The organism is Marinobacterium maritimum, assembly GCF_039523155.1.
Lineage (GTDB): Bacteria > Pseudomonadota > Gammaproteobacteria > Pseudomonadales > Balneatricaceae > Marinobacterium > Marinobacterium maritimum.
The window spans coordinates 344,541-400,283 of sequence record NZ_BAAAET010000003.1 but is presented as its reverse complement, the minus strand read 5'-3'; the positions used below and the strand labels follow the sequence as shown (position 1 = coordinate 400,283).

Here is a 55,743-nt window from a genome sequence, read left to right as displayed (position 1 = left end):
GTTGCCTCCCGTATCCTCGGTATGGGCGATGTGCTGTCGCTGATCGAGGAAGCCGAGCACAAGATCGACAAGCAGAAAGCGGAGAAATTCGCCAAGAAGATCACCAAGGGCAAGGGCTTTGACCTGGAGGACTTCCGCGAGCAGATCCAGCAGATGCAGAACATGGGCGGCATGATGTCGATGCTGGAGAAGCTGCCGGGCATGGGCCAGATGGCACAGGCCGCGCAGGCGGCTCAGGCGGAAAAGGGCATTCAGCAGATGTGCACCATCATCAACTCGATGACGCCACACGAACGTCGTCACCCGGATGTCATCAGCGGTTCGCGCAAGCGCCGTATCGCCATGGGTTCAGGTACCCAGATCCAGGACGTCAACCGTCTGCTCAAGCAGCACAAGCAGATGGCCAAGATGATGAAAAAATTCGGTTCCAAATCCGGTATGGCCAAACTGGCGCGCGGCATGAAAGGCATGATGCCGCCGGGCATGGGCGGCGGTGGCGGTTTCCCGCGCATGTAATGCGGTTTGGGCTGATTAAAAACTGATCTTTTGCTTTCAACGGGCGGCGGTTTCACGTAAAATTGCCGCCCTGTTTAATTTGGCCTTCGTTTATCTGGGCAGTTTGGCCGGGGAAGCGAAGCAACTAAACGATGGGCGATCCTAAAACCCATCCAGCGAAATAAAGGGGTCCAGCGCATGGTCACTATTCGTTTGTCTCGTGGTGGCGCTAAAAAGCGTCCGTTCTATCACATCTCCGTAGCTGATTCACGCAATGCGCGTGATGGCCGCTTTATTGAGCGTGTCGGCTTCTTCAACCCGGTAGCCCGTGGTCAGGAAGAGCGTCTGCGCGTCAACCTGGAACGTGTTGAGTACTGGGTTGGCAAGGGTGCTCAGACTTCTGAGCGTGTTGCTCAGCTGCTCAAAGAAGCACGCAAGGCAGCAGAGTAAGGTCGGATTCAGGCCGTGTCAGTAAACAGTGAAAGCAGCGAAGATCTGGTAGTACTGGGTCGTTTCACGTCTCCCTACGGCGTTAAGGGGTGGATCAAGGTCTACTCTTACACCGACCCGTTGGAGAACATACTGAACTACAACTCGTGGCAGGTGGAGTGCGACGGGCGTCTGACGCCGGTCAAGCTGGAAGCTGGCAAGCGCCACGGGAAAGGTCTGATCGCCAAATTGGCCGGTGTGAACACTCCGGAAGAGGCCAGGTTGTGGAACGGGCGTGAAATCAAGGTGCCCAAATCCGAACTGCCGCAACTGGAGACCGGTGAGTATTACTGGAGCCAGCTGGAAAACCTGTTGGTATACACCGAATCCGGCGTATTGCTGGGTCGGGTCAGCCATCTGATGGAAACCGGCGCGAACGACGTGCTGGTGGTCAAGGGCACTGCCGAGAGTATCGATCGTCAACAGCGATTGATTCCCTGGCTGCCTGATCAGGTGGTAAAAGAGATTGATCTTGATTCGGGGTTGATGCGGGTCGATTGGGACCCGGATTTCTGAATCATGTGGTTCGGGATCGTCAGCCTGTTCCCGGAGATGTTCGAAGCGGTTACCCGCTACGGCGTCACCGGACGGGCAGTGCGCAATGGCTTGATCGATGTGGAGTGCTGGAATCCCCGCGATTTCACGCATGACCGACATCGCACCGTGGATGACCGCCCCTACGGCGGTGGCCCCGGCATGTTGATGAAGGTCCAGCCGCTGCGCGATGCGATCGATGCTGCCAGAACGGCCGCAGGCGAAGGTGCCCGGGTGATTTATCTGTCACCGCAGGGGCGACGCCTGGATCAGGTCGGGGTGTGTGAGCTGGTGGCAAACGACAAGTTGATCCTGGTAGCGGGTCGCTACGAGGGCATCGACGAGCGTTTGTTGCAGAGTGAGGTCGACGAGGAGTGGTCGCTGGGTGATTTTGTCCTCAGTGGCGGCGAACTGCCGGCAATGGTGCTGATCGATGCCGTGGCGCGTATGGTGCCCGGGGTTCTTGGGCATCAGGACTCGGCAGTGGAAGACTCCTTCTTCGAAGGTTTGCTCGACTGTCCACACTATACCCGTCCCGAAGAGCTGGATGGCCAGCGGGTGCCGGCGGTATTGCTCAGTGGCAATCATGCCGAGATCCGTCGCTGGCGCCTGAAGCAGCAACTGGGGCGAACCTGGGAGCGGCGCCCGGACCTGTTGGACAAGATTGATTTGAACCCGGAACAGCAGACGTTGTTAAGCGAATATATCCGCGAGGCCCGGGCGGCCGGCGGGAGCAATATCTAGGAGCGAGCAATGAGCAACAAGAGCCTGATTATTCAGCAGATCGAAGCTGAACAGATGAGCAAAGAAGTCCCGGCTTTTGCACCGGGCGACACTGTAGTGGTACAGGTACGCGTAGTAGAAGGCAGCCGTAGCCGTCTGCAGGCGTTTGAAGGCGTAGTACTGGGCAAGCGTAACCGCGGCCTGAACTCTGCTTTCACCGTACGCAAGATCTCCCACGGTGTGGGCGTTGAGCGTACTTTCCAGACTTACAGCCCGACCGTTGAGCAGATCGAAGTGAAACGTCGCGGTGATGTTCGTCAGGCCAAACTGTACTACCTGCGTGAGCGTAGCGGTAAGTCTGCACGTATCAAAGAGAAGCTCGGCTAAGGTTAATCCTTACCAGCTTAAAAAAAGGCAGCCCTTGTGGCTGCCTCAGGGTACTGACATACCCCGGTCATTTTGATCGGGGTTTTGTTTTTCTGAACCGTCTGCTACCGCGTTTGCTCGAGGGGGGGGGCATAGAGTATGGGCGATACCCAAACCGGGAGACTCGCCACCTTGCCGGGGCAGTGCTTGAGGGGGGGAAGTGAAGGCCATGCCCCGGATTAGGCCGTGAGCAGGGCTATTTTCTTGATATTCTGGGCGGCAGCCGCCAACAGGCATTGCCCTTTCATGCGATTAAGCCCACGGAACCGGGCATAGCGGTAACCGTGAAGCTCCTTGGCATCGGCAAAGCTTCGCTCCACCGTTTCCTTGCGGCGCTGATAGATAAATTGCCCTCCCAGGCTCAAGCGGTGCTGGCCAATCCGTTCCTTGCTGTCCTCCCAGACATGGCGCGTCAGCGTCTTTTCCCCTTTCGCGTTGCCGGTACAACGCTCGCGCTGTGGACAGCTCAAACAGCGATCAGGGTCTGAACGGTAGTGCCGATAGCCGTTGCGATCGGTGGTCTTGTAGATCAGAGCGACGCCCTCGGGGCAGGTATAACGATCCTGATCGGCATCGTAGTGGTATTCCCGCTTGTAGAAGTAGCCCTTGCGGTGGGTCGGCCGCCGGTAGCCGATGACGCCGTAGATCTGGCGATCCTCCAACCCTTTGCAGATACCCGCCGTGAAGTAGCCGGCATCCAGCCCCACCGACTGAATATCAAAACCAAAGCGCTCCTTCTGTCGATCCAGACGCCCCAGGTAAGGCAAGCTGTCGTGGACATTGCCGGGCGTCAGGTGAACATCGGTGATGATGTTGCAAAGGCCGTCCACGGTGCGGTGATCCAGGTAGAAGAAGCCTTTGGGCTTGCCGTCACGCACCATGTAACCGCTGTCGGGATCGGTGGTGCTCTGCTTAATCTCCCGCGTCTCGGGCTCGCTCGAGCGCGGCGGCAAGGGCTTTTTTCCATGGGCCAGGCGATCCTCCTCGACCGCCTTATCCAATGCGTTCAGATAGTCTCGACTTGAGCTGGCCGCACGCGTCTTGACCCACTTGTTCTTGTTGGCATTGGCCTTCAAATGGGTGGAGTCGGTGTACAGAGTCTTGCCGGATACCAGCTTCTTGCGCATCGCCTGCAGCACGATCTCATCGAAGATCTGCTGGTACACCTCTGACTCGTTGAAACGGCGGCGCCGATTCTGGCTCAACGTTGAGGCATCGGGCACTTTGTCGGTAAGGTTCAGGCCCAGAAACCAGCGATAGGCGACGTTGACCTGCACTTCGCGGATCAACTGGCGCTCACTGCGCACGCCATACAGGTAACCCAGGAACAACAGCTTGAACAGCAGGGTTGGATCGAGTGCCGGTCGACCGTTGTCACTGCAGTAGAGGTCCTTGACCAGCTCATGGATGAAGCTGAAATCGATGGTCCTATCGATCTTGCGCAACAGGTGATCGGCGGGGACGAGTTCGTCGATGCAGACAAACTCCAGTTCGGACTGGGTGGGGGCTCTGTCTTTTAGCATGGCCCTATTATAAGAAGTCCCCGCCGCAGGGCGAGGACTTTGTCAGCAGTCTGAGGCAGCCCTTGTGGCTGCCTTTTTTGTTGATCTGAATGCTCGCCATTTGGCCGGCCACCTCCTAGAATTGGGCGTTCTGAATAGCAACTGAATGGATTGCGGGGTGTTGCATGCGCAAGCTGGGAACATTGCTTGGGGTTCTGGTGCTGGTAACGGCAGCGGCATACGGCGTGTATTGGTATCAGGTCAAAAGCAAGGTTGATGAGCTGGTTGTGCAGCTGGCGCCATTCGCCAGCGTGCAATATGGCGCAATCTACGCACACCCGAACGGTACCGTGGGCGTTAATGCGCTCAGCATTTCACCGCATCAGGTGCACTCCCCGATATTGGTCGAGCAGGTTCGGGTGCGTACCGGCAGCCCGCTGGATCTCGTTTTCGGCAGTGATGAGCCGCCCGAAGAATTGTTCGTCAGCCTCAAGCGTGTTGAGCAGAGCCTTGAGTCCGCACTGTTCCACGACATGCAAAAGCAGATGGATCAGGCCCGCGAAGCCAACCCGCTCTATGTCAGCCCTTCGGCGCTGGGTTGTGGCTCCATTCGCCAGTTCGATGTCAATACGACTCGGATGATGGGGTATCGTGATCTGCTGATGGATGTGGACCTGCACTACCGTGGCGACGAAAACGCGCGCAAGATCAGCTTCGAAGCTCAGGTGGATATCGACAAGTTGGCCGATACTCGCATGGAGCTTGTGTTCAGTGCCGACCCGGCGCAGCTGAAAAACCCGATGATGGCGACTGGCAGTGCGCGCCTGAACAAGCTGGTGGTCGACTACCGCGACCGTGGCTACAACCAGCGCCGGGTCAACCTCTGTGCCCGTGAAGCCGAAATGCGTCCGGCTGACTATCACGCTCACCATCTGGAGCTGTTCCAGCGTTGGCTGGAGGTCAATGCCATTGAGTTGCCGCACGGCTGGCTGCCGGCATACAAGGAGCTTCAGCAGGATGGCGCTACTTTGACGATGGCGATGAATCCCGTTGGCGGTTTCGGCTCGGCCGAACTGATGATGATGCAGGATCCGCAGTATCTGATTGAGAAGCTCAACCCGACCGTCAAGGTGAATGATGCGCCCTTGAACCTCGATGGTATTAAATGGGATGAGCTGGCGATGCAGTTTGCTCTGGCCAGCAGTGGCAGTCAGGTGGCACGGGAGCGCGAACAGATGCCGCTTGAACAGGGCTCGGAAGTTGCCGAGGCAGTGTCTGAAAGCCAGGTCGAAAACACAGCCGAAGATACGACTGAAGGCGCAGTGGCGAGTGTTACGTCGGCCCGGGTGAGCAAGCCAGCGAAGCCGGTTGCCAAGCGTTTTCGTGCGACTCCGGTTGGACAGCTGGAATCCCATATCGGTGCCAATGTGCGTATCTTCACCTACTTTGGCAATGATGTAGAGGGGCGCCTGGTGGCCGTCGATCAGCAAGGCGTGCGGGTGCTGCAGCGCCTGCGTCAGGGGATGGCCGAATATCCGCTGGAGTACAAGCGAATCCAGCAGGTTGAGGTTTATCGTTGAGCGAAGACCGGCGTCGTTCAGCTCGGCAGCCACAGGCGACGGATGTCGAGCTGATTGAAACCTGGGTCAATATGCTCTGGCTGGAAAAGGGCCTGAGTGAAAATTCGCTGGCCTCCTATCGTCGCGATCTGCGTCAGTATGCACTCTGGTTGAATCAGCAACAGCTTGGCTTGCTGCAGGCTGATCGTGCCGAACTACAGCAGTACCTGAACTGGCGTCTGGAGCAGCAGCTCAAGAGCAGTTCAACTTCCCGTCTGCTCTCCTGCCTGCGCGGCTTCTATCGCTACCTGCTGCGCGAGGGTCGGATCGATCGTGACCCTACGCTTAATCTGGATAATCCACGCAGTGGTCGGCCACTGCCGAAAACCCTGACCGAGCAGGACGTGGAAAGTCTGCTGGCAGCGCCCGATACAGCGGATCTGCTGGGGCTGCGTGATCGCTGCATGCTGGAGCTGCTGTATGCGACGGGGCTCAGGGTCAGTGAGTTGATCGCCCTTCAACTGGAACAGATCAACCAGCGCATCGGTGTCATCCGCGTCGTCGGCAAGGGCGACAAGGAGCGGCTGGTGCCGGTGGGAGACGAAGCCCTGCGCTGGGTGCAGCGCTATCTTCATGAGGCTCGACCGGCGCTGGTGCGTGATGCGCGCGAGGAAACGCTGTTTCTGAGTCAACGCGGGCAGATGATGACCCGGCAGACTTTCTGGTATCGTGTCAAACGCTACGCCATCGAAAGCGGTATCGACAAGCCGCTGTCACCTCATGTATTGCGCCATGCCTTCGCCACCCATCTGCTCAATCACGGGGCCGATCTGCGCGTGGTGCAGATGCTGTTGGGGCACAGCGACCTGTCAACGACACAGATCTACACCCACGTGGCCAGTCATCGTCTGCAGTCGCTGCATCGTGAGCACCATCCGCGTGGCTAGGAACTAAAATGGCCTGTACGGATCACAGGCGTATAACCTGATTTTTTTACCGAGGCTCTCATGCGATCTACCACCCTGACATCGGCACTGATGCTGGTCCTGACAGGTTCTGTCTGGGCAGCCGACAGTGCCGAAGAGAAAATCCGCCAGCAACTGAACCAGGTCGACAGCCGGCTGCAGGTGCAGAGCATCGAGCCGGCACCTGTGGCCGGTCTGTATGAGGTGATGCTCAGCAGTGGCGAAACCCTGTATGCCGATATGAACGGCGAGTACCTGCTGGCCGGTCAGCTGTTCAAGGTCGATCAGGAGCAGGGACTGGTCAACCTGACCGAGCAGAAACGCAATGTGGCACGCCAGGCCGCCATGCAGGCGCTGGATGAGTCCGACATGGTGGTGTACAAGCCCGAAGGTCCGGTCAAGGCCAGTCTCTATGTGTTTACCGATGTGGACTGCCCCTACTGCCGCAAGCTGCATGAAGAAGTGCCGGCACTGAACAAGATGGGTGTGCAGGTGAACTACCTGGCCTTCCCGCGTGGCGGTCCGGGCTCTCCGGCCCACAAGAAGATGCAGACGATCTGGTGCGCGACTGAGGAAGGGCGCCGCGAGCGGATGGATGAGATCAAGGGCGGTGAGCGTCTGGACGACGAGACCTGTGATAACCCGGTGCTTGACCAGTACATGCTGGGGCAGAAGCTGGGTGTGACCGGCACCCCGGCGCTGATCACGGATGATGGTACGCTGTTGCCGGGTTACATGCCGGCGGCACGACTGCAGCAGATTCTGAAACTGAACTGATCAACACGGGTTAATCCGTGACGACGAAGGCGGGCATACATAGTGTATGACCCGCCTTTTCGCTATAATGGAGCCCATTTTTTGACCGCCTGTCCGGCGGTGACTGATCTGACCGAACTATCTGCGACGAACTATCTGCGAGGTGTAGGCTTGAAACCTGTAAAAGTAGGGATCTGTGGTCTGGGAACCGTCGGTGGCGGTACCTTCAATGTCCTGACGCGAAATGCAGAGGAGATTTCCCGGCGCGCCGGGCGTCATATCGTGATTGAACAGATTGCGATGCGCCGTGAAAACCCTGCCTGTGACACCAGCGGCATGCAGACAACCACGGATATCTTCGAGGTGGCAACCAACCCCGAGATCGACATCGTCGTTGAACTGATCGGCGGTTACGACACCGCGCGTGACCTGGTGATGACGGCGATCGAGAACGGCAAGCATGTGGTCACGGCCAACAAGGCGCTGATCGCCGTGCACGGCAACGAGATCTTCGAAGCGGCGCAGGAAAAGAACGTCATGGTCGCTTTCGAAGCATCCGTGGCGGGCGGTATCCCGATCATCAAGGCGATCCGTGAAGGCCTGGCTGCCAACCAGATCAACTGGCTGGCCGGCATCATCAACGGTACCGGCAACTTCATCATGACCGAGATGCGTGAGAAGGGCCGCGAGTTCGCCGACGTGCTGCAGGAAGCCCAGGCGCTGGGCTATGCCGAAGCCGATCCGACCTTCGACGTCGAAGGCATCGATGCCGCGCACAAGCTGACCATCCTGTCCTCACTGGCGTTCGGTATCCCGCTGCAGTTCAGCAAGGGCTACACCGAAGGCATCAGCAAGATCACCCCGCAGGATATCGAGTACGCCGAAGAGCTGGGCTATCGCGTCAAGCACCTGGGCATCACCCGCCGTACCGACAAGGGTATTGAGCTGCGCGTACACCCGACGCTGATCCCGAAAGACGCGCTGTTGGCCAACGTCAACGGTGTCATGAATGCCGTACTGGTAGACGGCGATGCCGTCGGCCAGACCCTGTACTACGGTGCCGGCGCCGGTGCCGAAGCGACGGCTTCTGCCGTGGTGGCCGATATCGTCGATGTGGTGCGCACCCTGACCGCCGACCGCGACAATCGTGTACCGCATCTGGCGTTCCAGCCGTCCGCGCTGTCCGACGCGCCGGTGCTGCCGGTGGACGAGACCACCAGTGCCTACTACCTGCGCCTGCAGGCGGTTGAGCGTCCGGGCGTGCTGGCTCACGTGACCCGCATCCTGGGCGAAAAGGGTATCAATATCGAAGCGATCATCCAGAAGCAGACCACCGAAGCACAGGTACCGGTGATCATGCTGACCCAGCGTGTGGAAGAGCGGATGATGAACGAAGCGATCCGCGAGATCGAGGCGCTGCCGGATATCCTCGGCGAGATCGTCCGTATTCGTGTTGAGCAGCTGGCTGACTGAGCCCGATTTGAGGAAGGAAGTGCAATGAACTACATCTCTACTCGCGGCCAGGCGCCGAAACTGAAATTCGCTGACGTGCTGCTGGCCGGTCTGGCCAGTGACGGTGGCCTGTACGTGCCGGAAACCCTGCCCACCTTCTCCAAGGAAGAGATCGCCTCCTGGGCGGGTCTGTCCTACGCCGAGCTGGCGTTCAAGGTGATCAAGCCGTTCGTTGACGACTGCATCGGCGAAGCCGATCTCAAGCGCATGATCGACGAGACCTATGCCGGCTTCAACCACAGCGCCGTGGCACCGCTGAAGGAACTGGGCACCAACGAATGGGTGCTGGAACTGTTCCACGGCCCGACCCTGGCGTTCAAGGACTTCGCCCTGCAGCTGCTGGGCCGCCTGATGGACCATGTGCTGGCCGAGCGTGGCGAGCGCCTGGTGATCCTGGGTGCCACCTCCGGGGATACCGGCTCCGCGGCTATCGAAGGTTGCCGTCACTCCGACCACCTGGATATCTTCATCCTGCACCCGTACCAGCGTGTCTCCGACGTGCAGCGTCGTCAGATGACCAGCATCCTGGAAGACAACGTGTTCAACATCGCGCTGGAAGGCAACTTCGATGACTGCCAGCAGATGGTCAAGGACAGCTTCGCCGATCAGGGCTTCCTCAAGGGCCTCAAGCTGGGTGCGGTGAACTCGATCAACTGGGCACGCATCATGGCCCAGATCGTCTACTACTTCTCGGCTTCACTGGCCGTGGGTGGCCCGCACCGTCCGGTATCCTTTTCCGTGCCGACCGGCAACTTCGGCGACATCTTCGCCGGTTACCTGGCCAAGCAGATGGGCCTGCCGATCGAGCAGCTGGTGGTTGCCACCAACCGCAACGACATCCTGCACCGCGTGATCAGCGGCAACGACATGTCCAAGGGCGACCTGGTGCATACCCTGTCACCGTCCATGGACATCATGGTCAGCTCCAACTTCGAACGTCTGCTGTTCGACGTCTACGGCCGTGACGGTGCCGCTATCGATGACCTGATGGCACGCTTCAAGACCGAATCCGTACAGCTGGATCCGGCGCAGTGGGAGCAGGTACGTGAGCTGTTCGACAGTTACGCGGTCAACGACGACACCACCTGTGAAGTGATCAAGGACGTGCACGCCGAAACCGGCTATCTGCTTGACCCGCACACCGCGATCGGCGTCAAGGCGGCGCGTGAGTGCTGGCGCGACAAGTCGGTGCCGATGATCACCCTGGCCACCGCGCACCCGGTCAAGTTCCCGGAGCCGGTCGTCAAGGCTGGTCTGGAATCGCCGCAGCTGCCGGCACACATGGCGGACCTGTTCGAGCGTGAAGAACGATACGAAGTGCTGGCCAATGACCTGTCCCAGGTACAGGAGTTCGTCGCCAGCCACGTGCACCGCGACTGATCCCTGACGGCCTCTGGCCGTTCCGGCGGGCCTGCACTCTGCAGGCCCGCCATGCTCCCGTTACACCCTTTCCTTGCCCGTTGTCATCAGCCGGACTGTCCCGCATGAGTGTATCCGACCCCATCATTGAACAGCGGCCGCTGCTGGTCGACCCTGCCCAACCGGGACTGACCGGTCTCGACCCGGTGCTGGCCCGTGTCTATGCTGCCCGCGGCATCGATGATCCCGAACAGCTGGGACGCCGGCTGCAGGAATTGCTGCCGGACAGCCAGATGAAGGGCATCCCCGCGGCCGTGGAGCGCCTGCTGACCGCGTTCGAGCAGCGCCAGAAAATGCTCATTGTCGGTGACTTCGACTGCGACGGTGCCACCAGCACCAGCGTGGCCCTGCTGGGCTTGCGCATGCTTGGTGCTGCCGAGGTGGATTACCTGGTGCCCAATCGCTTCGAGTACGGTTACGGCCTCAGCCCGGAGATCGTCGACGTGGCGGCCCAGGCATCGCCGGATCTGCTGATCACCGTGGACAACGGTATTTCCAGTATCGAGGGTGTAGAGCGGGCCAAGGCGTTAGGCATCGATGTCATCGTCACCGATCACCATTTGGCTGGTGCCGAGTTGCCCGAGGCCTGCGCCATCGTCAACCCGAACCAGCCCGGTTGTGACTTCATTGCCAAGTCCACCTGTGGTGTCGGGGTGATCTTCTATGTGCTGATCGCCCTGCGCCGGGCGCTGAATGAGCGTGGCTGGTTCAACGGCCAGCCACCCAATCTTGCGGCCCTGCTGGACCTGGTAGCGCTGGGTACCGTGGCCGACGTGGTGCCGCTGGAACGCAATAACCGGGCGCTGGTCTGGCAGGGGTTGCAGCGCATCCGTGCCGGTCAGGCGCGTCCCGGCCTGCTGGCGCTGATCGAGGTCTCAGGTCGCCGTCGCGATCGTCTGGTGGCCAGCGACCTCGGCTTTGCCATCGCACCGCGGCTCAATGCCGCCGGTCGTCTGGAAGACATGTCGATCGGTATCGAGTGTCTGCTGGAAGAGAACTACGACCGGGCACTGACCATGGCGCGGGAACTCGATGAGCTGAACAAGGAACGACGCGGCATCGAGCAGGAGATGCAACAGCAGGCATTGGAGCTGCTTGGTCAGCTCAGCCTCAACGACCGCGAGCTGCCGTTTGGTCTTTGCCTGTATGACGAGTACTGGCACCAGGGCGTGATCGGTATTCTCGCCTCGCGCATCAAGGAGCGGGTGCATCGCCCGGTAATCGCCTTCGCCCCCGGTGACGAGGGTGAGATCAAGGGCTCGGCACGTTCCATCAACGGTTTCCATATCCGTGACGGTCTCGATGCCGTGGCGGCGAAACACCCGGGGCTGCTGAAGAAGTTCGGCGGTCACGCCATGGCGGCAGGGCTGACCATCGCTGCCGAGGACCTGGCTGCCTTCAGCGATGCCTTTGATGCCGAAGTGCGTCGTCAGCTTGAAGCGGATGATCTGACCCAGCGGATCCTCACCGACGGCGAGCTGCCGGAGGCCGCATTCAGCATGGAGCTGGCGGAAGCGTTGCGCAATGCCGGCCCCTGGGGGCATCAGTTCCCCGAGCCGCTGTTCGAAGGGCGTTTCCACCTGCTGCAGCAGCGCATCGTCGGTCAGCGTCACCTCAAGCTGGTAGTGATGCCGGAAGGCGGTACCCTGGCACTGGATGGGATTGCGTTCAACGTGGATACTCTGGTCTGGCCCGACGAATCGGTGCAGAAGGTTCGTCTGGTCTATCGGCTGGATGTGAACGAGTTTCGTGGCCAGCGCAGTCTGCAGCTGATGGTGGACTGGATCGGGGTCGACTAGGATCCAGATACGGGAATTGATGGTGTTGTTATCCGGGCTGTTAGGCTAGGATACGCGCCCTGTTTTGATCGCTAATTCAACCGGCCTGAAACTGGCCGAGGAGTACCCCATGCACGAACTGACCCTGGAAGAACTGACCGCGCTGCTGAACGTGTTTGACCGTGCCGGCGCCAGCCAGGATGCGGTGGAATCCGATCTGCTGACCCGCCTCAAGGCGCACCATGCCGAAAAGGAAGAGTTGGCGTCAATGGATTTTGATGATTGCCTGGGCGGTGCCTGCAAGCTGTAAGGGAAATCGGCTGCGCGACTCCCGTGCTGCGTTGCACAGTGCTGGTGCGCCAGCCCGGTCGGAATCCTAATGTATCCCGAATACACTTAGGTTCCTGTGTGTCGGGCGTCTTGCCAGAAAGTCGCTCGCACAATTTCCAGTCATTCATGATTGTAAGAAAGTCAGGATACAGATGTACTACATCGGAGCCCATGTCAGCGCGGCGGGCGGCGTTGAAAACGCGCCGCTGAACGCGGCCAGAATCGGGGCCAACGCCTTTGCCCTGTTCACCAAGAACCAGCGTCGCTGGGATGCCAAACCGCTGACCAGCAAGAGCATCAAGGCGTTCAAGGCCAACTGCGAGCGGCTGGGGTTCAGCGCCGACCAGATCCTGCCGCACGACAGCTATCTGATCAATCTGGGTCACCCTGAAGCTGAAGCGCTGGAAAAGTCACGCACCGCCTTTGTCGACGAGATGCAGCGCTGCGAACAGCTGGGGCTGAAATTGCTCAACTTCCATCCCGGCAGTCACCTGCGTAAGGTCGATGAAGCCACCTGCCTGAGTACCATCGCCGAGTCGATCAACCTGGCGCTGGCGCAGACCGAAAATGTCGTCGCCGTGATCGAGAACACCGCCGGTCAAGGCTCCAACCTGGGCTGTCGCTTTGAGCAGCTGGCGGCAATCATCGACCAGGTCGAAGACAAGTCCCGTGTCGGTGTGTGTCTGGATACCTGCCACACCTTCGCCGCCGGCTACGATCTGCGCACGCCGGAAGCCTGTGAGCAGACCTTCGCCGAGTTCGAGCGTATTGTCGGCTTCGAATACCTGCGTGGCATGCACCTGAACGACTCCAAGGGGGCGCTGGAAAGCCGCATCGACCGCCACCACAGTCTGGGGCAGGGCGAGATCGGCTGGGCCGTGTTCGAGTACATCATGCAGGACAGCCGATTCGAGGGGATCCCGCTGGTGCTGGAGACCATCGAGCCGGAGATCTGGCCGGAGGAGATCCAGCAGTTGCGCGAGTTTGCCGCGGCCTGATCCGGGTGTCATGCTGATGTCATTGAACTGACATAGACTCCCCCGCTGTCATGCAGTTTTTGGGGTCACGGATGCAGTTCAATCCATCAAAGATATATGACGCTCAGCAGGAAGCAGAACGGCTGGAGCTGACGCGAATACTGGAACAACAGCTGCTCCAGCCGCATTTCCAGCCGATCATCAATCTGGAAACGGGCGCTCTGCTGGGCTATGAGGCCCTGATTCGTGGTCCCGAAGGCAGCTTGCTGCAGCGCCCCGTGGCGCTGTTCGGGGCGGCTTTGCGTCAGGGGCTTCAGCTGGAGCTGGAGCGGCTATGCCGTCAGCGCTCACTGGAAGTCTTTGCCGAAATGGACTCAGACGCCACCCTGTTCCTCAACGTCTCGGCTGCCTGGCTGGCATCGCCTGAGCACCAACCCGGTTTTACCGTTGATCTGTTGCGCCGGCTCGGCATCCCCGTGGCGCAGATCGTCATTGAACTGTCCGAGCAGCACCCCTTTGATGCCAATGGACTGACCCGTCGTGCAGTGGAGCACTACCGCAGCATGGGGTTCCGCATTGCCATCGATGATCTGGGTACCGGCTACTCCGATCTCAAGCTCTGGTCCGAGTTGCAGCCGGAGTACGTCAAGATCGATCAACACTTCATCCGTGATCTGGACCGGGATCCGGTCAAGCGTGAGTTCGTCCGCTCCATCGGTCAGATCGGCCGTGCCCTGGGGTGTCAGGTGTTGGCCGAGGGGATTGAACAGATGAGCGAGCTGCGCACGCTGCAGGCGCTGGATATCCCCTGTGGCCAGGGCTACCTGCTGGGCTATCCGGAAGCCACACCCGCGCCGGCACTGACCCCGTACCAGGTGCGCCCCGCACTCTACCAGCGCTCCGGACAGGCATTCCGCCGCGCCCTGACGGCGATGCTGCCCAGACGGGGCTGGCCGGTACTCTGATTACCCGCCTTGCGTTGGGGTCTCTTGGCTGGCAGTGGTATAGTCGCTGTTTGATTCAAGCGTACCAAGGTGAGCCTCATGTCCACTGTCTGGAGTCCCGTATTCGATCAGCGCGATGTGCGCCTGGAGCAGGATGAGCCCTTGTATAAGGGTTTTTTCCGCCTGCACCGGCTGACGCTGAGCCATCCCCGCTTCGAGGGTGGGCGCGTACGTATCCAGCGTGAGATTCTTGATCGCGGCGATGCCGTTTGCGTACTACTCTATGATCCTGTAGCCGATGCAGTGGTGCTGGTCGAGCAGTTCCGCGCCGGCGCTCTGGGCAAGGTCGCCAGCCCCTGGCTGCTGGAACTGGTGGCGGGTATCGTCGAAGAGGGCGAGTCGTCCGAGGATGTGGCGCGCCGCGAAAGCGTCGAGGAGGCCGGGATCGAGCTGGGGCCGGTATTTCCGATCACCGGCTATCTGCCCAGCCCCGGCGGCTGTGACGAGTGGATCGAACTGGTCTGTGCACTGGTCGATTCCCGCGGTGCCGGTGGCGTGCACGGCCTCGACAGCGAAGGTGAGGATATCAAGGTACACGTGGTGGCGGCGGATGATGCCTTCGCCTTGGTACGTGACAACAGATTGAACAATGCCGCGGCGATCATCGCATTGCAGTGGCTGGAACTGAACCATGGACGGCTGCAACAGATGCGGGTGTCCGATGAAGCGTAAATATGTTCCCGACCTGAAACGGCAGATGGCGCAGGGTGAAGCCAACTACCTGCGCTTGCTCAAGCTGCTGCCGGATCTGGACAACTGTGATCAGCGTGAATTCCAGGTGGTGGTCGATAACCAGCGGGCGCGGGTGCGACTGGCTGTGGATGAGCGTTTTGCCTATACCACCAGTGTGGTGGTCTCTCAGCAGCACGAGAATGCTTCTGTCTGGCTGGAAGCGCCGAAGCTGGTGGTCCGGCTTTACCATGATGCGCGGGTGGCCGAGGTGATCTGTACCCGCCAGCGCCGCCAGTTGTCCGGCGTTTACCCCTATCCGAACCGGCAGATGCACCAGCCGGACGAAAAGGCCCAGCTCAACGCTTTCCTCGGTGAATGGCTCAGCCACTGCCTGGCCCATGGTCAGCTGATGGAGGAGGTGTTCGCCGAGTGAGCCTGCGTGTTTTGCAGCTGAGTGACTGTCATCTGCCGGCCGTGCCGGAAACGCCGTTTTACGATCGTGATGCGGATCGGTCACTGGCGCAACTGGTTGCCCAGCTGGTCTTGCTGCCGCCGTTTGATCATCTGCTGCTGACTGGGGATCTGACCCACCATGCTGGTGGCGAAGCCTACCGGCGGTTGTTGTCGATTATCGAGCCGCTGAGCGGCGAGCGTCACTGGCTGCCCGGCAACCATGACGATCTTGCCATCATGCAGGCGGCGGATCCCGGTGGGCGCCTGGAGTGCAAACAGGTCGATCTGGATCATGACTGGACCCTGCTGCAGCTGGATACCACTGCCTGTCCGGATGGGCGTGGCAGCGGCTCGCTGGCGGACGAGGAGCTGGCCTGGCTGGAGCAGCGGTTGACGGCCTTGCAGGAACGCCATCTGTTGCTGGCGCTGCATCATAATCCGGTCGCCACCGGGAGCCGCTGGCAGGACGAGATCCGTCTGGCTAACCCAGAGGCGCTGGAAGCCATAGTCGCTGACTCACCCCAGGTGCGTGGGCTGATCTGTGGCCATCTGCATCAGGCCTTGAACCTGAGTTTTGCCGGTCGGCCGCTCTGGTCGGCGCCGTCGACGGTGGTGCAGTTTGCTCAGGGCTGTGACGATTTTACGCTGGAGGCGGATCCCCGGTTATCCACACCCGGTTGTCGCTGGTACGAATTACATGCGGATGGCCGTATCGATGCCCATCTGCTGCGCTTATCCACAACCCTCGAGGAGGCTGTCCCGGATGTCTGAAACGACCATCATCTATGCCCACGGCTTTAACAGCTCGCCGCAGTCGGCCAAGGCGCGTCTGATGCAGGCGGTGATGCAGGAGCAGGGGCGTGAAGCTCAACTGCGGGTACCGGCACTGTCGCACTGGCCAAAGCTTGCGATCGAGCAGCTGCAGGCCGAGATCGACGCGGCTGAAGGCCCGGTGACACTGGTTGGCAGCTCCCTCGGAGGCTATTACAGTACCTGGCTGGTGGAGCATAACCCTGGTGTGCGTGCGGTGCTGATCAACCCGGCGGTACGCCCCTTCGAGCTGCTGGAAGAGTGGCTGGGGCAGAACACCAATCTCTATACCGATGACAACTATGAGCTGACCGAGGAGCACTTGGCTCAGCTGAAGGCGCTGTACTGTTCACAGTTGCGGGATCCGTCCCGCTACCTGCTGTTGGTGCAGACAGCGGATGAAACCATCGACTACCGTGATGCGGTAGAAAAATTTGCGGCCAGTGCACAGTTTGTGCAGCCCGGCGGCAGCCATGGATTTGAACAGTTCGAGGCGCTGATACCGGCAGTGCAGGCGTTCGCCGACGGCAGGATCGATCTGCCTGAGCCTACGCCGCTGCCCGCCGTCTCTCTCTGAACAGGAAGACTCGATGTCGAAGCAATACAACGCCGAAGCGATAGAAGTTCTCAGTGGCCTGGATCCGGTGCGCCGCCGCCCTGGCATGTACACCGAGACCGACCGCCCCAACCATCTGGCGCAGGAAGTGATCGATAACTCGGTCGACGAGGCACTTGCCGGCCACGCCCGCCAGATTGAGGTCACCCTGCATGACGATGGCTCCCTGAGCGTAGCCGATGACGGCCGTGGCATGCCGGTGGATATTCATCCGGAAGAGGGTGTCAGCGGTGTCGAGCTGATCCTGACCAAGCTGCATGCCGGCGGCAAGTTCAGCAACGACAACTACAACTACTCCGGTGGTCTGCATGGGGTCGGGGTGTCGGTGGTCAATGCCCTGTCCAAGCTGCTCAACGTTGAGATCAAGCGCGACGGCCAGGTCTACCGCATTGGCTTCGCCGACGGAGACAAGGTGTCTGAACTGGAGGTGATCGGCACCTGTGGCAAGCGCAATACCGGTACTCTGGTGCGCTTCCTGCCCGACCCCAAGTATTTCGACAGTCCCAAGTTCAGTGTCTCCAAACTCAAGCACAACCTGCGCGCCAAGGCGGTCCTGTGTCCGGGGCTCAAGGTGATCTTTACCGACCTGAGCAGCGGCAAGAAGGAGCAGGAAGAGTGGTACTACGAGGATGGCCTGGTGGCCTATCTGCGGGGTACCACCCAGGTATACGAGACCCTGCCGGCGGAGCCGTTCAGCGGCAGTCTTCAGGGCGAGGAAGATGCCGTCGAGTGGGCGGTGCAGTGGTTGGTCGAAGGTGGTGAAGTCACCACCGAGAGCTACGTCAACCTGATCCCCACGGCTCAGGGCGGTACCCACGTCAACGGCATGCGCACCGGCCTGCTGGACGCCATGCGTGAGTTCTGTGAGTTCCGTAACCTGCTGCCGCGCGGCGTCAAGCTGAGCCCGGACGATATCTGGGATCGCTGCTGCTACATCCTGTCGGCGAAAATGCGCGACCCCCAGTTTGCCGGTCAGACCAAGGAGCGCCTGTCGTCACGCCAGATTGCCGCGTTCATCTCCGGTGCCATCAAGGATGCCTTCTCGCTCTGGCTCAACCGCCATGTGGAGGAGGGCGAGAAGCTGGCCGAGCTGGTGATCGCCAGCGCTCAGCGCCGCATGCGCGCCGGTCGCAAGGTGGTGCGCAAGAAGGTGACCCAGGGGCCGGCGCTGCCGGGCAAGCTGGCGGACTGCTCCGGCGCCGATGCCAGCCAGTCCGAGCTGTTCCTGGTGGAAGGTGATTCCGCCGGCGGTTCCGCCAAGCAGGCGCGCAACCGCGAATTCCAGGCGATCATGCCGCTGCGCGGCAAGATTCTTAATTCCTGGGAGGTAGACCCCGGTGAGGTGCTGGCGTCTCAGGAGATCCACGACATCTCGGTGGCGATTGGTGTCGACCCGGGCTCCGACAAGCTTGATGGCCTGCGTTACAACAAGGTCTGCATTCTGGCGGACGCTGACTCCGATGGCCTGCACATCGCCACGTTGTTGTGTGCCCTGTTCGTACGACACTTCAAGCCGCTGGTGGCCGCCGGCCATGTCTACGTGGCGATGCCGCCGCTGTACCGCATCGACTTCGGCAAGGAGGTGTCCTATGCCCTGGATGATGCCGAGAAGGACGGAATCATCGAGCGCATCCGGGCCGAGCGCAAAAATGCCAAGATCGGGGTGCAGCGCTTCAAGGGTCTGGGCGAGATGAACCCGCTGCAGCTGCGCGAAACCACCATGTCGCCGGATACCCGTCGTCTGGTGCAGCTGACGTTGTCCGCTGGGGACGACACCCTGGAGATCATGGATATGCTGCTGGCGAAAAAGCGCTCCGGCGATCGCAAGAAGTGGCTGGAACAGAAGGGTAACCTGGCCGAAGTGGTTTGAAGCCTGAAATTCAACAACGAAAACAGAAACGCCGGGCATTGCCCGGCGTTTGCGTTAAAGCGATCTGTCCAGCGACCCGTTACGAGCGGGGCACATAATGGAACAGATTTTCGCGCTCCTCGTCGCTGTAGATGCAGCGGAAGCCTTCCTCGGCCGGCAGCAGTATGCACTGGCTGCTGATCAGCTCTTCCTGTTTCCATTCCGCATCACAGATGTCACGGCTTTCTATCTTGCTCGGTGTGATGCTGAACAGGTTGCCTTCCTGGCTCCAGGTGTACTCGGTGCGATAAAGGTCGCAGCCCTCGTGAGTGAAGGTGTACGTACCGGTCTTGTCGGCACGGATCTCTTCGGTGCCCTGGGCTTCACCGACGGCACAGTCGTAGGTCTGATCCATCAGTGTATAGCGGCCGACCGGATTCACCGCCTTCACGGCTGTGGTATCCATCTGCAGGGAAATATCGGTGCTGACACCCTGATCGATGATGTCCAGGGTGTAGTCGACGCTGGCGCCCTGAGTACGCAGCATGTGTGACAGCTGGGCCTGGGCGACACAGCCGCTTTCGGACATGCCGGTGTTCATCTCACTGGCGAACATCGGCGGGATGGCGTCGATCAGATCGGCGAAGCGGCCATAATCCGCGGACACGCGCATCAGTCCGTTCGCTTCCAGCGACTCGTCCTTAAGCTTGTCGACCGCCTGCTGCGCCTTGTCACCGGAGAAAGCGACCAGGTGGTTGCCCTGAATACCGGCCTTGATGCTCATGCCCGGCGCGATGAAGGAAAGATCAACATCGGTGAGGCTGCCATCGGTCGGGATCTGGATCTGTCGGCCCATCGGAGACATGGCCAGCATGCCGAGCAGCGGCTGGGGATTGCTGGTGGCGATGCTGAACAGGAAGTCGTAGCTGGTTGGCATCGGGCTGTTGCCATCCAGTTTCAGGTCGTACAGCGAGAAGCCGAGGCCCTTGGCGCCCTGTACCATGCCGGTGAACATCGCCATCATCGCCGGGTTGGCTCCGTTCATGTCACGCTGCATGCGACGGATCTGACGGCAGCTGGACTCGGTGGCGGTCATCTTGTTGAACAGGGTGGTTGCGGCCGGCACCAGGTTGTCGATATCCAGGCCGGCACCCACGCCGATAATCTGCCCGTCCGAGTGGCCAGTATGGCCCGGCACATGGCCGCGCAGCGATGACAGAGCACCAACGACTTCTGCATTGTTGATTTCCAGCACGGAGCGGCTATGCATCTTAAGTACCTTGCCGCTGCTGGAGTTGGTGTTGCCGGCGACCAGACGCGGCATCTGGCCGATCATGTCCAGTACCTCGGTACGGCAGGCGGCGTCCATCTCTTCAGCCGGCAGGCGTTCATCCTGTGCCTTGAACAGCGCGCTCAGATCCTGGCCGAAGCCGTTGCTTTCCGGTTGCAGGAAACCCTGCGCCAGACGCTGGAAGTGCACCAGTGCCAGCATGCTTTCATCGAACTTGTAGGTCTTCTGCAGCTGCTCCAGCTCGCCGCTGTCAGCCAGTGACTGGGCCGGCTTGGTCAGTGCCAGGCGCTGCTGCTGGTCGGCGTCCTGGTCGAGGAAATGGAAGGCGGTGATCGTGGCCACACCGTCACGTACATTGACCGCCAGTTCCAGTGCCTTGTCGTCTTCCGGGCTCAGGCGCCAGAGCTTGGTTGGGGTGCTGCCAACGGTAACTTCGCGAGGCTGCAGACCGCTTTCGGCGGAGGCCTTGTCCAGAACCTGCCAGAAAGTGGCTTCATCCTTCAGGCCGAAGCGGATGACCGGTACCATGCCGTCCATGTAGATCGCCTGGGGCTTGGTCAGGTCGAGCCCGTAGTGCTCGACCATGTCGCCATAGGTGTTGGCGTTGCTGATGAAATCGGCAAAGAGAGCGATGGCGAACTGGCTTTGCGGTGTCTGACGGCGGTTGCTGCGTTCCAGTTCGGTCAGCAGCTGCTTGGCCTGGAACTGTGAGTTGGCCATCAACGGCAGCTTGCGAATATGTTCAAGCTGGTTGGCGTCCGCCTGACCGCCGATATAGAGAACGGTATCGGCCGGTACATAGGCGGTCAGCGGTTCACTGCCGGCTCCGCCGAGCCATCCCTGCTGCCATGCCAGTCCCGCGCCCGCAACCGCGACCAATACACCCGCACCTATCCACTTTTGCATCCTTTTCTCCATCGTACTCGGGTTATTTCATATTGCAGCGAACACCATCTGGCTGCCCGCTCGCATGTGGGTCCTGAGCATAACACCAAGTGAAAACAGGCTATAGTGAAGAAAGTGGAAATCTGCGGAGGGGGTATGATTCGCTCAGCCTGGGTGTGGCTCGGCAGGTGTTTGCTGTCGCTGCTGTTAACCCTTTCGCCGCCGCTGGCAGTTGCCGCCATGTCACCCGGTGAGCACCTGCAACAGCTGCTGGTCGCAGGGCGCCAGGGCGTGCTGCCAGGGGTGATGATCGAACAGTGGACGGACCTGCAGCGCCTGTATGAACAGCGTGACTGGCAGTTGATCTGGTCTGATGCCAATGGTGCCCCTTTGGCCATGCGTCGGCAGCAACTGGCGGCCTGGGTCGTCCTGTCCCATGCGCATGGTCTAGATCCTCGGGACTATGGTGTTGAACGTCTGTCCTATGCCGGGGCGGGTTACGCGGATCTGCCATCCTCTCTGGCGCTGTCCGCCGCGGGGAGTGTGCCGCAGTTGAGCGGCGAGGTGCTGCTCAATGACCTGTTGATGAGTCATGCCTTCATCCGGCTGGCACAGGACCTGTCGGGCAGCCGGCTGGATCTGAGTCAGATCGACCCGCTGTGGCGATTGCCGCCCAAGTCGCTGGATCCGGTGGCCCTGTTACAGCGGCTGGAGCAAGGGGTGAGTGTTGATCAACTGCTGAGCGAATTACTGCCCCGGTCAGCGGAATATGCGCGTCTGGTTACTCTGCATCAGGAGCTTACACTGCAGGCACAACAACCTTATCAGCCGGCGGAGTTGCCGACAGGGTTGCTGCGCGCCGGGGACCGGCATCCGGGAGTGGTGCAGTTGCGTGACTGGCTCAGCCATCAGGGCGTGCTCAATGCCGCCGAAAGCTCCCTCGAAGAGGAAGCCCGGTATACCGACCGGGTGGCCGAAGCGGTACGTCAGTATCAGCAGCAGCAGGGGCTGAAGGTGGATGGCATCTACGGACCCGATACCCGCGCCGCCATGTTGACCAGTCCGGCGCAGAAGCTGCAGCAGGTACGTGCCAACCTGGCACGCTGGCGGGCGCTGCCTGTCTCTCTGGGTGATCGCTATCTGCTGGTGCGTACGGCGTCTTTCAGCCTGGATCTGGTGGAACAGGGGCAGGTGGTCGAGCGACATGCCATCATCACCGGGCGACCGGCACGCCCCAGTCTTTCCTTTGCCACCGAGGTTGATAAGCTGATCCTCAATCCCTCCTGGACGGTGCCTTTCCGGCTGGCGGTGGAGGATCTGCTGCCCAAGCAGCAGCAGGATCCGGACTATTTCGAGCGCCTGGGCATCGAAGTGCTGGCCCTGCAGGATGGGCACTGGAAGCCGGTGGACAGTGCTTCCATCGACTGGTCCGGGCTGTCACGGCAAAACTTTCGCTATCTGCTGCGCCAGCGTCCGGGACCGCACAACAGCCTGGGCCGCATCCGCTTCGGCATGGCCAATCCGCACAGCATCTTCCTGCATGACACGCCGCAGCAGTCCCTGTTCGAAGCCCGCTCACGTGCGTTCAGCTCCGGTTGCATTCGTGTGCAGGGGATCGGCCAGCTGGCCCAAACCCTGCTCGGTGAGGCCTCGCTGGAGACACAGCTGAGTGAGGAGACGACCCGGCATCTGCCACTGGCCCAGCCGCTGCCGGTGTATCTGGTCTATCTGAGTGTCTGGGTCGATGAACAGCAGCAGGCCCATTTTTATGCCGATCTCTACGGAACGGATGCTCGCATGAACGCCGTTCTGGGGCCTCAGCCGCAGCCACCCAGCCCACAACTGATGCAACTGGCACAAAAGCTGCTCAAAAAGTAGTCAGGCACTGTGAAAGTGGGTAAGATTTGAGCTGTTTTGTTTGTGTTTTATACAGTTGTTGATTCAGTTGAGGTTTTTCATGCTGTTGACCCCTCGCCGCCATCCCCGCACCGAAACCAGCGAACCCGAATGCCGTCAGCGCCGCCGCTTGCTGGGTGGGTTGGCCGGTTCTGCTGCATTGCTGCATCTGCCGGTTGCCCAGGCCAATATCCGCCCGCTGTTCGGTCGGGAGTTGAAGTTTGATAACCTGCACACCGGTGAGAAACTGAGCACCACCTACTGGGCGGAAGGGCAGTATGTCAGCACCAGTCTGGCGGACATCAACCACCTGCTGCGTGACTTCCGCACCGGTGAGGTACACCCGATCGATCCCACACTGCTGGACCTGCTGCACCTGTTGCAGCAGAAGGCCGGCAATGCCAATCCCTTCCAGATCATCTCTGGCTACCGTTCACCGAAGACCAACGCCCAGCTGCGCTCTGCCAGCAGTGGTGTGGCCAAGAAAAGCCTGCACATGCAGGGACGGGCACTGGATATTCGCCTGCCGGGAACGCCGTTGAAGGATCTGCACCGTCTGGCCTGCGACGCCAAGGTGGGAGGCGTCGGTCTCTACACAGGCTCCAACTTCGTCCATATCGACACCGGTCGTGTCCGTTACTGGGGCAGCTGATCCGGCAGGATACTGGCCAGTCGGCTCTTCAGGCTGGCCACTGACAGCTCGCCCAGATGGGTATCCTGCAGTTGACCCTCGGCATCGATGAACAGGGTGGTCGGTAGCCCTCGTGAACCATAGTGCTGCCCTAGCTGGTTCTGCTGATCCAGCAGCACGTGCTTCAGCTCCACGTCCAGCTGCATCAGGAACGCCTCCACGGTGACACTGTCCTCGCCCAGGTTGGCAAACAGGAACTGGACCCCGGGATAGTCATGCTGGGCCTGTTCCAGTACCGGCATTTCACGCACACAGGGCGGGCACCAGCTGGCCCAGACGTTGAGTACAATGGGCTCGCCGGTGTAGTCACGCAGGTTGACCTGCTCGCCTGCCGGCGTCATCAGCACCATATCGGGCAGGCTGCGGGTATTGCTCTGCAGCTGCGCCAGCGGAATGGCGGTAGCGCCCCAGACCAGGAGGCCGGTCACCAGCGCGATGCTCAGTGAACGGCGCAGCTCCGGCTGGCGCCACAGATACATCAGAGCGCAGAGGGTGCCGCTCACCACGCCGCTGACCCACCAGAAACCGCCGTCACGAATATCGATTATCTGTACCGGGTTGGCCAGATAATCACCGCTGAAATGCAGCACGAACCCCATCCGGGCCCCCAGCACGCCAACCAGCAGAATGGTTAGCAGCGCCGGCTCAGGGTTGCGGCCGTTTCGGCGGCTACTGATCCAGCCGGCGAACAGGGCAGCGAGCACGGCCAGCAGAAGCAGCACGCGGTCGACGGACAGGGCAAAGGGCCCAAGGGCCAGGGATTGCATGAAAAAACTCCTTCAGTGTCCAGGTTGCAGGCGCGATAATCCAGACAACGCCGGGGCGCAGGTTTGGTAGTGGACCGCGCCGGGCAGTTTGGGTTCAGCTAAGCTTCATCCGTGACTGCCTTCAATGGCAAGCGGATTCAACGAGGGTAAATCTATGCGTCTTCGATTCTATACCATCTGCCTGCTGATGCTGGGTACCCTGCTGTCGGGGTGTGCCGGCCTGCAACCGGGCTATGAGCCTCCGAGGCTGGAAGTGACCGGGGTGCGTCTGGATCCCTCCAGTCGTGGTGCCGTGCCACAGTTCCTGATCGGCTTGCGGGTGATCAACCCCAACCGCCAGTCGCTGCAGCTGGACGGCATCAGTTACAACCTCTATCTGCAGGACCAGCGGGTGCTGAGCGGCGTTGCTCGGGATCTGCCCGACGTTGCCGGCTATGGCGATCAGGCGATTGAAGTCAGTGCCACACCGGCGCTGTTCGGCAGCATTCGCCTGCTGACCGAGTTGATGAACAGTCCTCAGCTCAAAGCGCTGGATTACCGTGTCGAGGCCAAGCTCGATGGCGGTGGCCTGCAGTGGCCGGTGCGGGTCGAGGAAGAGGGGCAGCTGCCGCTGCTGCCGGTACGCTAATCCTGTTTATCTTCAAACCCGGCACAATAATCCTTGTCCGGCAGGACAGAGGTAAACAGCAGATAGTCGGTGACCCGATAGTCGGGTAGCCCGTCCGGCAGGTACGCGGTCGGGTCGTCGCCATCATCGGCCGATACCATCAGTACACTGACCACGGGCCCTGACAGCCAGCGGGGGATACCCAGATCATGGCGGGCATGGATGCCGCCGGTGAGCATCACCCCGGTGCGTGTGGCGTCAGTATAGCGGCGCAACACCTGCGCCATCTGTTGGTCCCGGGCCAGTTGTACCTGGCGCATGCCGTCAAGGGCATTGCGCGGCATCTGGCTGCAGTGACTTTCGAACAGCAGGTCGCGCATGAAATCGGCGTGATCGTTGCCAAGGTCGCCCTCGGGTGCCCCTTCACGGTAGGCCTGACGCTGTTCATCTCGGGTCAGGTCGGTCGCGGCCACGGCCGGCGCCCGGTTCAGCGCGGTGGTGACCACTTCCCCATACATCGCCCAGGGCCAGCCGGTTTGCCATTGCAGCGCTTCGGGCGTGATCCTGCCGCCTTTGCCGCGTGCGGCATCCAGATAGGCTTGCTGGCTGTGGTCGGCCATCTCAAGTGCTACGGCGCCGAGCTTTTGGCGGTCGGCCAGCGCCTCGATCCACTCGGTCTGTATGCGATGGTGCTCCGGATGGTCGTGCTGCTCACCCAACAACAGCCAGCCGCCGGCGGGCAGCCGATCGAACAGCGCCTCTCGGGAGATGAATGTGGCGGATTCGACGGACCAGATGCGTCCCTGCAGTGGGAGATCAGTCGGTTGTGCCGAAACCAGAGGGCTGGCAATCAGCACCGCCAGCAGCAGGAGGAGCTTCATCGTCCCGGATGTCCTGTCTCAACGTCCAGATAGTCTCGGGAAATCAGACTCTCCAGCGCGTTGACCGCGGCGACCAGCTCGTCAAAGGTCTCTCGGCTGCGCTTGAGTGCAGCGATCTGTTCCGGCGCCGGTGGCTGGCCCTGACCGCTGTCGGCCAGCTCCAGTAGCTGGGCGACATAGTCGGCACGGGCATGGGCGACCATAGTCAGTACCGGCTTGAGACTGTCGAGTTTGAGTTCGGGGAAGCGCGGGTTGATGATCTCGCGGTTGATCTCGCGGCGATATCGGTCCAGTTCCAGCAGCAGGCGGTTGTTGTCGGTGGACATGGCATACCTCTCCTTGTTCCCGTTTCCTTTCATCCTATACGTAAAATGCGCCGGGCGGGAGCGGTCGGGGTGCGCTTTTTGCGTCTAGCTGGCATACTGCCGGCCATATCCGCAATTGGCTCCACGCTCGGCCGTGGGCACTTTCGTGCAAGGATCAGTTGATGAGTGTAGAAACCACCTTTGACGGCGAAACCGAGCAGCTGTCACTCCGCGACTTTACCGAGAAGGCGTACCTGGACTATTCCATGTACGTGATTCTCGACCGCGCCCTGCCGCATCTGGGTGACGGCATGAAACCGGTACAGCGGCGTATCGTCTATGCCATGTCCGAACTGGGGCTCAAGGCCACCGCCAAGCACAAGAAGTCGGCGCGCACCGTCGGTGACGTGCTGGGCAAGTTTCATCCCCATGGCGACTCGGCCTGTTACGAGGCGATGGTGCTGATGGCGCAGTCATTCAGCTACCGCTATCCGCTGATCGACGGTCAGGGCAACTGGGGTTCGCCGGATGATCCCAAGTCCTTTGCTGCCATGCGTTATACCGAGTCGCGGCTGGCACCTTACGCCGAGGTGCTGCTCAAGGAACTGGGGCAGGGCACGGTGAACTGGGTACCCAATTTCGACGGCACGATGAACGAGCCTGAAGTGCTGCCGGCGCGACTGCCCAACGTACTGCTCAACGGTGGTACCGGCATCGCCGTCGGTATGGCCACCGATATTCCGTCACACAACCTGCGCGAAGTGGCGACCGCCTGCTGCCATCTGCTCGATAACCCCCAGGCTACGCTGGACGATATCTGTGCCCTGGTGCCGGGACCGGACATGCCCACCGAAGCGGAGATCATCACCCCTGCGGCTGAGCTGAAAAAGCTCTACACCAGCGGCAAGGGCAGCTTCCGCATGCGTGCGCTGTGGAGCCGGGACGAGGGCGAGATCATCATCACCGCGCTGCCGGCGCAGGTCTCCGGTGCCAAGGTGCTGGAGCAGATCGCGGCCCAGATGCAGCAGAAAAAGCTGCCGATGGTCAGCGACCTGCGTGACGAGTCCGACCACGAGAACCCTACCCGCCTGGTGGTGGTACCGCGCTCCAATCGGGTCGACTGCGACCAGTTGATGGCGCACCTGTTCGCCACCACCGACCTGGAGCGCAGCTACCGCGTCAACCTGAACATGATCGGTATCGACGGCCGGCCTCAGGTCAAGGATCTGCGCCAGATCCTGGTCGAGTGGCTGAGCTGGCGCACCAGCGTGGTGCGTCGCCGTCTCGAGTATCGCTTGCAGAAGGTGCGTGACCGCCTGCATATCCTCGAAGGCCTGATGGTGGCTTACCTCAATATCGACGAGGTGATCGCCATCATCCGCGAAGAGGAGAAGCCGAAAGAGGAGCTGATGCGTCGCTTCGAGCTGAGCGACGTCCAGGCCGATGCGATCCTCGACCTCAAGCTGCGTCATCTGGCCCGCCTTGAGGAGATCAAAATTCGTGGCGAGCAGGATGAACTCAACGAGGAACGCCAGCGCCTGGAAGAGACGCTGGATTCCGACGAGCTGATGCGCAAACTGATTCGTGAAGAGATCGAGGCCACCGCCGAAGAGTTTGGTGACGAGCGTCGCTCACCGCTGGTCGAGCGTCACGAAGCGCAGGCGTTCAGCGAGAAGGACCTGCTCAGTGCCGATCCGGTCACTGTGGTGCTGTCCAAGCAGGGCTGGATTCGTGCCGCCAAGGGACACGATATCGATGCGGCCGGTCTCAACTACAAGTCCGGTGATGCGTTCAAGCTGGCCAGCCCGGGGCGGATGAATCAGCCCTGTATCCTGCTCGACTCCACCGGGCGCAGCTATACGCTGGAAACGCACAAGCTGCCCTCCGCGCGAGGCCAGGGCGAGCCGGTGACCGGTCATGTCAGCCTGCCCAAGGGGGCCATGGTGGATGCACTGGTCTGTGGCCGTGACAGCGATGCGGTGCTGCTGGCCTCCGATGCCGGTTACGGTTTCATCACTAGGATCGACCAGCTGACCAGCAAGACCAAGAATGGCAAGGCGGCCCTGACCCTGCCGAAAGCAGCCAAGGTATTGCAGCCGGTGCTGGTGCCGGGCGCGGATGCGCTGCTGGCAGCGGTCAGCAGCGAAGGGCGGCTGCTGGTATTCCCGGTGGCGGAACTGCCGGAACTGGCACGCGGCAAGGGCAACAAGGTGATCAACATCCCGAGCGCCCGGGCGGCGGCACGGGAGGAGTTGATGAGCCAGGTTATCCTGCTCAATCCGGACGATACCCTGGTGGTGAACGCCGGTCGTCAGCACCTGAAGCTCAAGGGGGCCGAGCTGGATCACTACCGCGGTGAGCGGGGCCGTCGTGGCAACAAGCTGCCGCGCGGCTATCAAAAAGTGGACAGTCTCGAGGTGATCAGCAGCTGATCAGGACGGCAATGCCGGTGCTCAGGCTCCGGTATTGCCCTTGTCTTGTTCACTGAGGGTGCGCTCACCAAGCTTGCTCAGCAGGTGGCGTGCCTGCTTCTCCAGCAGCGTCTGGTAGGCGTCGCTGATGTTCAGAATCAGCACCTTGTCCTCGTCTTCTCTGCGAATATCGGCTTTCTGCAGCAGCATTTCCTTCAACAGCGGTGCCTCGGTCAGGGCCGTATGGCTGATCAGCTCGTTGCTCTGCGTGGTGCGGGTGAGGAAGTGGGCTTCCTCCTGCATGCGGTCAACACGTTCACCGGCGCCACGTACTAGTGCCATGTGCAGGTTCATCACCGGCTGGAAGGCGCGGATCTGCTGCTGGTTGTACTGCTTGTACAGGTAGGTGAACAGCATGGCACAACAGAGTGCGTTGATGCCGTGGCTGTCCTTGTCGTCTCCGTCGGTGAACAGAATACGCAGGTTGCCATCCTTGAGGGCACTGATGGTACCGCTGTAAATGCGGGCGGCCGAGTTGGCCAGGGTGCGGTAGTTGCGCAGCAGCTGGGCACGCTCCTCCTCGTCCACGTTGTCCGAATGGGCGCTGCGGGTATCGATCAGCAGCAGGTAGCCGGCTTCTTCCGGCGTCAGCATCAGTTCCAGCTCATGCTCGAAGCTGTACAGGCCAAGCTGCTCTTCATCGCTGAGCTGCAACGGGTTGGGGCGGCTGTCCGCTGTATTGGTCGGGCCGCGTTCGGTCGGGCCGCGCTCGGTCGGGCCCTGTTCGTCGAAAGTGAAGTTGTCGGTGGCGCTGCCCAGATCCGGTACCATCGCTTCGTCGCGGTCCTCCTCCAGTGGGTCGGCACCCGGAGCGCGTGGCGTAAAGCGGGGCATGGACGCGCCGCTTCGTTCTGGCTTCAGCAGTGAGACCAGCTCGCCGGTATCCAGTTGGTCTCGATCAGTCGCAACGGCGTCTGCGTCACGGGAAGGTTGCTCGGCGTGCGCCTGCTGCCGGGGTGGTTCGGCTTCGAGCTCGACCGTCGGAGCAGCGTCCGGCTCGATGGCGGTGAACGCCGGGAGCCTGTCTTCTTCAGGTTCCGGCTCAGCTGGGGGCGTCACCGATTCGGGCGCCGGTGCTGACGAAGCCGGAGCCGGCGGGGCGGTGGCGGTAAGGCTTGTCAGGGCGTCGGCGTGAGCGGGCGGGGCAGCAGCAGGCTCGCTATCCTGGTCGAAATGAAAGTCCGGAATGCGATCGCTGTCGCGGGGTTGCTCAAAAGCCGCCTTGACCTCGGCGAAACTGGGTTCGGTTGCACTGGCTTCGCTGGTGTTACGCCTCAGGCTCAGCACGATCAGCACGGCGGCGATGCCGAGGCACATGGCGAGCAGCAGGGCCGATTCCAGTAACTGGTTGCGCAGCGGCGTGCTGAAGGTCTCCGTGTTGCTCCAGACCGACAACTGCCCGATGGGAACCTCGCTCTGTACCAGCTCCAGTGTATGCAGGCGCCCCTGGGGTGTGCCGGCCAGGGCGATCAGGGTCTGATCAGGGGCGGTCAGACGGACCCCGTTGATCAGTGGCTGATTGGTCAACTCATTGAGCAGGTAGTTGAGGCTGATGCGGTCGTCGGACAGGACCAAAGGCTGAATCAGGATGGCACTGCTGCGGCCGAATGCGCGGCTGACTTCGGTGGCCTGGTCGGCAGCCCGTTCCTGCAGGCGCAGGTATTCGAATACACCGCCGAGCAGCAGGCTCAGCAGCAGAACCAGGGCGACGGACAGCAGGGTGCGCAGGGGCAGGCTGGAAGTACGGGTCGAGGTGTCGACTGTCGGCTTCATCGAGGCTCCACATCTGAAGCAGGCAGATGTTCAGGTTAATATCCGATAATAGCAACATCCCTGCGACGGGCACAGCGTTGCCTGAATATGCATGGATCTCAAAGACCTTGATCCAGGTTAAGGTTATACTGTACCGCTAAAATCATCGAGCCGGATAGATGAGATGAATGTAGAAGCCTATATGACCGAATTGGGGGAGCGTGCCCGTGCCGCTTCCCGTCTGATGGCGCGTGCCGATACCGCCAGCAAGAACAAGGCGCTGGCCGCCATGGCCGACGCCATCGATGCCAGTCGAGCGGCCCTGGCCGACGCCAATGCACAGGATATGCAGAACGGCCGTGACAAGGGGCTGGATGCCGCCATGCTGGATCGCCTGGAGCTGACCCCTGCCCGTATCGACGGCATGATCGAGGGCCTGCGTCAGGTGGCGGCGTTGCCGGATCCGATCGGCGGTATCCGTGACATGAACTACCGCCCCTCCGGCATTCAGGTGGGCAAGATGCGCGTGCCCCTGGGTGTGATCGGCATTATCTACGAGTCCCGTCCCAACGTGACCTGCGAAGCCGCCAGCCTGTGCCTTAAGTCCGGCAACGCGACCATTCTGCGTGGCGGTTCCGAAGCGATCCACTCCAACCAGGCGATCGCCGCCTGCATTCGTCAGGGACTGGAAGCTGCGGGCCTGCCGCAGGAAGCCGTTCAGGTAGTGGAAACCACCGATCGCGAAGCCGTGGGTCGCCTGATCGCCATGCCGGAATATGTCGATGTCATCGTGCCGCGTGGCGGCAAGGGGCTGATCGAACGTATTTCCAGTGATGCTCGCGTGCCGGTGATCAAGCACCTGGATGGTATCTGCCATGTCTATATCGATGCCGAGGCGGACCGCAGCAAGGCGCTGAACATCGCCATCAATGCCAAAACGCACCGTTATGGCACCTGCAACACCATGGAAACGCTGCTGGTGGATACCGCGGTAGCGGCGGAGCTGCTGCCGGAACTGGCCGAGCACTATGGCCAGTTGGGGGTGGAACTGCGTGGCTGTGAGCAGACCCGGGCACTGTTGCCGGCCATCAATGCCGCCAGCGACGAGGACTGGGATACAGAATACCTGGCCCCGATTCTGGCGGTGAAGGTGGTCGCTGATATGGCCGAGGCGATCGAGCATATCAACCGCCACGGCTCGCACCATACGGATGCGATCATTACCGAGAACTACACCAAGGCGCGGGCCTTCCTGCGTGAGGTCGATTCCAGCTCGGTGATGGTCAACGCCTCGACCCGTTTTGCCGACGGCTTTGAATATGGTCTGGGTGCCGAGATCGGCATCTCCACCGACAAGATCCACGCCCGCGGGCCGGTGGGGCTGGAAGGGCTGACCTCCGAGAAATATGTCGTGCTCGGTGACGGTCAGGTTCGCGTTTGATGCAACCGCTGGTGTTCATGGGCGGGACCTTCGATCCCGTCCACAACGGTCACTTGCGTACAGCACTTGAACTCAAGCAGTGGCTGGGTGTTGATCAGGTGTGCCTGATCCCTTCGGGCGCCCCGGTACACAGGGACGAGCCCGGCTGCACACCGCGTCAGCGGCTGGAAATGGTGCAGCAGGCGGTTCAGGACGAGCCGGCCTTGTGTGCCGACCCGCGCGAAATCGAATCGGATGCGCCGTCCTATTCGCTGCTGACGCTGCAGGCGCTGCGCCGGGAGCGCGGTGCGGACTGCCCGATTATCATGACGATGGGTATGGATGCCTATCAGACGCTGCCCAGGTGGCACCGCTGGGAGTCCTTTCTGGACTACGCCCATATCCTGGTCCTGGCTCGACCCGGCTATGAGGGGGCCGAAGCTGACCAGCAGCTGCTGAACTTTACCCGTACCCATCAGGCCAGTGAGGTTGGCGAGTTGCTGAGCCAGCCGGCGGGCAGGGTACATATTCAGGAATTGACGCCGCTGGGAATCTCGGCGACGCAGATCCGCCAGCTGATTGCCCAGGGGCAGTCACCGCGCTATCTGCTGCCGGAACCGGTGTGGCACTATATCCAGCAACATAAACTCTATGGCTATCATTAATTTTAAAGGTACAAGGCTCTGATGGAGATTGATCAACTGCGTAAACTGGTGCATACCGCACTGGACGACATGAAAGCACGTGATATCACCGAACTGGATGTGCGCGGCAAATCCAGCGTCACCGACTACATGGTGATCGCCAGCGGTACCTCCAAGCGTCATGTGATGTCGGTGGCGCAGGAAGTACAGGACAAGGTGAAGGCCGCCGGCCTGCTGCCGCTGGGCACCGAAGGGCAGAGTGCGGGTGACTGGATTCTGGTCGACCTGGGCGATATCGTCGTGCACGTGATGATGCCGGATGCGCGCAGCTTCTACGATCTGGAGCGCCTGTGGCAGTTCGACGCCGACGAAGACGCGGCGGCGGAGTAACCACTGAACCATGCGTATCCGTTTACTCGCGGTGGGTAACCGCATGCCGGATTGGGTGGAGGCGGGCTACAACGAGTATGCCCGCCGTCTGCCATCCGACTTTCAGCTGGAGCTGGTCGAGCTGGCGCCGGGTCACCGGGGCAAGAACGCCGACCTGGCCCGCGCCATCCGCAGTGAAGGCGATGCCATGCTGGCTGCTATCGGCAAGGGTGACCGAGTGGTGGCGCTGGACGTGAAAGGGCGCCCCTGGTCGACCGAGCAACTGGCTGAACAGGCCGAAGGCTGGCGCATGGATGGTCGCAATATCAGCCTGCTGGTGGGTGGTCCCGATGGCCTGGATCCGCGTTGTCTGGCGCAGGCGGATCAGAAATGGTCGTTGTCGGCGCTGACTCTGCCGCATCCGCTGGTGCGGGTGGTGCTGGCCGAGCAATTGTATCGCGCCTGGAGCATTCTCCAGGGCCATCCCTATCACAAGTAATACCTCAGCATGGCATCCTTCGAGCGCTTAAAGGACTACTCCCGGGAGAGCATTACCTTTACCAACCGATCGGTGATCGCGTTTGTGTTCGTGGTATTGCTGATGCTGGTGCTGATCGGGCGTATCTATTATCTGCAGGTGATCGAGCATGACCGCTATGCGGCGATTTCGGAGAACAACCGGGTTCAGCTGCAGCCAGTGGCACCGCGCCGCGGCCTGATCTACGATCGTAACGGCGTCCTGCTGGCCGATAACCGGCCCAGCTTCAGTGTCACCTTGCTGAAGGAAAAGGTCGGCAATCTGGATGAGACCCTGGCCGAGCTGGGACAGCTGATCGAGCTCAATGAGCGAGATGTGGAGCGTTTCCACAAGCGCCTCAACCAGCGCCGCCGTCCCTATGAAACGGTACCGCTGCGTTTCGGTCTGACCGAGGAAGAGATTGCCCGTATCTCGCTGAACTATCACCGCCTGCCGGGTGTGCAGGTGGAGGCCGACCTGATTCGCTACTACCCGCACGGCGCTTCGCTGGTTCATGCGTTGGGCTATGTGGGGCGGATCAATGAGCGTGAGCTGGCCCGTGTGGATGAACAGAACTACGCGGCGACCCACTACATCGGCAAGCTGGGTATCGAAAAGTTCTACGAAGACGTGCTGCACGGACAGGTGGGCTTCCAAAAGGTGGAGACCAATGCCCGTGGGCGTGTCCTGCGCGTGCTTGAGCGCCAGGATCCGGTACCTGGACGCGACCTTCAGTTGAGTCTGGACCTGCGCCTGCAGCAGTTCATCGAGTCTCTGCTGAAAGATCAGAGGGCTTCCGTCGTCGCGATCGAGCCCGAGAGCGGCGAGATCCTGGCCATGGTCAGTACTCCAAGCTACGACCCCAACCTGTTCGTCACCGGTATCTCCAGCAAGGATTACAATGCCTTGCGCGATTCGCTGGATCTGCCGCTGTTCAACCGCTCCCTTCGGGGCAGCTATCCGCCGGCCTCGACCATTAAGCCAATAATTGCCTTGGCTGCGCTTGAAACGGGCACTTTCACGGCTGAAGACAAGGTGTGGGACCCGGGCTACTACCAGATCACCAAGAATGGCCGTCGCTACCGTGACTGGAAGCGTTGGGGCCACGGCTGGGTGGATCTCAATCATGCCCTGGCCCAGTCCTGTGATGTCTGGTTTTACGAGGCCGGTCACAAGATGGGCGTAGACCCCATGTCGGAAATGCTAAGCAAATTCGGGGTCGGCCAGGATGCCAGTCTTGACCAGCCCGAAGCCCTGACCAACTTCCTGCCGTCGCGGGAATGGAAGGAAGGCCGTCGCCGCCTGCCCTGGTACCCGGGGGACTCGATCAACATGAGCATCGGTCAGGGCTTCCTGGTAATGACCCCGTTGCAGATGGCGACAGCCACGGCGGTGATGGCCAATCGCGGGCACTGGGTCCAGCCGCGCATGCTGCAGGGTCTGCTGGAGGAGGATGGCGGCGAACCTCAGCCCTATGCGCCCATGCTCAACCGCAAGGAAAAACCGGCCGATGTGGTACTCAAGAACCCGGCCCACTGGGATCAGGTCATCGATGGTATGGTCTCGGTGATGCACGGTAGCCAGGGGACGGCGCGCCGTTCGGCGGCAGGCGCTCAGTACCGTATTGCCGGCAAGACCGGCACGGCTCAGGTTGTCGGTATTGCTCAGGACGCCGAATATGATGCCGAAGCGCTGGCAGAGCGTCATCGCGACCATGCCCTGTTTGTCGCCTTTGCGCCGGTGGATGATCCCAAAATCGCACTGGCGGTGGTGGTAGAAAACGGCGGTGAACGTAGTGGTGGCGGCTCCAGCACGGCGGCCCCGGTCGCGCGAGAGGTACTGGATGCCTGGCTGCTGGGTGACTATGTCAACGACTTGGAGGCCAGGTGATGCATGATCGTGACTTCCAGCGCACCATGCCGGGTAGCAGTGTTCATCTGCAGCGACCCACGGGGCTCTGGCACTACACCCATCTGGATGCATGGCTACTGTCTCTGTTGCTGATACTCTGTGGCTTCGGGCTATTCGTGCTGTACAGCGCCTCGGGGCAGGACATGGGGTATGTGATGCGCCAGTCAATCCGTATGGGCGCCGGTTTTGCCGGCCTGATTATCCTGGCCCAGTTCCAGCCGCGCACCTTCCGCCGTCTGGCGCCCTGGGGGTATGTGGCCGGCATTGGCTTGCTGGTCAGCGTGCTGTTGTTTGGGGTGGGGGCCAAGGGGGCTCAGCGCTGGCTTGAACTGCCCGGGTTCCGTTTTCAGCCCTCGGAAATCATGAAGCTGGTGCTGCCGATGATGGTGGCGGCCTGGCTGACCCGAGAGCAGCTGCCGCCCACGTTCAAACATCTGCTCAGTACCCTGGTGCTGCTGGCGATTCCCACGGTCCTGATCATGAAGCAGCCGGACCTGGGGACCTCTCTGTTAATCGCCGCGTCAGGTGTCTTTGTTATTCTGCTGTCCGGGGTGTACTGGCGCTGGATTTTTATCGCCCTGGGACTGCTCGGGGCTGCGTTGCCGGCGCTCTGGGCGGTGATGAAGGACTATCAGCGCCAGCGAGTGCTGACCTTTCTGGATCCCGAAAGTGACCCGCTGGGGTCGGGCTGGAATATTATCCAGTCGAAGACCGCGATCGGTTCCGGCGGGTTGCCGGGCAAGGGGTGGTTGCACGGTACCCAGTCACAGCTCGATTTCCTGCCCGAGTCACATACTGATTTCATCATTGCGGTAATCGGTGAAGAGCTGGGCATGGCTGGCGTGTTGATCCTGTTGGGGGTCTACCTGATGATCATTGCCCGAGGCCTGATTATCGCGGCCAAGGCCCAGGACAGCTTTTCCCGGCTGTTGGCGGGGAGTATTACACTGACATTTTTTGTCTATGTGTTCGTCAATATTGGCATGGTCACCGGTTTGTTGCCGGTGGTGGGTGTCCCGCTGCCTATGGTCAGCTACGGCGGCACCTCGATCGTAACCCTGATGGCCGGATTTGGCGTGCTGATGTCGATCAGTACCCACCGGCAGATGCTGACTCGATGATGGAGATAGGAATGCGCAAGACACTGGGACGTATACTGCTGGCTGGCAGCCTGCTGTCCACCGGTACGGTATGGGCAAGCAGTGGCTACGAGGTCCATCCGCTGGCGGATGAAGTGGTCAACCAGCTGACGGCTGAAGGCTTTGAAGCCAAAGAGGTGCGCGCCGTGCTGGCCCAGGCCAAGCGTCAGGAGTCGATCCTGGAGGCCATTTCGCGTCCGGCCGAACGTCGGCTGACCTGGGGCGAATATCGCAAGATATTCGTCGAACCGCGCCGCATCAAGCAGGGCGTGGCTTTCTGGAACAAGCATGAAGCCGCGCTGAAGCGGGCCGAGCAAACTTACGGTGTCCCGGCGGAGATCATCGTTTCCATCATCGGTGTCGAGACCCGTTACGGCCGTATCATGGGCCGCTACCGGGTGCTGGATGCGCTGGCGACGCTGGGCTTCGATTACCCGAAACGCGCCGACTTCTTCCGTGGCCAGCTGGTTCAGTTTCTGCAAATGGCCCGTGAGGAACAGCTGGATCCGACCCAGCCGCTGGGTTCCTATGCCGGTGCCATGGGATATGGCCAGTTCATCCCGTCCAGCTTCCGCAACTTTGCCGTCGATTTCGATGGTGATGGCAAGCGTGACATCTGGAGCAACGAAGTGGATGCCATCGGCAGTGTCGCCAACTATTTCAGTGAGCATGGCTGGAAAGCCGGCGAGCCGGTACGCTCCAATGTGGTGATCAATCAGGAAGCTGATCAGAGCTGGTTCAACGCCGGTCTCAAGCCGGAACTGACGCTGGCGCAGTGGGCCGAGCGCGGCATCGCCACGCGCAAGGATCTGGATCCGCAACAGCCGGCCACGCTGATGGAACTGACCATGGAAGATGGCGAGCACTACTGGTTTGGTCTGCACAACTTCTACGTGATTACCCGTTACAACCACAGTCGGCTCTACGCCATGGCGGTGTATGAGCTGAGCCAGGCGATCAAGGATGCACGCCAGCCGGATACGGCACAGGAGTCCTGATATGAAGCCCTGGTTGATTGCAGGCCTGAGCACCACCCTGCTGCTGGCCGGCTGCGCCTCGAAAGAAGAGAATGCCGGACGTTACAGCCTCAAGCAGGATCGCGGGCCAGACAGCTCCGTGGACCTGTCGCGGGTGCCGGATGCCGTGCCGCGCGCGGAACCACGCAGTCGCTGGGGTAACAAGAGCCCCTACACGGTGCTGGGCAAACGCTATCATGTGCTGCCCACGGCCGAAGGCTACCGCAAGCGGGGTATCGCCTCCTGGTACGGCAAGAAGTTTCACGGCCATACCACCTCCAACGGTGAGGTCTATGACATGTACCAGATGAGCGCGGCCAACAAGGAGCTGCCTCTGCCCAGCTTTGTACGCGTCACCAATCTGGACAACGGCCGACAGGTCGTGGTGCGGGTCAACGACCGTGGGCCCTTCCATGACGGCCGGGTGATCGACCTTTCCTACGCGGCAGCCTACCGTCTGGATATGCTGGGCAAGGGCACGGCGCGGGTCGAAGTGGAGGCGATTACGCCCGGTGAGCAACTGATGACAGCTGCCAGCGGGCGCAGCGGTGTACCGTCCGAGCAGGCGGCGATCACCGGCCGTACCCTGCAGGTGGCGGCACTGAGCAGTGCCAGTGGTGCCGAAACCCTGGCGGCCGAACTGCGGGCGCTGCTCAACGAACCGGTGCAAGTACAGCCCGCCGAACGTGATGGCCGTTCGCTGTACCGGGTGCGCCTGGGACCGCTCAGCGGGGCGCACACATTGAACTGGTTGCTGCAGCAGCTGTCTCAGGCGGGATACTCCGGGGCGCATCTGGTGGACTTGCCATGATGCCGCGGGTAGAGTGACTAACTTATGTGTGGGGTCGCACGGGCGGCTGCACCTTCACCCATTGATAATGATGTAACTGACTGATTATGGCGCAAAGAATCCCCTTCTCGACCGCATTTATCTATCTCTCCCTGTTGCTGGCAATGCTGCTGGCCAGTACGGCTCAAGCGGCGTCGGCGTTGATTCCGGCACCGCCGCAGGTTTCGGCCCGTGCCTATCTGGTGATGGACGCCGATACCGGTCACATCATCGCGGCTGACCGGGAAAGCGAACGCTTTGCACCGGCCAGCCTGACCAAAATGATGACCAGTTACATCGTTGAATACGAGATCAGCAAGGGCAACATCGCCGAGGATGATCTGGTACTGGTCAGCGAAAAGGCCTGGCGTACCGGTGGCTCGCGCATGTTCATCCAGGAAGGCACCCAGGTGAAAGTGGGTGATCTGCTCCATGGCGTGATCATCCAGTCCGGTAACGATGCCTCGGTTGCCCTGGCAGAACACATCGCCGGCAGCGAGCGTGCCTTTGCCGACCTGATGAACCAGCATGCCCGCCTGCTGGGCATGAATGATACGCACTTCGTCAATGCCACCGGCCTGCCGGCCGATGATCATTACTCCTCGGCCATTGATCTGGCGAAACTGGCCAAGGCGCTGATTACCAAGTTTCCCGAGCACTATGCGATCTATTCGCAGAAGTACTTTACCTACAACAATATCCGTCAGCCCAACCGCAACAAGCTGCTGTGGCGTGACAACAGCGTCGACGGCATCAAGACCGGTCACACCGATGATGCCGGTTACTGTCTGGTGGCCTCAGCCAAGCGTGACGACATGCGTCTGATCTCCGTGGTGATGGGGACCGACAGTGAAGAAGCCCGTGCCCGCGAAAGCCAGAAGCTGCTCTCCTATGGCTTCCGCTACTACCGCACGCACCAGCTGTATACCGCAGGGCAGGTGCTGAAAGACAGCAAGATCTGGGCCGGCAGCCGTGACCAGGTTCGTCTGGGCCTGACCGAGGATCTGGCCGTCACCGTCCCGCGCGGCAAGATGGATCAGCTGGAAGCTAACATTGAGTTGGACAAGGTGATCAAGGCACCTGTCACTCAGGGCCAGGAGCTGGGCAAGGTACGCGTCAGCATCGACGGTGAAACCGTGACCACGGTGCCGCTGGTGGCGCTCGAAACCGTGGAAGAGGGCGGCCTGTTCAAGCGCATCTGGCATGCCATTGTGCTGTTCTTCCTGGGCCTGATCGGTTAAAGAACAGACAAAACCTTGAAACCGGTTTATGCTGCCCGCATCTAACAGAGTGTAGATGTGGGCAGTTGCATTTATGAGTAACGAAGTCGTATACCTCAACGGTCAGTTTGTCGCGCCCGATCAGGCGCAGGTTTCGGTGTTCGACCGGGGCTTTCTGTTCGCCGACAGTGTCTATGAAGTGATCCCCTATTACCGGGGCGTCGGTTTTCGTCTGCAGCAGCATCTTGATCGTCTGGCGTACAGTCTCCGCGCGGTGCGTATTGAGGCCGTTGAAGACTGGGCCGCCATTCTGGACGAGCTGGTACAGCGCAATGGCGGCGGTAATCTTTCGGTTTACCTGCAGGTGAGCCGTGGCAGTGCCGGCTACCGTACCCACACCTACGATGACAGCATGCAGCCGACCGTGTTTGCCTGTACTTCGCCGATTCGTGATATCTATGGCGAAGGTGCCGAGCAGATCAGCGGCTACAATGTAATTGTCACCGCCGATCTGCGCTGGCATCGCTGTGATATCAAGTCCACCGGGCTGCTGCCCAATATCCTGGTCCTGCAGCAGGCACGGGAAGCCGGTGCCGATGAGGCGCTGCTGGTCCGTGATGGCCTGCTCAGTGAAGGGACCTCGAGTAACCTCTATCTGGTGCGTCAGGGCGTGATCTATACCCCCAAGCGCAGTTCGGAGATCCTCGGCGGTACCACCCGGGAGCTGATTCTGGAGTTGGCGGCCGAAGAAGGAATTCCCTATCAGGAAGTGGATATCCGCCCTGAGGAGCTGGCCACGGCCGACGAGGTTTGGGTATCCAGCTCGACCCGTGGTGTGATGCCCGTTCTGACCATTGATGGTGAGCCTGTTGCCGATGGCCAAAAAGGCCCGCTATGGCAACGGATGTTCGCCCTGTTTACCCGTTTTCAACACCGGCTGATGACCGGAGAGGCGCAATGAGTACTGAAACCGAAGCACCGAAAATCGAATTTCCGCATCCCGACTACCCGATCAAGGTGATCGGCGACAACCAGAGTGACTTCAAGGGAATGGTCATCGAGATCGTGCAGGTACATGCGCCGGATCTGGATATCGAACAGGTGGTTGTACAGGAAAGCGGCAAGGGCAACTACAGCTCCGTGCGGCTGAAAATTACCGCTACCAGCGAGCAGCAGCTGGTCAACCTGCATGAAGACCTCAAGGCCACCGGTCGTGTGAAGATGGTTCTTTGATGGCTATTGCCGATGAACTGATCATCCGTCAGTTGCCGGGCTTGCAGCCCTATGAGCCGACTTGGCAGGCGATGCAGGCACTGACCCAGAAGCGCGACGAGAATACGCCGGACGAAATCTGGCTGTTGCAGCATGAGCGTGTCTTTACTCAGGGGCAGGCGGGCAAGGCCGAGCACCTGCTGGCCACCGGGGATATTCCGGTGGTCAAGGTCGATCGCGGTGGTCAGGTAACCTACCACGGCCCGGGTCAGCAGATCGCCTACCTGATGCTGGATCTGCGCCGACGCAAGCTGGGCGTGCGTGAGCTGGTCGATATCATCGAACAGTCGATTGTCGAGCTGCTGGCGGATTATGGCATCCTGGCCTATCCCAAGCCTGATGCGCCCGGCGTTTACGTCCATGAGCAGAAGATCTGCTCGCTGGGTCTGCGTATCCGACGTGGCTGCTCCTTTCATGGACTGGCGCTGAATCTGAACATGGACCTGGAACCCTTCCTGCGCATCAATCCCTGTGGCTATGCCGGCCTGCAGATGACGCAGTTGCGTACTCTGGCGCCGCAAGCCGATCTGGAGGCGGTGCCCAATAACCTAGTAAATTACTTGGTTAAGAAGTTGGGGTATACTGACCTCACCCGCACACACACACTGGAAGACTGAATTAGTATGGCTGAATCCTCCGAAAACAAAACCGGCCGGGTCGAGCAGGGCGTCAAACTGCGTGGCGCCGAAAAAGTCGCCCGTATCCCGGTCAAGGTCATTCCGACGGAAAAGGAAGAGATGCTGCGCAAGCCGGACTGGCTGCGTGTACGCATGGGCTCCAATGCGGAAGTAAAGCGGATCAAGGATAAGCTGCGTAAACACAAGCTGGCGTCGGTTTGCGAAGAAGCCAGCTGCCCCAACCTGGGCGAGTGCTTCAGTCACGGCACTGCCACTTTCATGATCATGGGTGATATCTGCACCCGTCGCTGTCCGTTCTGCGACGTGGCCCACGGTCGTCCCAACGCCTTGGCGCCGGACGAGCCGCGTGAACTGGCCGAAGCGATCGCCGATATGGGGCTGAAGTATGTGGTAATCACATCGGTGGACCGTGATGACCTGCGTGATGGCGGTGCCCAGCATTTTGCCGACTGCATCCGTGAAACCCGCGAGCGTATTCCCAGCATCCAGATCGAAACCCTGGTACCGGACTTCCGCGGCCGTATGGATGTGGCGCTGGAGATACTGGAGCAGACACCACCGGACGTGTTCAACCACAATCTGGAAACCGTGCCGCGCCTGTACCGCAAGGTGCGCCCGGGTGCCGACTACCAGTGGTCGCTGGACCTGCTCAAGCGCTACAAGGCGCTGCGCCCTGAAGTGCGCACCAAGTCCGGCCTGATGGTCGGCTGTGGCGAGACCAACGAGGAGATCATCGAGGTGATGCACGACCTGCGTGCCCATGACGTCGACATGATCACCATCGGCCAATACCTGCAGCCGAGCCGTAACCACCTGGCGCTGGACCGGTATGTGACGCCGGCAGAGTTCGCCGAGTTCGAACGCATCGCCAAGGAGATCGGTTTTACCCACGTGGCCAGTGGCCCATTGGTCCGTTCTTCCTATCATGCGGATCTGCAGGCCAAGGGCGAAAAAGTGGGCTGAACAGCCGTGCCTTGATCTGGATCGGAAAAGCGCCTTCGGGCGCTTTTTTTATGGACGAACCTGATTGCACCCCTATGGAATTACCCTTAATATTAGATTTTTCTTATTTATTCTGCTCAGGGGATAGCGATGAGTGCCAACAAGCGTGTTGCCGTCAATGCCGAGATGAACGAAGGATTTCTGGTCAGCGCCGATATCCGTGGCCATCAGATGAAGATCGACCAGCCGGAAGCGGCCCGCGGCAGTGACCAGGGGCCGACCCCGCTGGAGTACTTCCTGTTCTCCCTGGGGGGCTGCATCTGTACCATCGGCCGTATCGCAGCGATGCAGCAAAAAATCGACCTGCGTGGCATGAAGGTCAGTGTCGAGGGCGACTACAACCCGGCCGGCCTGCTGGGCAAGCCGAGTGAAGATCGCGTCGGCTTCCAGCAGATCCAGGTATCGGCGGAAATTGATGCAGACATGTCTGACGAAGAGAAGCAGGCATTCCTGGATGCGGTCTGTGAACGTTGCCCGCTGCATGACAACATCAAGCTGGAAACCCGCGTCACGCACCATCTGATGGAGCCGAGCTGCGTCGTCTGAGTCGCACTCTGCTCATTGTTCAACCGGCGGGCGGCATCTCCAGCAGGAAGGTGACCGGCCCGTCGTTGAGCAGCTCCACCTTCATGTCGGCTGCAAAGCGCCCGGTCGCGACCGGGGTGTGGATAAGTTTCGCCTGCTTTACGAAATAGTCATACAGCCGCTCGCCTTCAGCCGGGGTCGCGCCGGATGAGAAGCTGGGCCTGAGTCCCTTGCGGGTATCGGCTACCAGCGTGAACTGGGATACCACCAGCAGGCCGCCACCGGTATCGGCCAGGCTCAGGTTCATTTTGTCGTCGGCATCGGCGAAGATACGGTACTTCAACACCTTTTGCAGCAGCTTGTCAGCGGTTGCTTCATCATCACCCTTTTCCACGCCCAACAGCAGCAGGATACCGCCTTCGATTTGACCGGTTATCTCGCCATTCACGGTGACGCGGGCGTGGCGTACACGTTGAATCAATCCTTTCACTACAGCTCCTTAAAGGTCAGGCACTCTGGGCGGCAAATTCGTCGGTGGCCTGCACCAGGTTGTCGATGATACCGGGCTCAAAGGCGGAATGGCCGGCATTACGCACGATATGCAGCTGGGCCTGTGGCAGTACCTGGTGCAGGGCATGGGCCTGTTCCAGCGGGCAGACCACATCGTAGCGACCGTGCACGATGGTCAGCGGAATGTCACGCAACTTGTCCGCATCGCGCAGGATCTGGTCCGGTTCCAGAAATGCCTTGTGGATAAAGTAGTGGGCTTCGATTCGAGCCATCGCCAGAGCAAAATGGGGATCGCCGAAATGGTCGACCACACCGGGGTTGGGGTCCAGCGTGGAGCAGCGCCCTTCCCACACCGACCAGGCCTTGGCAGCCTGCATCTGTGCCAGCTCGTTGTGGGAGGTCAGGCGCTGGTAATAGGCGCCGAGCAGGTCCTCGTGCTCGGATGCCGGGATCGGCTCCAGATAGTCCTGCCAGTAATCGGGGAAGAGCGCGCTGGCGCCTTGCTGATAGAACCAGTGGATATCCCGGTCGCGGCACAGGAAAATGCCGCGCAGAATCATGCCCAACACGCGGGATGGATGGGTCTGGGCGTAGACCAGGCTCAGTGTTGAGCCCCAGCTGCCGCCGAACAGTAGCCACTGGTCGATACTGAAAAACTCGCGAATCCGTTCCATGTCGCTGACCAGCGTCTGGGTGGTGTTGCCTTCCAGTTCCGCATGCGGGGTGGAGCGGCCACAGCCGCGCTGGTCGAACAGGATGATGCGGTAGCGTTCCGGGTTGAAGAAGCGCCGATGCTCCGCGCTGCAACCGCCACCGGGGCCGCCATGCACAAAGAGCACCGGGATGCCGTTGGGGTTGCCGCATTCCTCGACATAGAGGCTGTGCCTCTCGTCCACGTCGAGATAATACTCGTGATTGATCCCGATCTCCGGGTAGAGGGTGCGCATGGAGCTTCTCCTGTTACAGCTGAAGTCCCAGTATAGCCAGCCGCCCGCTGGACTTGAACCGGGGCGGCCCCTGGTTCAGTCCAGAATGATATGGGGCAGGAAACGGGACAGGTCCTGGGTGATCCTGTTGCGGTCTTCGCGGATCGAGATGCCGGCGGGCTGGTCATCCACCAGCCAGGAGCCGATCAGCGTATGGTTGTTGCCGAAGCGGGGCAAGGGATGGTATTGCTGCAGAATATAACCCTCGGCGCCATAGGGTCCCTCCGCCTGCTCTGTTACCTGACCGTTACGGATAATCTGGATATTGGCGCCCTCGCGCGAGAAGATCGGCTTGCGCACGTAGTGGCTCAGTTCGCCGGCTTTGGGATCATCCTCGAAATAGGCCGGCAGCAGATTGGGATGGCCGGGGTACAGCTGCCACAGCAGCGGCAACAGTGCCTTGTTGGACAGGACACTTTTCCACAGCGGCTCCAGAAAACGGGTGCCGCTGGCCGCCACATAACGGCCGTACTCCTCGCGCTGCATGAACTCCCAGGGATAGAGCTTGAACAGCCACTGGACAGGCCGGTTGTCCAGATCGACAAAGCCGCCGCTGTCGGTCAGGCCGATTTCGTCCACGTAGACGAAACGGGTCGCCACGCCCGCCTGCTCGGCACAGTCCTGCAGGTATTGCACGGTGCCGCGGTCTTCGACCGTATCGCGGCAGCAGCTGACGTGCAGATCCGTGCCCGGATAACGGGCGCCGAGTGTCGCGAAGCGGGCGATCAAAAGTTCCTGCAGGGCATTGAACTGGTCCGCTCGGTGGTTGATCAGGCCCCGATCCACCTGCTGTTCCAGCCAGAGCCATTGCCAAAAACCGGTCTCGTAGAGACTGGTTGGGGTATCGGCATTGTTCTCCAGCAGCCGGGCCGGCCCCCTGCCGTCGTAGGCCAGGTCGAGCCGACTGTACAGGCTGGGCGAACGGGCGAACCAGTCCTGAGCGACGGCATCATGGTACTCGGCAGGAATACAGAAACGGTGCAGCAGCTGCTCGTCCCGGACCACCCGGTCGACCACTTCCAGGCACATCTGGTGCAGTTCGGCCGTGGGGTCTTCCAGGTCCTGCTCGATCTGCTTCAGGGTGAACTGGTAGTAGGCGCTTTCGTCCCAGTAGGGCTCGCCATACAGGGTATGGAAATGGAAGCCGAACGTCTCGGCGGTGGTCTTCCAGTCCGGACGTTCAGCACAGGGTTGGCGCAGCATCAGCTACCCCAGGATGAAGAGGATGAAGAGCGGCTGGATACGGTGCGGCCAAAGCCGCCGCGACCCAGCACGGCGCTGCTGCCCTTGAGCGGCTTGAAGCTGGATTCGCTGACGCTCAGGTTGCGTGTGCCCACACTCCCCATGACGGCGCCATCGGCGGTGGTCCACTTGCGAAATGCCGGGGAATAGTACTGTTTGCTGCGGGTCAGGCCGCGTGGGCGGTCGAAGTCCAGTTCGACATCGCTGTCGCTGCCGTTGTTGGGCAGCATGAAACCGGCCATATGCGGAATATAACTCTGCGACAGGGATTTGCATGAATCCTGGCCGAAGTCGTATTCGCAGTCGGTCAGCTGGCGGTAGCGTGGTGCTTCCCGATGCCAGCTGCTCAAGGCCTGCTGGTAGGCGGGTTTACACTGGGCCTGTTCGAGCAGGTTGTCGTCCTCGCAATCCGCGACGCTGGTGTAGACGCGGGCGTCTTCGGCGTCGCAGCCCTTGAGCAGGAAGGTGCCGCCAGCGATGACTGCGCCGTATTTTACCAGGGTGCCCAGGGTTGTCTTGCCCTGCTGCTTGCGCATGCGGTCGATATCGATTCGAGAGCGTTTCATCCGTGACCTCCCGTGATCAGTAGGTCATGGATGCGGCATTAAGAATGCCGATCGCAATCGAGGTTGCGCCCAGCACCAGGCCGGCCGGCAGCTCATCCGCTTCGATACGCTGGCTGATTTTCGGCATGAAGACCCGCACGATCAGGTAGGCCACCAGCTGAGCAATCAGTGCCACTACAGCCCAGACGGCAAAGTCGATCAGGTTCACTGAATTGCTGGCAGCACTGCCCAGTGCGATGGAAAAGCCGATAACGGCGCCGGACAGGGCGCAGGCGGCGGCGTTGTTCTGTTCCTTGACCAGCTTCCACTCGTCATGGGGCGTGAACAGGGTGTAGATCACCTTGAACAGCAGCAGAGCGACGAGGGAGATCAGAAAATACAGTGAAAAGGCACTGAGGCCAGCCAACAACGGGGCAATTGCGTCCATGCGGTCTCCTGAGGAGGTTAGAAATTGGGGGCGCTCATGATAAAGCCGTGAGGCAGGGGGGTAAAGGCCCGGGGGGCTTCAGGCGTCCCTGCCTGCGCAGACCTTAAACGGCAGGTATTTATGCGTCAGGTGTCGTACCGGGGCGAAACGTACGCTGAACGCCCATCAGGAAGTTGCGCAGCACCTGATCCTTGCATTCCCGATAGTGCTTGTTGCCGGGCTTGCGCATAAACGCACTCAGTTCATGCTTGCTCAGACAGAACTCGGCGGCCTGCAGGGTCTGCAGCATATCGTCAGAGGTCATGTTCAGGGCAATTTTGAGCTTCATCAGGATCATGTTGTTGCTCAGGCGTGTTTCCGGTTTTGGCTGCTCGCCCTCACGCCGGCCTCGCCGGGTGTTGATCAAGCCGTTAAGGAACAGGGCCAGTTCGGTATCGGTGGCAGCGCAGTAAGCCGCGTCATCCTCTTTGCGCAACCAGTTGACGACCTGCTGCTGAGTGACGCTATGGTCGGCAGCAGCAAAGATCTCAACCATGGTGGCGTCCCTGAAGTCGAAGGCGTAGCGCAGGCGGCGCAAAATGTCGTTGTTGTTCACGCTGGGTCCGGTGTTGGTCAGATGCATGGGGCCGCCCGTGGTGTCGAGGCGGTATAAACAAAAAGGCCGGGGCTTGCGCCACCGGCCTTGTGCTATCCACAGCTGGAATGCTTACTTCTTGTTGGCGCGCTTGCGCTCGTTCTCTTTCAGCAGTTTCTTGCGGATACGGATGCTTTCCGGCGTTACTTCAACCAGCTCGTCATCTTCGATGAAGTCCAGCGCCTGTTCCAGCGAGTACTTGATCGGCGGGGTCAGCACGATGTTTTCGTCAGTACCTGAGGCACGGACGTTGGTCAGCTGCTTGCCCTTGGTCGGGTTAACCACCAGGTCGTTGTTGCGGCTGTGGATACCCAGCACCATGCCTTCGTAGACTTCGATGTTCGGGTCGATGAACAGGCGGCCGCGCTCCTGCAGGGTGAACAGGGCATAGCCCAGTGCCTTGCCGTTGACCATGGACACCAGTACGCCGTTGTGACGGGATACCACGTCACCCTGCTTGACCGGACCGTAATGGTCGAAGATGGAGGTCATGATACCGGTACCGGAGGTCATGGTCATGAACTGGCTGCGGAAGCCGATCAGGCCGCGGGACGGCATCATGAAGGTCAGACGTACGCGACCTTTGCCATCCACTTCCATGTTGGTCATGTCGGCCTTGCGCTTGCCCAGCTCTTCGATGACGGAGCCCTGGTGCTCTTCCTCGACGTCGATCATGACGACTTCGTACGGCTCGTGGATTTCACCGTCCACTTCCTTCTGGATAACTTCCGGACGGGAAACACCCAGCTCGTAGCCTTCGCGACGCATGGATTCGATCAATACCGACAGGTGCAGTTCACCACGACCAGACACGCGGAATTTTTCCGGAGTCTCGCCCGGCTCAACACGCAGGGCCACGTTGTGGATCAGCTCGCGATCCAGACGGTCCTTGATGTTACGGCTGGTGATGAACTTGCCTTCCTGACCGGCGAACGGAGAGTCGTTGACCTGGAAGGTCATGGATACGGTCGGCTCGTCTACGGACAGGGCCGGCAGTGCCTCGACTACTTCCGGGTCACACAGGGTATCGGAGATGTTCAGCTCATCCAGACCGGTGATGCAGATGATGTCGCCTGCCTGGGCAGAATCGACTTCAACACGCTCCAGACCGTGGTAACCCATGATCTTCAACACGCGGCCGTTACGGACCTTGGCGTGGCTGTCGATCACCTTGACCTGGGTGTTGGTCTTGACGCTGCCACGAGACACGCGGCCCACACCGATAACGCCGGTGTAGCTGTTGTAGTCCAGTGCGGAGATCTGCATCTGGAAGGGACCTTCGGTGTCTACGTGCGGTGCGTCAACGTGCTTGACGATCGCTTCGAACAGCGGCGTCATGTCGTCGGCCATCTCGTCCGGATCGTTACCGGCGATGCCGTTCAGGGCAGAGGCGTAGACAACCGGGAAGTCCAGCTGCTCGTCTGTGGCACCCAGGTTATCGAACAGATCGAACACCTGATCCATGACCCAGTCCGGACGTGCGCCAGGGCGGTCGATCTTGTTGATCACCACGATCGGACGCAGACCACGGGCAAACGCCTTCTGAGTTACGAAGCGAGTCTGCGGCATGGGGCCGTCCTGAGCGTCGACCAGCAACAGTACGCAATCAACCATGGACAGTACGCGCTCTACCTCGCCACCGAAATCCGCGTGTCCCGGAGTGTCGACGATGTTGATGCGGTAATCGTTCCACTTGATGGCGGTATTCTTGGCCAGAATAGTAATGCCACGCTCACGTTCCTGGTCGTTGGAATCCATGATGCGCTCGGCGCCTTCGTCACGGCGGCCCAGGGTTCCGGACTGCTGCAACAGCTTGTCGACCAGAGTGGTTTTGCCGTGGTCAACGTGGGCGATAATGGCAATATTTCGGAGGTTCTCGATCACGCGTAGTACCTTGGTGATGTGTTAAAGCGCGCCATTATACGGAAGGGATGTGAAACAATCGATCATTTACTGATCGTTATTGCTGTCCATTAGGTTCCAGTTGGGGAAACGGGCGGTAAAGCCGGGCTGCACGACAGTATTTCTCGGTCAATTCTTGGTAGTGGGCATCGTTTGGATCAGCCTGTTGCACGGCCCGGTAACGCTGGCAGCGAGAACGCAGCGTGTTACCAGCCTCCTGACGGCACATGCGATACATGTAGCTGCTTTCAGGGTAGTTGTAACAGATGGTATCCAGTCGGATCTCACCGCTTGTTTCAAGCCATTTGGCCGGGAAGCGTTTGCTGTACCCGGGCGAGGGTTCGGCCGTGGCGGTCAGGGGCAGGGCGAGCAGCAATGTGCAGCAGAGCAGTTGGGGCAGACCGTTCATGGTGCTGAAGAGGTTCTTTCATCAGGGGGCAATACAGAGCAGGGTACTCTGTCAAAGGAATGATTTGAAGCACGGTGACGGGCAGCATTCGGTTTTGCTTTGCACTATTATAGGCTGCAGATGCCGGGGTGCGTACACTGGTCTGGCTGGTTTTGCACTAATATGGTGCATCGATAGATATCGATGCTCTTTTTTGGTGCCAAGTGTCGCAGCTTCAATCCCGTGCATTCCAAAAATCAAGCACTTAGCTTGAATCAAAAACTGGCACGACCTTTGCTTTATGTTCTGGCAACCGGTTTCCGGATCCTAATGTAAAGATGTTTTGCCCAGGCAAACTGATAACGAGTGGGGATAGCCAAATGTCAGAGAAGACTCTGAATCTGATCAAAGAGAGTGGCGCAAAGTGGATTGATATGCGCTTTACCGACTTCAAGGGCAAGGAACAGCACGTCACCATCCCGGTTTCTGACATGGGTGATGACTTCTTTGAAGAAGGCAAGATGTTCGATGGTTCTTCCATCGCTGGCTGGAAAGGTATCGAAGAGTCCGACATGATCCTGCTGCCGGATGACAGCGCTTCTGTGCTGGACCCCTTCGCTGAAGATGCGACCGTTATCGTACGCTGTGACATTATCGAGCCGGCGACTGGTCAGGGTTACGAGCGTGACCCGCGTTCCGTTGCCAAACGCGCTGAAGAATACCTGAAGTCCACCGGCATCGCCGATTCCGCCATGCTGGGTCCGGAGCCGGAGTTCTTCGTCTTTGACGGTGTCGAGTGGCACGCTGACATCAGCGGCTGCGGCTACAGCATCCAGTCCGAAGAAGCTTCCTGGGCGTCCAACCACAAGATCGAAGGTGGCAACACCGGTCACCGTCCGCGCGTGAAGGGCGGCTACTTCCCGGTGCCGCCGATCGACTCCCTGCATGACCTGCGTGCGGCCATGTGTGATGCCATGGAAGCCATGGGCCTGACCATCGAAGTCCACCACCACGAAGTGGCGACGGCCGGTCAGTGTGAAATCGGCGTACGTGGCAACACCCTGGTGGCCAAGGCGGACGAAGTTCAGATCCTGAAGTACTGTGTACACAACGTGGCGCACGCCTATGGCAAGACCGGCACCTTCATGCCGAAGCCGCTGGTCGGTGACAACGGTTCAGGCATGCACGTGCACCTGTCCATGTCCAAGGACGGTGCCAACATCTTTGCCGGTGACGGCTACGGTGGTCTGAGCGACACTGCCCTGTACTACATCGGCGGTATCGTTAAGCACGCCAAGGCGCTGAACGCCCTGTGCAACCCGTCCACCAACTCCTACAAGCGTCTGGTACCGGGCTTCGAAGCGCCGGTTATGCTGGCGTACTCGGCCCGCAACCGTTCCGCGTCCCTGCGCATCCCGTACACCACCAGCCCGAAGGCTCGTCGTGTTGAAGCGCGCTTCCCGGACCCGGCTGCCAACCCGTACTTGTGCTTTGCAGCGCTGCTGATGGCGGGTCTCGACGGTATCCAGAACAAGATCCACCCGGGCGACCCGGCCGACAAGGATCTGTACGACCTGCCGCCGGAAGAAGCGAAAGAGATCCCGACCGTGGTTGGTTCTCTGACCGAAGCGCTGGACGCGCTGGAAGAAGACCGCGAGTTCCTGACCCGTGGTGGTGTATTCACTGACGACATGCTGGACGCTTACATCAAGCTGAAGCGTGAAGAAGTGGCCAAGGTCAACATGACCACTCACCCGGTCGAATTCGACCTGTACTACTCTGTCTAATCACGAGTAGCGCGTACTGAAAAAAGGCTTCCCCCGGGAAGCCTTTTTTGTACCTGATGTTTGCCAGACCGCCCAGCATGTCTGCTCCATGTTGGTGCATTAAGGCAGGTTGGCTGTTATTGCACTATTATGGTGCATGATGATTTCCGCTGTTTCCCTCCGGGGCGTGTCAGTACCGCCTGAGGGATGAAGAGCACCAGAGTTGGCGCTGTTCTTGCTTGTTTTCTTGCTTAATAGAACGACAGACCAGCATGACGAGAGCTTATGCCGTATTCACAGTCGCATAAACAGATACTGGATAACCTGACCAGCGCGGTTTTGGTACTGGATGATGAGTTGTGCATCCAGTACATGAACCCGGCGGCCGAGATGTTGCTGGAGGCGTCGGTGCGGCGGTTGAAGAACCGTCCCATAGAGGAATGGTTGTCGTCCAGTGAGGACGAGCTGGCGGTACTCCGCCAGTCGCTGGCCAGTGGTCACCCCTACAGCAAGCGTGAGGCGCGGCTGGTAACCCAGACCGGTCAGGAGCTGACCGTAGACTACAGCGTGAACCCTATCCCGGAAGCCGGCATCCTGCTGGAAATTCAGGCGCGTGACCGTCTGATCAGGATCGAGCGTGAAGAGGAGCTGCTGACCCGTCATGCCAGCGCCCGAGTGCTGGTGCGCGGATTGGCACACGAGATCAAGAACCCGCTGGGCGGTATTCGCGGTGCGGCTCAGCTGCTCGACCGGGAGCTGGACCGGGAAGAACTGCATGAATACACCCGCATCATCATCGACGAGGCGGATCGCTTGCGCCATCTGGTCGACCGTCTGCTGGGACCGCACAAGCTGCCGGTAATCGAGCCGGTCAACATTCACGACATCCTCGAGCATGTCTGCAGTCTGGTGACCGCTGAGGTCGGCGGACGAATCCGGATTGTGCGCGACTATGATCCCAGCATTCCCGAATTCAACGGTGCCCGAGGGCAGCTGATCCAGGCGGTGCTGAACATTATCCGCAACGCCATGCAGGCGCTGGAAGAGGCACAAACACCCGATCCCCAGATTACCTTGAGGACCCGGGCACTGCGCCAGATTACGCTGGGTGCCGAGCGCCACCGGCTGGTCTGTGCGCTGGAAATTATCGATAACGGTCCCGGTATCCCCGAGGAGCTGGCCGACACCCTGTTCTATCCGATGGTCAGCAGTCGCGCCCAGGGCTCAGGCCTGGGGCTGTCGATCGCGCAGTCGATCATGAATCAGCACAAGGGGCTGATCGAGTTCACCTCGGAGCCTGGCTGTACCCGTTTCAATCTGTTTATACCCCTGGAGCTAAGCCATGACACAAGCCGCTAATGTCTGGATTGTGGACGATGATCGTTCCATCCGCTGGGTGCTGGACAAGGCTCTGACCTCGGCCGGTATTACAACCGAAACCTTTGATTCTGCCGCAGCCCTGCTGGACCGTCTGGATCAGACGGTGCCCGATGCCGTGCTGAGTGATGTGCGCATGCCCGGCATGGATGGCCTCAAGCTGCTGGAACACCTGCACGATGATCACCCGGAGTTGCCGGTGATCATCATGACCGCTCACTCCGACCTGGACAGTGCAGTCGCCTCCTATCAGGGTGGCGCCTTCGAGTACCTGCCCAAACCGTTCGATGTGGACGAAGCGCTGGCGCTGGTACAGCGCGCCGTGGCCCATGCTCGAGAGCAGCGGGCCGCCGACAGCGAAGAGGCTTTGCCGGAGCGTGCCACTGAAATCATTGGTGAGGCACCGGCGATGCAGGAGGTGTTTCGTGCCATTGGTCGACTGGCGCATTCCAACATCACCGTGCTGATCAACGGCGAATCCGGTACCGGCAAGGAGCTGGTAGCGCATGCGCTGCACCGTCATAGCCCAAGGGCCAGCAAACCCTTTATTCCGCTCAATATGGCCGCGATCCCCAAGGATCTGATCGAATCCGAGCTGTTCGGTCATGAGAAAGGAGCCTTTACCGGTGCCGCGGCGAGCCGGCGCGGTCGCTTCGAGCAGGCAGATGGTGGCACCCTGTTTCTGGACGAAATCGGCGATATGCCGGCCGATACCCAGACCCGGCTGTTGCGTGTGCTGGCCGATGGCGAGTTCTACCGGGTCGGCGGCCACACGCCGGTACGGGTCGACGTGCGCATCATTGCGGCCACCCATCAGAATCTGGAGCAGCTGGTCAAGGAGGGGCGCTTCCGAGAGGACCTGTTCCACCGTCTGAACGTGATTCGGATCCACATTCCTCGCCTGGCCGAGCGTCGCGAGGATATTCCGCGTCTGGCCCGTCACTTCCTGGCCAGCTCGGCCGAGGAGCTGGCCGTGGAGCCCAAGGTGTTGAAGCCGGAGACGGCTGCCTTCATGTGCGAATTGCCCTGGCCGGGCAACGTGCGTCAGCTGGAGAATACCTGTCGCTGGATTACGGTGATGGCGTCTGGTCGCGAAGTGCTTATTGCCGACCTGCCGCCGGAGCTGCTGACGCAGCAGCAGGAGGCCCCGGTGGTGTCGGGCAGCTGGCAGGACGGGCTGAGGGCCTGGGCCGAGCAGCAGCTGAGTTATGGTGCCGAGGGCATACTGCAGGAAGCGGTGCCCGCATTCGAGCGGGTGATGATCACCACTGCACTCAAGGCCACGGCGGGCCGCCGCCGGGATGCCGCTCGCCTGCTGGGCTGGGGGCGTAATACGCTGACCCGCAAGATCAAGGAGCTGCATCTGGATGACCATGAGCTGGCCGATGACGAGGGTGACGACTGAGCCCCAGCCGGTATAATAGCGGGCCGATTCAAGGAGGCCCCTATGCTGGACCTGGTGCTTTATCAGCCCGAAATACCGCCCAATACCGGCAATATCATCCGCCTGTGTGCCAACACCGGCTTTCGCCTGCATCTGATCGAACCGCTGGCGTTCGAGCTGGATGACAAGCGGCTGCGTCGTGCCGGCCTGGATTACCATGAATGGGCGCGGGTGCAGGTGCATGCCGACCTGGACAGCTGTCTGGCGAAGCTGCAACCGCGTAGGGTCTGGGCACTGACGACCAAGGCCAGTCAGTGCTACAGCCAGGTCGCCTTCGCTGAGGGAGATATGTTGTTGTTTGGCCCTGAGACCCGAGGCCTGCCGGCCGAGGTGAGAGCGCGCTTCGACGGCCTGCGCCTGCCGATGCTGGCCGACAGTCGTAGCCTTAACCTGTCCAATGCCTGTGCTGTCGTGGTCTACGAAGCCTGGCGTCAGCTCGACTTCGCCGGGGCCGTGTTATAGTGAGCGATCTTGCCGCAAACAGGAAACCAGGGCTGATGCAACATGTGCTGATTCTGACCCGCCTGACGCCCCAGTCGACGCAGTTGGGTCGAGTGGATGAATTGATCGGCGTGACCTCAGATGGACGCAGTCTGCTGATCCGCAGCGAGCCGGCCCAGCGGGTGAACGTGGCCCAGCTGCAACATCAGCAGATGCCGCTGATCCTGCTCTGCGATCAACTGCAGAATACGCCGATGGCAGATCTGGAGATTCCTCCGCAGGCGCTGATCAGCATCATTCCGCTGCCCGCCAACGAAGTGGAAGCGCTATTGCGCGAAGGCAAAGAAGGCCTGCTGCTGGACGAGATTCGCGCTCAGTTGGCCTGAGTGCGGCGACGGTAACGCTGCTGCAGGATGTACAGGGCCAGGGCATCGGCCTGTTCATGGCTAAGCTGCGGAAACACCGGCATGCTGCGATGGCCCTGTGGATAACCGTGCTTGATCATCAGTACCACCTCATGCTGCTTCAACGAGGTGGCGGTCAGCGGCAGCTGTTCCAGATACGGCCCCATCCCCTTCTGCTCATGGCAGTTGCGGCAGTAGTAGGCGTAGAGCTCGTCCCCTTCCTTCAGTCGTTCCGGTGGCGTCTCACCACAACCGCTCAGGCCAAGACCCGTCAGGGTTAACAGCAGCAGATGGGGTAACCGGAGCAGGCCGTGCATGGATCAACTTCCTCGGTGAGTGCGTCAGTGAACCGGTGCTGGCAGGTTGAGCTGACAACCCGACAGTTCCAGTGTCAGGGCCGATAACAACAGCCAGGGGTCGGCCTTGAGCTGACCCTTTATCGCCTGGTCGATATCGTGGCAGAGCACCAGCATCTGTTCCAGTTTATGTGCTGGCAGCTTCTGGCTCGCCTTGCGCACCAGCGCCTTGCGCTTGCCCCAGATTCTCTCTCGCTGGCACAGACTGTCATAGGCCTGACCATTGGCCAGTCCACGCTGGACGTTGAGCAGGGTGCGAATTTCGCGGCTGACGCCCCAGAGCACAAGAGTCGCTTCGACGCCTTCCTGGCGCAGTACCAGCAAAATCTTCTGGCAACGGGCCGGGTCATGCAGCAGCAGGGCATCGCTGAGGGCGAAGATAT

The 55,743-nt window shown here is 60.4% G+C and carries 58 protein-coding genes (2 of these 58 running past the window's edge); 42 read left to right on the top strand and 16 right to left on the bottom strand.

The features are described 5' to 3' along the window. The 5 genes from ffh to rplS all read left to right on the top strand — a co-directional run. Positions 1-516, top strand: partial view of a signal recognition particle protein gene (gene ffh / locus ABD013_RS12870; RefSeq protein WP_343806500.1) — the 3' end only. The gene continues 867 nt to the left of window position 1, outside the view; only the last 516 of its 1,383 coding nucleotides appear in the window; its start codon lies off the left edge, out of view; the stop codon is at positions 514-516. A 177-nt stretch (positions 517-693) separates the two neighbouring features. Continuing rightward, entirely contained in the window at positions 694-945 is a 252-nt protein-coding gene (gene rpsP / locus ABD013_RS12865) for a 30S ribosomal protein S16 (protein WP_343806498.1), read from the top strand. Between the two features lie 15 nt (positions 946-960). After that, the gene (rimM, locus tag ABD013_RS12860; protein ID WP_343806496.1) at positions 961-1,500 is read left to right on the top strand and encodes a ribosome maturation factor RimM; all 540 of its coding nucleotides are present in this window, start codon (positions 961-963) and stop codon (positions 1,498-1,500) included. 3 nt (positions 1,501-1,503) lie between these two features. After that, positions 1,504-2,262 carry a tRNA (guanosine(37)-N1)-methyltransferase TrmD gene (gene trmD / locus ABD013_RS12855; RefSeq protein WP_343806494.1) on the top strand — a complete coding sequence of 253 codons (759 nt, stop codon included), beginning with the start codon at positions 1,504-1,506 and terminating at the stop codon, positions 2,260-2,262. A 9-nt stretch (positions 2,263-2,271) separates the two neighbouring features. Then, positions 2,272-2,628: a 50S ribosomal protein L19 gene (gene rplS, locus ABD013_RS12850; RefSeq protein ID WP_217333830.1), complete on the top strand. Its 357-nt coding sequence runs from the start codon at positions 2,272-2,274 to the stop codon at positions 2,626-2,628. 218 nt (positions 2,629-2,846) lie between these two features. On the opposite strand, the gene ABD013_RS12845 is transcribed toward rplS, so the two are convergent. Then, on the bottom strand, positions 2,847-4,190 hold the full coding sequence (locus ABD013_RS12845; protein ID WP_343806491.1) for an IS1182 family transposase: 1,344 nt from the start codon (positions 4,188-4,190) through the stop codon (positions 2,847-2,849). Between the two features lie 164 nt (positions 4,191-4,354). On the opposite strand from ABD013_RS12845, the gene ABD013_RS12840 reads away from it, so the two are divergent. The 14 genes from ABD013_RS12840 to parE all read left to right on the top strand — a co-directional run bounded on the left by ABD013_RS12840 (position 4,355) and on the right by parE (position 18,890). Then, positions 4,355-5,749 (top strand): hypothetical protein, encoded by a 1,395-nt coding sequence (locus ABD013_RS12840; protein ID WP_343806490.1) that lies wholly within the window; start codon positions 4,355-4,357, stop codon positions 5,747-5,749. After that, on the top strand, positions 5,746-6,675 hold the full coding sequence (gene xerD / locus ABD013_RS12835; RefSeq protein WP_425543409.1) for a site-specific tyrosine recombinase XerD: 930 nt from the start codon (positions 5,746-5,748) through the stop codon (positions 6,673-6,675). Before ABD013_RS12840 ends, xerD begins: the two co-directional genes overlap by 4 nt. Before the next feature lie 60 nt (positions 6,676-6,735). Next, positions 6,736-7,470 carry a DsbC family protein gene (locus ABD013_RS12830; RefSeq protein ID WP_343806488.1) on the top strand — a complete coding sequence of 245 codons (735 nt, stop codon included), beginning with the start codon at positions 6,736-6,738 and terminating at the stop codon, positions 7,468-7,470. Between the two features lie 150 nt (positions 7,471-7,620). Next, positions 7,621-8,922, top strand: coding sequence for a homoserine dehydrogenase (locus ABD013_RS12825; protein WP_343806486.1), 1,302 nt, complete (start codon positions 7,621-7,623; stop codon positions 8,920-8,922). Between the two features lie 24 nt (positions 8,923-8,946). Then, positions 8,947-10,341: a threonine synthase gene (gene thrC / locus ABD013_RS12820; RefSeq protein ID WP_343806484.1), complete on the top strand. Its 1,395-nt coding sequence runs from the start codon at positions 8,947-8,949 to the stop codon at positions 10,339-10,341. A gap of 104 nt (positions 10,342-10,445) precedes the next feature. Then, the gene (gene recJ, locus ABD013_RS12815) at positions 10,446-12,179 is read left to right on the top strand and encodes a single-stranded-DNA-specific exonuclease RecJ (RefSeq protein ID WP_343806482.1); all 1,734 of its coding nucleotides are present in this window, start codon (positions 10,446-10,448) and stop codon (positions 12,177-12,179) included. Between the two features lie 109 nt (positions 12,180-12,288). Further along, the gene (locus tag ABD013_RS12810) at positions 12,289-12,468 is read left to right on the top strand and encodes a hypothetical protein (RefSeq protein ID WP_343806480.1); all 180 of its coding nucleotides are present in this window, start codon (positions 12,289-12,291) and stop codon (positions 12,466-12,468) included. 172 nt (positions 12,469-12,640) lie between these two features. Continuing rightward, the gene (nfo, locus tag ABD013_RS12805; protein WP_343806478.1) at positions 12,641-13,486 is read left to right on the top strand and encodes a deoxyribonuclease IV; all 846 of its coding nucleotides are present in this window, start codon (positions 12,641-12,643) and stop codon (positions 13,484-13,486) included. 71 nt (positions 13,487-13,557) lie between these two features. Continuing rightward, a complete protein-coding gene (locus ABD013_RS12800) occupies positions 13,558-14,430 on the top strand; it encodes an EAL domain-containing protein (protein ID WP_343806476.1) in 873 nt (290 codons plus the stop codon). Positions 14,431-14,508: 78 nt separating this feature from the next. Next, positions 14,509-15,141 (top strand): NUDIX domain-containing protein, encoded by a 633-nt coding sequence (locus ABD013_RS12795; RefSeq protein ID WP_343806474.1) that lies wholly within the window; start codon positions 14,509-14,511, stop codon positions 15,139-15,141. Further along, positions 15,131-15,574 carry a DUF1249 domain-containing protein gene (locus ABD013_RS12790; protein WP_343806472.1) on the top strand — a complete coding sequence of 148 codons (444 nt, stop codon included), beginning with the start codon at positions 15,131-15,133 and terminating at the stop codon, positions 15,572-15,574. Before ABD013_RS12795 ends, ABD013_RS12790 begins: the two co-directional genes overlap by 11 nt. Beyond that, the gene (locus ABD013_RS12785; protein WP_343806469.1) at positions 15,571-16,365 is read left to right on the top strand and encodes a metallophosphoesterase; all 795 of its coding nucleotides are present in this window, start codon (positions 15,571-15,573) and stop codon (positions 16,363-16,365) included. The genes ABD013_RS12790 and ABD013_RS12785 overlap by 4 nt, the downstream gene beginning before the upstream one ends. Beyond that, a complete protein-coding gene (locus tag ABD013_RS12780; protein WP_343806467.1) occupies positions 16,358-16,981 on the top strand; it encodes a YqiA/YcfP family alpha/beta fold hydrolase in 624 nt (207 codons plus the stop codon). Before ABD013_RS12785 ends, ABD013_RS12780 begins: the two co-directional genes overlap by 8 nt. A 13-nt stretch (positions 16,982-16,994) precedes the next feature. Next, positions 16,995-18,890: a DNA topoisomerase IV subunit B gene (parE, locus tag ABD013_RS12775; protein ID WP_343806465.1), complete on the top strand. Its 1,896-nt coding sequence runs from the start codon at positions 16,995-16,997 to the stop codon at positions 18,888-18,890. Between the two features lie 79 nt (positions 18,891-18,969). Here the strand turns inward: parE and ABD013_RS12770 are convergent, their stop codons facing one another. Then, positions 18,970-21,066, bottom strand: coding sequence for a hypothetical protein (locus tag ABD013_RS12770; protein ID WP_343806463.1), 2,097 nt, complete (start codon positions 21,064-21,066; stop codon positions 18,970-18,972). A 135-nt stretch (positions 21,067-21,201) separates the two neighbouring features. On the opposite strand from ABD013_RS12770, the gene ABD013_RS12765 reads away from it, so the two are divergent. Beyond that, complete coding sequence (locus ABD013_RS12765) at positions 21,202-22,923, top strand: L,D-transpeptidase family protein (protein ID WP_343806461.1); 1,722 nt, start codon at positions 21,202-21,204, stop codon at positions 22,921-22,923. Between the two features lie 79 nt (positions 22,924-23,002). Beyond that, entirely contained in the window at positions 23,003-23,593 is a 591-nt protein-coding gene (mepK, locus tag ABD013_RS12760; protein WP_343806459.1) for a peptidoglycan L,D-endopeptidase MepK, read from the top strand. Here the strand turns inward: mepK and ABD013_RS12755 are convergent. Then, the gene (locus ABD013_RS12755; RefSeq protein ID WP_343806457.1) at positions 23,578-24,399 is read right to left on the bottom strand and encodes a prolipoprotein diacylglyceryl transferase family protein; all 822 of its coding nucleotides are present in this window, start codon (positions 24,397-24,399) and stop codon (positions 23,578-23,580) included. The genes mepK and ABD013_RS12755 overlap by 16 nt on opposite strands. A gap of 154 nt (positions 24,400-24,553) precedes the next feature. Between ABD013_RS12755 and ABD013_RS12750 the strand changes: the two genes are divergently transcribed. Then, positions 24,554-25,027 (top strand): LEA/WHy family protein, encoded by a 474-nt coding sequence (locus ABD013_RS12750; RefSeq protein ID WP_343806455.1) that lies wholly within the window; start codon positions 24,554-24,556, stop codon positions 25,025-25,027. Here the strand turns inward: ABD013_RS12750 and ABD013_RS12745 are convergent. After that, a complete protein-coding gene (locus ABD013_RS12745) occupies positions 25,024-25,887 on the bottom strand; it encodes a ChaN family lipoprotein (protein WP_343806453.1) in 864 nt (287 codons plus the stop codon). The two genes, ABD013_RS12750 and ABD013_RS12745, sit on opposite strands and share 4 nt — an antisense overlap. Further along, positions 25,884-26,213, bottom strand: coding sequence for a hypothetical protein (locus ABD013_RS12740; protein ID WP_343806451.1), 330 nt, complete (start codon positions 26,211-26,213; stop codon positions 25,884-25,886). The genes ABD013_RS12745 and ABD013_RS12740 overlap by 4 nt, the downstream gene beginning before the upstream one ends. 161 nt (positions 26,214-26,374) lie before the next feature. Between ABD013_RS12740 and parC the strand changes: the two genes are divergently transcribed. Continuing rightward, complete coding sequence (gene parC, locus ABD013_RS12735) at positions 26,375-28,624, top strand: DNA topoisomerase IV subunit A (RefSeq protein ID WP_343806449.1); 2,250 nt, start codon at positions 26,375-26,377, stop codon at positions 28,622-28,624. Positions 28,625-28,645: 21 nt separating this feature from the next. Here the strand turns inward: parC and ABD013_RS12730 are convergent, their stop codons facing one another. After that, positions 28,646-30,436, bottom strand: coding sequence for a tudor domain-containing protein (locus ABD013_RS12730; RefSeq protein WP_343806447.1), 1,791 nt, complete (start codon positions 30,434-30,436; stop codon positions 28,646-28,648). 163 nt (positions 30,437-30,599) lie between these two features. Between ABD013_RS12730 and ABD013_RS12725 the strand changes: the two genes are divergently transcribed. From ABD013_RS12725 to ABD013_RS12660, 14 genes are all read left to right on the top strand, one after another. Next, positions 30,600-31,856 carry a glutamate-5-semialdehyde dehydrogenase gene (locus tag ABD013_RS12725; protein ID WP_343806445.1) on the top strand — a complete coding sequence of 419 codons (1,257 nt, stop codon included), beginning with the start codon at positions 30,600-30,602 and terminating at the stop codon, positions 31,854-31,856. Continuing rightward, positions 31,856-32,500 (top strand): nicotinate-nucleotide adenylyltransferase, encoded by a 645-nt coding sequence (gene nadD / locus ABD013_RS12720; protein ID WP_343806443.1) that lies wholly within the window; start codon positions 31,856-31,858, stop codon positions 32,498-32,500. The genes ABD013_RS12725 and nadD overlap by 1 nt, the downstream gene beginning before the upstream one ends. 21 nt (positions 32,501-32,521) lie before the next feature. After that, positions 32,522-32,869 (top strand): ribosome silencing factor, encoded by a 348-nt coding sequence (gene rsfS, locus ABD013_RS12715; RefSeq protein ID WP_343806441.1) that lies wholly within the window; start codon positions 32,522-32,524, stop codon positions 32,867-32,869. Between the two features lie 10 nt (positions 32,870-32,879). Continuing rightward, positions 32,880-33,347 (top strand): 23S rRNA (pseudouridine(1915)-N(3))-methyltransferase RlmH, encoded by a 468-nt coding sequence (rlmH, locus tag ABD013_RS12710; RefSeq protein WP_239041206.1) that lies wholly within the window; start codon positions 32,880-32,882, stop codon positions 33,345-33,347. A gap of 9 nt (positions 33,348-33,356) precedes the next feature. Then, positions 33,357-35,255: a penicillin-binding protein 2 gene (gene mrdA, locus ABD013_RS12705; protein WP_343806440.1), complete on the top strand. Its 1,899-nt coding sequence runs from the start codon at positions 33,357-33,359 to the stop codon at positions 35,253-35,255. Next, a complete protein-coding gene (gene rodA, locus ABD013_RS12700) occupies positions 35,255-36,397 on the top strand; it encodes a rod shape-determining protein RodA (RefSeq protein ID WP_343806438.1) in 1,143 nt (380 codons plus the stop codon). The genes mrdA and rodA overlap by 1 nt, the downstream gene beginning before the upstream one ends. Before the next feature lie 11 nt (positions 36,398-36,408). Then, entirely contained in the window at positions 36,409-37,413 is a 1,005-nt protein-coding gene (gene mltB / locus ABD013_RS12695) for a lytic murein transglycosylase B (protein WP_343806436.1), read from the top strand. Position 37,414: 1 nt separating this feature from the next. Continuing rightward, positions 37,415-38,242, top strand: a complete 828-nt coding sequence (locus tag ABD013_RS12690; RefSeq protein ID WP_343806434.1) for a septal ring lytic transglycosylase RlpA family protein — start codon at positions 37,415-37,417, stop codon at positions 38,240-38,242. An 86-nt stretch (positions 38,243-38,328) separates the two neighbouring features. Further along, positions 38,329-39,501 carry a D-alanyl-D-alanine carboxypeptidase family protein gene (locus tag ABD013_RS12685; RefSeq protein ID WP_343806432.1) on the top strand — a complete coding sequence of 391 codons (1,173 nt, stop codon included), beginning with the start codon at positions 38,329-38,331 and terminating at the stop codon, positions 39,499-39,501. Between the two features lie 73 nt (positions 39,502-39,574). After that, positions 39,575-40,441, top strand: a complete 867-nt coding sequence (locus ABD013_RS12680) for a D-amino acid aminotransferase (protein ID WP_343806430.1) — start codon at positions 39,575-39,577, stop codon at positions 40,439-40,441. Beyond that, the gene (locus tag ABD013_RS12675; RefSeq protein ID WP_343806428.1) at positions 40,438-40,713 is read left to right on the top strand and encodes an HP0495 family protein; all 276 of its coding nucleotides are present in this window, start codon (positions 40,438-40,440) and stop codon (positions 40,711-40,713) included. The genes ABD013_RS12680 and ABD013_RS12675 overlap by 4 nt, the downstream gene beginning before the upstream one ends. Further along, entirely contained in the window at positions 40,713-41,369 is a 657-nt protein-coding gene (lipB, locus tag ABD013_RS12670; RefSeq protein WP_343806426.1) for a lipoyl(octanoyl) transferase LipB, read from the top strand. The genes ABD013_RS12675 and lipB overlap by 1 nt, the downstream gene beginning before the upstream one ends. Positions 41,370-41,375: 6 nt before the next feature. Next, the gene (gene lipA, locus ABD013_RS12665) at positions 41,376-42,353 is read left to right on the top strand and encodes a lipoyl synthase (RefSeq protein WP_343806424.1); all 978 of its coding nucleotides are present in this window, start codon (positions 41,376-41,378) and stop codon (positions 42,351-42,353) included. Between the two features lie 129 nt (positions 42,354-42,482). Next, a complete protein-coding gene (locus ABD013_RS12660; protein WP_343806422.1) occupies positions 42,483-42,938 on the top strand; it encodes an OsmC family protein in 456 nt (151 codons plus the stop codon). A gap of 19 nt (positions 42,939-42,957) precedes the next feature. On the opposite strand, the gene dtd is transcribed toward ABD013_RS12660, so the two are convergent. The 8 genes from dtd to ABD013_RS12620 form a co-directional block, all read right to left on the bottom strand. After that, the gene (gene dtd / locus ABD013_RS12655) at positions 42,958-43,407 is read right to left on the bottom strand and encodes a D-aminoacyl-tRNA deacylase (RefSeq protein ID WP_343806420.1); all 450 of its coding nucleotides are present in this window, start codon (positions 43,405-43,407) and stop codon (positions 42,958-42,960) included. Between the two features lie 16 nt (positions 43,408-43,423). Beyond that, positions 43,424-44,374 carry a prolyl aminopeptidase gene (gene pip / locus ABD013_RS12650; RefSeq protein WP_343806418.1) on the bottom strand — a complete coding sequence of 317 codons (951 nt, stop codon included), beginning with the start codon at positions 44,372-44,374 and terminating at the stop codon, positions 43,424-43,426. A gap of 75 nt (positions 44,375-44,449) precedes the next feature. Further along, positions 44,450-45,616: a glutathionylspermidine synthase family protein gene (locus ABD013_RS12645; protein WP_343806416.1), complete on the bottom strand. Its 1,167-nt coding sequence runs from the start codon at positions 45,614-45,616 to the stop codon at positions 44,450-44,452. After that, the gene (locus ABD013_RS12640) at positions 45,616-46,221 is read right to left on the bottom strand and encodes a DUF1190 domain-containing protein (RefSeq protein ID WP_343806414.1); all 606 of its coding nucleotides are present in this window, start codon (positions 46,219-46,221) and stop codon (positions 45,616-45,618) included. The genes ABD013_RS12645 and ABD013_RS12640 overlap by 1 nt, the downstream gene beginning before the upstream one ends. A 16-nt stretch (positions 46,222-46,237) precedes the next feature. Beyond that, complete coding sequence (locus ABD013_RS12635) at positions 46,238-46,648, bottom strand: DUF350 domain-containing protein (RefSeq protein ID WP_343806412.1); 411 nt, start codon at positions 46,646-46,648, stop codon at positions 46,238-46,240. 118 nt (positions 46,649-46,766) lie between these two features. After that, a complete protein-coding gene (locus ABD013_RS12630; RefSeq protein WP_425543408.1) occupies positions 46,767-47,270 on the bottom strand; it encodes a YehS family protein in 504 nt (167 codons plus the stop codon). 84 nt (positions 47,271-47,354) lie between these two features. After that, on the bottom strand, positions 47,355-49,166 hold the full coding sequence (typA, locus tag ABD013_RS12625) for a translational GTPase TypA (RefSeq protein ID WP_343806410.1): 1,812 nt from the start codon (positions 49,164-49,166) through the stop codon (positions 47,355-47,357). A gap of 76 nt (positions 49,167-49,242) precedes the next feature. Further along, a complete protein-coding gene (locus ABD013_RS12620) occupies positions 49,243-49,593 on the bottom strand; it encodes a hypothetical protein (RefSeq protein WP_343806408.1) in 351 nt (116 codons plus the stop codon). Positions 49,594-49,952: 359 nt separating this feature from the next. Between ABD013_RS12620 and glnA the strand changes: the two genes are divergently transcribed. The 5 genes from glnA to ABD013_RS12595 all read left to right on the top strand — a co-directional run bounded on the left by glnA (position 49,953) and on the right by ABD013_RS12595 (position 54,986). Then, positions 49,953-51,359 carry a glutamate--ammonia ligase gene (gene glnA / locus ABD013_RS12615; RefSeq protein ID WP_343806406.1) on the top strand — a complete coding sequence of 469 codons (1,407 nt, stop codon included), beginning with the start codon at positions 49,953-49,955 and terminating at the stop codon, positions 51,357-51,359. Positions 51,360-51,623: 264 nt separating this feature from the next. Beyond that, positions 51,624-52,697, top strand: coding sequence for a nitrogen regulation protein NR(II) (gene glnL / locus ABD013_RS12610; RefSeq protein WP_343806404.1), 1,074 nt, complete (start codon positions 51,624-51,626; stop codon positions 52,695-52,697). Continuing rightward, positions 52,681-54,120 carry a nitrogen regulation protein NR(I) gene (gene glnG, locus ABD013_RS12605; RefSeq protein ID WP_343806402.1) on the top strand — a complete coding sequence of 480 codons (1,440 nt, stop codon included), beginning with the start codon at positions 52,681-52,683 and terminating at the stop codon, positions 54,118-54,120. The genes glnL and glnG overlap by 17 nt, the downstream gene beginning before the upstream one ends. 42 nt (positions 54,121-54,162) lie before the next feature. Then, the gene (gene trmL / locus ABD013_RS12600) at positions 54,163-54,621 is read left to right on the top strand and encodes a tRNA (uridine(34)/cytosine(34)/5-carboxymethylaminomethyluridine(34)-2'-O)-methyltransferase TrmL (RefSeq protein ID WP_343806400.1); all 459 of its coding nucleotides are present in this window, start codon (positions 54,163-54,165) and stop codon (positions 54,619-54,621) included. Positions 54,622-54,656: 35 nt separating this feature from the next. After that, positions 54,657-54,986, top strand: coding sequence for a hypothetical protein (locus ABD013_RS12595; protein ID WP_343806397.1), 330 nt, complete (start codon positions 54,657-54,659; stop codon positions 54,984-54,986). On the opposite strand, the gene ABD013_RS12590 is transcribed toward ABD013_RS12595, so the two are convergent. Both ABD013_RS12590 and holA read right to left on the bottom strand, forming a co-directional pair. Continuing rightward, positions 54,974-55,321: a c-type cytochrome gene (locus ABD013_RS12590; protein WP_343806395.1), complete on the bottom strand. Its 348-nt coding sequence runs from the start codon at positions 55,319-55,321 to the stop codon at positions 54,974-54,976. The two genes, ABD013_RS12595 and ABD013_RS12590, sit on opposite strands and share 13 nt — an antisense overlap. A gap of 24 nt (positions 55,322-55,345) precedes the next feature. Then, positions 55,346-55,743, bottom strand: the final stretch of a protein-coding gene (gene holA / locus ABD013_RS12585) for a DNA polymerase III subunit delta (protein ID WP_343806393.1). 640 nt of this gene lie beyond the right edge of the window; the window shows 398 of its 1,038 coding nt (coding positions 641-1,038); the start codon falls outside the window, past its right edge; it ends in the stop codon at positions 55,346-55,348.

Excerpts from the sequence above, each read along its gene's own strand:
- trmD (WP_343806494.1), top strand. The coding sequence starts at position 1,504 with ATGTGGTTCGGGATCGTCAGCCTGTTCCCGGAGATGTTCGAAGCGGTT.
- ABD013_RS12840 (WP_343806490.1), top strand. The coding sequence starts at position 4,355 with ATGCGCAAGCTGGGAACATTGCTTGGGGTTCTGGTGCTGGTAACGGCA.
- ABD013_RS12800 (WP_343806476.1), top strand. The coding sequence starts at position 13,558 with ATGCAGTTCAATCCATCAAAGATATATGACGCTCAGCAGGAAGCAGAA.
- nadD (WP_343806443.1), top strand. The coding sequence starts at position 31,856 with ATGCAACCGCTGGTGTTCATGGGCGGGACCTTCGATCCCGTCCACAAC.
- ABD013_RS12725 (WP_343806445.1), top strand. The coding sequence starts at position 30,600 with ATGAATGTAGAAGCCTATATGACCGAATTGGGGGAGCGTGCCCGTGCC.
- rpsP (WP_343806498.1), top strand. The coding sequence starts at position 694 with ATGGTCACTATTCGTTTGTCTCGTGGTGGCGCTAAAAAGCGTCCGTTC.
- ABD013_RS12845 (WP_343806491.1), bottom strand. The coding sequence starts at position 4,190 with ATGCTAAAAGACAGAGCCCCCACCCAGTCCGAACTGGAGTTTGTCTGC.
- ABD013_RS12595 (WP_343806397.1), top strand. The coding sequence starts at position 54,657 with ATGCAACATGTGCTGATTCTGACCCGCCTGACGCCCCAGTCGACGCAG.
- thrC (WP_343806484.1), top strand. The coding sequence starts at position 8,947 with ATGAACTACATCTCTACTCGCGGCCAGGCGCCGAAACTGAAATTCGCT.
- ABD013_RS12765 (WP_343806461.1), top strand. The coding sequence starts at position 21,202 with ATGATTCGCTCAGCCTGGGTGTGGCTCGGCAGGTGTTTGCTGTCGCTG.
- pip (WP_343806418.1), bottom strand. The coding sequence starts at position 44,374 with ATGCGCACCCTCTACCCGGAGATCGGGATCAATCACGAGTATTATCTC.
- ABD013_RS12730 (WP_343806447.1), bottom strand. The coding sequence starts at position 30,436 with ATGAAGCCGACAGTCGACACCTCGACCCGTACTTCCAGCCTGCCCCTG.
- ABD013_RS12630 (WP_425543408.1), bottom strand. The coding sequence starts at position 47,270 with ATGCATCTGACCAACACCGGACCCAGCGTGAACAACAACGACATTTTG.
- mepK (WP_343806459.1), top strand. The coding sequence starts at position 23,003 with ATGCTGTTGACCCCTCGCCGCCATCCCCGCACCGAAACCAGCGAACCC.
- parE (WP_343806465.1), top strand. The coding sequence starts at position 16,995 with ATGTCGAAGCAATACAACGCCGAAGCGATAGAAGTTCTCAGTGGCCTG.
- mrdA (WP_343806440.1), top strand. The coding sequence starts at position 33,357 with ATGGCATCCTTCGAGCGCTTAAAGGACTACTCCCGGGAGAGCATTACC.
- trmL (WP_343806400.1), top strand. The coding sequence starts at position 54,163 with ATGCTGGACCTGGTGCTTTATCAGCCCGAAATACCGCCCAATACCGGC.
- ABD013_RS12590 (WP_343806395.1), bottom strand. The coding sequence starts at position 55,321 with ATGCACGGCCTGCTCCGGTTACCCCATCTGCTGCTGTTAACCCTGACG.
- lipB (WP_343806426.1), top strand. The coding sequence starts at position 40,713 with ATGGCTATTGCCGATGAACTGATCATCCGTCAGTTGCCGGGCTTGCAG.
- ABD013_RS12685 (WP_343806432.1), top strand. The coding sequence starts at position 38,329 with ATGGCGCAAAGAATCCCCTTCTCGACCGCATTTATCTATCTCTCCCTG.
- ABD013_RS12780 (WP_343806467.1), top strand. The coding sequence starts at position 16,358 with ATGTCTGAAACGACCATCATCTATGCCCACGGCTTTAACAGCTCGCCG.
- glnA (WP_343806406.1), top strand. The coding sequence starts at position 49,953 with ATGTCAGAGAAGACTCTGAATCTGATCAAAGAGAGTGGCGCAAAGTGG.
- glnG (WP_343806402.1), top strand. The coding sequence starts at position 52,681 with ATGACACAAGCCGCTAATGTCTGGATTGTGGACGATGATCGTTCCATC.
- ABD013_RS12750 (WP_343806455.1), top strand. The coding sequence starts at position 24,554 with ATGCGTCTTCGATTCTATACCATCTGCCTGCTGATGCTGGGTACCCTG.
- rsfS (WP_343806441.1), top strand. The coding sequence starts at position 32,522 with ATGGAGATTGATCAACTGCGTAAACTGGTGCATACCGCACTGGACGAC.
- ABD013_RS12795 (WP_343806474.1), top strand. The coding sequence starts at position 14,509 with ATGTCCACTGTCTGGAGTCCCGTATTCGATCAGCGCGATGTGCGCCTG.
- ABD013_RS12770 (WP_343806463.1), bottom strand. The coding sequence starts at position 21,066 with ATGCAAAAGTGGATAGGTGCGGGTGTATTGGTCGCGGTTGCGGGCGCG.
- parC (WP_343806449.1), top strand. The coding sequence starts at position 26,375 with ATGAGTGTAGAAACCACCTTTGACGGCGAAACCGAGCAGCTGTCACTC.
- ABD013_RS12745 (WP_343806453.1), bottom strand. The coding sequence starts at position 25,887 with ATGAAGCTCCTCCTGCTGCTGGCGGTGCTGATTGCCAGCCCTCTGGTT.
- ABD013_RS12675 (WP_343806428.1), top strand. The coding sequence starts at position 40,438 with ATGAGTACTGAAACCGAAGCACCGAAAATCGAATTTCCGCATCCCGAC.
- ABD013_RS12740 (WP_343806451.1), bottom strand. The coding sequence starts at position 26,213 with ATGTCCACCGACAACAACCGCCTGCTGCTGGAACTGGACCGATATCGC.
- ABD013_RS12645 (WP_343806416.1), bottom strand. The coding sequence starts at position 45,616 with ATGCTGCGCCAACCCTGTGCTGAACGTCCGGACTGGAAGACCACCGCC.
- rlmH (WP_239041206.1), top strand. The coding sequence starts at position 32,880 with ATGCGTATCCGTTTACTCGCGGTGGGTAACCGCATGCCGGATTGGGTG.
- ABD013_RS12620 (WP_343806408.1), bottom strand. The coding sequence starts at position 49,593 with ATGAACGGTCTGCCCCAACTGCTCTGCTGCACATTGCTGCTCGCCCTG.
- lipA (WP_343806424.1), top strand. The coding sequence starts at position 41,376 with ATGGCTGAATCCTCCGAAAACAAAACCGGCCGGGTCGAGCAGGGCGTC.
- glnL (WP_343806404.1), top strand. The coding sequence starts at position 51,624 with ATGCCGTATTCACAGTCGCATAAACAGATACTGGATAACCTGACCAGC.
- ABD013_RS12755 (WP_343806457.1), bottom strand. The coding sequence starts at position 24,399 with ATGCAATCCCTGGCCCTTGGGCCCTTTGCCCTGTCCGTCGACCGCGTG.
- ABD013_RS12680 (WP_343806430.1), top strand. The coding sequence starts at position 39,575 with ATGAGTAACGAAGTCGTATACCTCAACGGTCAGTTTGTCGCGCCCGAT.
- recJ (WP_343806482.1), top strand. The coding sequence starts at position 10,446 with ATGAGTGTATCCGACCCCATCATTGAACAGCGGCCGCTGCTGGTCGAC.
- ABD013_RS12790 (WP_343806472.1), top strand. The coding sequence starts at position 15,131 with ATGAAGCGTAAATATGTTCCCGACCTGAAACGGCAGATGGCGCAGGGT.
- nfo (WP_343806478.1), top strand. The coding sequence starts at position 12,641 with ATGTACTACATCGGAGCCCATGTCAGCGCGGCGGGCGGCGTTGAAAAC.
- ABD013_RS12640 (WP_343806414.1), bottom strand. The coding sequence starts at position 46,221 with ATGAAACGCTCTCGAATCGATATCGACCGCATGCGCAAGCAGCAGGGC.
- rplS (WP_217333830.1), top strand. The coding sequence starts at position 2,272 with ATGAGCAACAAGAGCCTGATTATTCAGCAGATCGAAGCTGAACAGATG.
- ABD013_RS12690 (WP_343806434.1), top strand. The coding sequence starts at position 37,415 with ATGAAGCCCTGGTTGATTGCAGGCCTGAGCACCACCCTGCTGCTGGCC.
- ABD013_RS12660 (WP_343806422.1), top strand. The coding sequence starts at position 42,483 with ATGAGTGCCAACAAGCGTGTTGCCGTCAATGCCGAGATGAACGAAGGA.
- ABD013_RS12635 (WP_343806412.1), bottom strand. The coding sequence starts at position 46,648 with ATGGACGCAATTGCCCCGTTGTTGGCTGGCCTCAGTGCCTTTTCACTG.
- mltB (WP_343806436.1), top strand. The coding sequence starts at position 36,409 with ATGCGCAAGACACTGGGACGTATACTGCTGGCTGGCAGCCTGCTGTCC.
- ABD013_RS12830 (WP_343806488.1), top strand. The coding sequence starts at position 6,736 with ATGCGATCTACCACCCTGACATCGGCACTGATGCTGGTCCTGACAGGT.
- rodA (WP_343806438.1), top strand. The coding sequence starts at position 35,255 with ATGCATGATCGTGACTTCCAGCGCACCATGCCGGGTAGCAGTGTTCAT.
- ABD013_RS12810 (WP_343806480.1), top strand. The coding sequence starts at position 12,289 with ATGCACGAACTGACCCTGGAAGAACTGACCGCGCTGCTGAACGTGTTT.